This is a genomic window from Mycolicibacter kumamotonensis (genome assembly GCF_002086285.1).
Taxonomy (GTDB): Bacteria; Actinomycetota; Actinomycetes; order Mycobacteriales; family Mycobacteriaceae; genus Mycobacterium; species Mycobacterium kumamotonense.
Genome location: NZ_MVHU01000003.1, coordinates 170,339 through 228,009, shown reverse-complemented (window position 1 = coordinate 228,009; position 57,671 = coordinate 170,339). Strand labels below are relative to the sequence as shown.

Here is a 57,671-nt window from a genome sequence, read left to right as displayed (position 1 = left end):
GAGCTCGAGTTGGGCAGCGCCACCCGCAGCGGCTGGTGGTCCCCCGGGGAGATCCGCATCAAGGCCTGACCCTCCTAGGCGCGAGCGTGCGTGTTTGCCCCCCGACACGCCGTAATTTCCGTACAACCGTGCACGCTCGCGGCATGGCCGGTACGGCTCAGAACAGGTAGATCACGAAGACCGTCGCGATCAACGCGGCCAGCCAGCCGTCGGTGGCTCGTCTGAGCCAGCGCGGCGCGGTATGGACTTCCATGAAGTGGCCGATGATCATGCGCGACTTGACGAATGTCAGCGCCAGCACCAGCGCGGTGACCGGCACGCTGGCCTGCGCGGTATGGGTGATGTGCGCCGGCGCCAAAGTCCAGGATCCGATGGTGATCGCCACCAGCACGAGCCAGACGCGGGTCAACGACCGCTCGGTGTCGTGTCGATGTTCGCGGTAGCCGAAGACCGTCATGCTCACCTCATCACGTAGAGCAGGCCGAAGATGATGACCCACAACAGATCCACCATGTGCCAGTACATCGCTGCCGACTCGACCACCATGAGCCGGCGCCGACCGGGGTTATTGAGCTCCCGGACGACCACGCCGAGGGCAATCAGTCCGATCACCACGTGCACCAGGTGCACACCGGTGATCACGTAGTAGAACGAGAAGAACAAGTCGGAGTTGGTGTGTCCGGCGCTGATCTTGGCGGCCCATTCGTAGCTCTTGAGCACGATGAACAACACCCCGCCGCCCGCCCCGGAATAGACGAACCGCACCGCCGAGCGGTGGTTTCCGGCCCTGGCGGCCAGCACGCTGCGCGCTACAAACCAGGAACTGGTCAGCAGCACCACCGTGTTGATCACACCGATGTTGACGTTGAGATGTTGTTGGGCCGCAAGGAAGTCGGCTGGATTCATGGTTCGGAAGACCATGAAGATGATGAAGTAGCCGGTGAAGATCAGCAGATCGCCCAGCACCATCACCCAGATGTGGCCGTCGCCCGGCACTCGGGTTTCCGTTGTGGTCGGAGCGTCACGTTGCAGCATGGGTTTCCTTCCGGTGCTTCAGTCCAGGCCTGGCGAGTCGACCGGCTCACCGATGGTGGCCGCCCGCAGCACGAAGATCAGCGCACCCAGCCACACCGAGAACACCACGACCGCCCACCAGAGGCTGAGCACACCATTCCAAGCGAGGGGCCCGGAGTAGAACAGGAAGAACTGGGTGGCGATCACCTCGGTGATGACCTGCCAAACGGTCACGTAGCCAAACCATTTCGGGAAGACGCCGTTCTTGTCGTAGAGCACGGCGATGGCTAGCACCACGTAGGCGGTGGTGAAGCATCCCAGCGACCCGTTGTAGGACAGGTTGCCCAGGTCGTAGAGCCAGCCGATGAGCTCCGGATCGCGGTCGGGCCGAAACGTCGCGGTCAGGTAGCAGACCCCGACCAGAAGGAACCCCGGCAGGGCGCCGACGCTCATGGCGGCGATGTAGCCGTAGCCGAACACCGACCCCACCGACATCCGTTTCATGTGGTACAGGACGAGGCCGTTGGTGAGCGGGGCGCCGCCCAGCAGGATCAGCAGCAGTACGAACCCGATCTGGATGGTCAGGTGATGTTCGGTGAAGAACGCGACCTTCCCGGCGGTGGTGACGTCCGGCCGCGGCGGCGGCGTCACCCGCGTCAGCACGCAGATGATGACACCGAAGACGGCGTACCAGACCGGGAAGAACCAGGTCAGAAAGCGCACATCGGGTTTGCCGGCCGGGACGCCGTCCGTTGTTGTGATGTACCGGTCGGGGGTCAGCAGGTTCACCCGGCCACCACTCCCTCGGCCACCGCCTGGCGCAGCACTGCACGACGCAGCACGAAGAACATCACCACGACGAACGCCGCGAACGCCCCGTTGCGCAACCAGAACGACAGCAGCCCATCCCAGGCCAGCGGTCCGGTCTGCCAGACCGCCGCGCCTGCCGCCGGGGTGATCGCCACACCGGTGGCCAGCGAGTAGGCCCCGACCCAGCGCGGGAAGACCGGGTCGGGTCCGTCGTCGAAATGGACCGCGGCGGCCAGCAGCAAAAACTGTGCCAGCACCATCCCGATGGGTGCGATGAACACGATCCAGGCCAGGTCGTTGAGCAACAAGGTCAGTTCCGGGTTGCGGTCCGGACGAAACGCCGCGACCAGGAAGAAGACGTTCGACAGCGCGAAAATGGTGGCGCCGCTGACGATCGCGGTCAGGTAGCAGTAGGCGAAGATGTGGCTCTGGGTCTTCATGCGCTTCATCTGGACCACGATCACCATGAAGAACGGCAGCAGCATGATCCCGCACAGGTTGAAGGTGATCTGGCTGAACCGGATCCAGTCGGTGTGCTCGGCGTAGTAGCGAGCGACCTGTTCGGCGGTCAGGGTGGGAGACATCGGGGGCCAGAAACCGGGAAACGCCAGCAGCGCGACCACCAGCACAGCACCGACCGCCGGACCGGTCCACAAACTGACCCACTGGGCTTTGATGTTGCCCGCGCTCGGCAGGTCTTGAACTTCCTGGAGAATCTGCACCGAACCCCTCCGAGGTGACTTGAGTCAGCTGTTCGGCAGTGCCTGACGACCAGCCGCATTTCATCGGCAACCAGTCATGGGCGTTGCCATGCCCCTGATTAAGCCACCCGTACCGTAGCCCGCCCCGACTCCGATGCCAAGGATTGTTCTGATTTGAGTCAGTTATCCCATGGTCTACACTTGACCGGACCCGTCCGCCGAACCCGGAGATCACCGGAAGTGCCGAGCCCGAAGTCCGATAGTCGGAGCCGCAAAGGTCTGCAGACCCGTGAACGGCTGCTGGGTGCGGCCCTCGCCGAGTTCAAGCGCGCCGGCATGGCCGGCGCGGACATCGGCGCCGTCGTCGCGGCGGCGGGCGTGGCCCACGGCACGTTCTTCTTTCACTTCCCCACCAAAGAACACGTCTTGCTGGAGCTGGAACGCCGCGAGGAAGAACGGATGGCCGCCGAACTGGAGCGTTTCTTCGCCACCGAGCACGACGTCCGGGCCACCCTGGCGCAGATCGTGCACGTGCTGGAGAAGTTGGAACGCCGCCTCGGCGGTCACCTCTTCAAAGAACTTTTGGTGCTGCACTTTTCGCCCACCCGGCCGCCGGCTGAGGAGTGGCCCACGCACCCGGTGATCGTCGCGGTCATCGAGGAACTGCAGCGGGCCCGCGACCGCGGCGAGATCCCGGCCGACGTCGACGTCATGCACAACGGCATATCGTTTCTGGTCGGGCTCTACGCCCTGCTCATCACGATCCCCGAAGCCAATGAGGTCCGGGCCCCGGTGATCGAGGAATACCTGACCACCTACATGTACGGCATGCGGGTGATCACACCCTGATCCGCGGGCCGGCCACACCGGTGAGTTGCGGGACGCCGCGGAAACCGGCGGGCGTCCGCTGCTGCGGCCGGAGGTACTTGTCGACAGCCCACACCGCTTCGACCGCCGCATTTCGGCTCATCCCGGGCGGCCGGCCCGCGGCCAGCGCCGACAGCTCCCGCTCGAGTTCACCCTGGACACCAGGAATACCCGTACCGCGCAACGAGTACCCGACCGTCTCCGGCAGGAAGCGCAGCGCGCCGAGCCCGATCAGCGCCGCCAGCACCAGGTAGGCGGCCGGAAACAGTTGCCACCCGGTGCGGTCGATGACCGAGTCGGCCACCACCGGTGCCGTGCCACCGAACACCGCCACCGCCGCGTTATCGGCGATCGCGAACCCCGCGTAGCGCACCTGGGTGGGAAACAGGGCCGGGAACGTCGCCGACACCGTCGCCAGCGGCGCCGCGAACAGCACGCTCAAAACCGTGAAACCTACTATCGCCCATACGAATCCCCGGCCCATCAGCCAGTACATCGGCAACGCGAGCGCCGCGAATCCCAGCAACGAGGCACGCCACAGCGGTTTGCGCCCTATCCGGTCCGAACACATGCCGGCGAACGGGATGCAGGCCATCATCGCCAGCTCACCGATCAGCACCACCGTGGTGCGGCTGCGCTCGTCGAGTCCGGCCGTGGCGTGCAGATAGGTCGGCTGGTAGGTCACCAAGGTGTAGTCGATGATGTTGAGCACGACGAGCAACGCGAAGGTCACCGCGATCGGCCGGGTGTAGTTGGTCAGCAAGTCCACCAGCCGATCCCAGGCCGACCCGGTGATCTCGTCGCAGGCAACGCATTCGGTGAATACCGGGGTCTCTTCCATCCGGCTGCGCATCACCAGGCCCACTACCCCCAGCGGCAGGGCCAGCAGGAATGGGATTCGCCATCCCCAGGCTGCCATCTGGTCATGGGTGAGCATTGCCTCCATCGCGAGCACGACCGCGCTGCCGCCGACGAATCCGGCCACCGCCCCGAACTCGAGGAAGCTGCCGTAGATTCCTCGTTTGGCGTCGGGCGCGCTTTCGGCCATGAATGTTGCGGCACCGCCGTATTCGCCGCCGGTGGAGAATCCCTGGACCACGCGCAGCGCGATCAGCAGGCCCGGCGCCCACCAGCCCGCCGTCGCATAGGTGGGCAGCACTCCGATGAGCGTGGTGGCCACCGCGATCAGCAAAATGGTGGCGACCAGCACCGATTTCCGCCCGAACCGGTCCCCGATCGGCCCCCAGATCATGCCGCCGAGCGGGCGCAACACAAACGACACCGCAAAGCCGAGCATGGTGCCGAGGTTGCCCAGAGTGCCCGGAAAGAAAGCCCCGGTCAGGTAAGTCGCCACGACGGCGTAGACGCCGTAGTCATACCATTCGGTGGCGTTACCGACCGCCGAGGCCATGATGGCCTTACGCAGCACGCGATTACGCTCATCCGCGGCGGTTCGGCGCTTTCCTCCAACCGGCGTCGGCGGCCGCGGCGCCGGTAGCAGCAAGCTCATCGCTGCCCGTCGCTATGACACACGCCATCCCCCTCATCGCGCCACCGGAATTGCTGTCGACGATCCGCGCAGGCGGAAACCACATTGCGGCTCCGACCAATTGGAGCCTCGGCAGCCAGCCTTGCGTGGGATCGCCTGCGGGAAACGATAATTGCTTTGCGACGAAAGTGGCCGGTGTTGCTGAAGCGTTACGCAACACTTACTCGCCCGAGACCGGGTATCGGCTGCGTCGGGCGCCGCGATGTGCGTCGACGCGCCCTGCCAGCGTGCGCAGTTGTACGCTGCGGCTCGGCGTGTCTTGAACAAACACGCACTTTCGCGCGAAGGGGGGAGGGCTCGCGGGAAGGGGAGGCTCGCGGAAGAAGCAACCTAGCCGGGAACGGAGAACAGGCCACCCACCAGCGAGGACCACATCATGTTCGTCAGCCCGGCGAGCAGGTCCGACACCGACGGGTCGTCCGAGCCCGCGACGCCCGCGCCGAAGCCCGCGTCCAACAGGCCCGCCAGCGCGGGGTTGTCGACCAGGGCCGGGATGGCAGCGAGGTCATAGGTCGCGGGGTTCATCAGGTCGGCGACGAAGGCATCCCAGCCGGTCTGCGCCGCCCTGGCAAGCGCGTCGGAGACCTCCGCCCAGTCCATATCCGGCCCGTCCACCGACACCGGCGTCGGCACGTCGGGCGGGCCGTCGTTCCAGCCGTGATCGATGCTGCCGTAGCCCAGGTTCACCAGGATCCGCATGGTCGGTTCCATCAGGTCGTAGAGCGGCTGCCCGATGATCGGCACGAACAGTAGCGGCCACAGCAGCGGCAGGTACTCACTGGGGATCATGTAGGAGTTGATCAGGCTGTCGGGGCTGGACTCCAGCAGCGTCGCCTCCGCGAGCTGCTCGGGAGTCAACCCCAGGTACGCGATGTGCTGGGTGGCCAAACCCATGAGGGCGTTCAAGCTGGACAGCAGGTTCATCGGATAGCGCGGGAAATCGGCGTATCCGTCGTACTCCAGGGTGTAGATGTCGGTGGGGTACAAGTCATTCGGCGTCGGGTTGCCCAATGTGACCCCGCCCTGCTCCAGGGAGTCGAAGATGCCCGGCATGTTGGCGAATCCCACCAGCATGCCGCCGTTGGGGTAGGCCGAATCGCCGATCAACACGAAGTGCACGGCCGAAGGCGGCACCCCGGCATCGTCGAGCTGCTGCATCGCCAGGGTGGTCAGGGCGGCGCTCTGCGAATAGCCGAACACGGTCACCGGGTGCTCGGCGTCGGCCTGCCCGTCGGCGAGCAACCCCTGCACCCGGTCGACCAGGATCTGCGCGCCCTCGGCCAGCGAGCTGTCCAGGTTGTAAGGCGACGCGGGCGTGGTCAGCACCTCGAGTTCGCCGGCGAATCCGCGCGGCTGCAGAAACAGCGCATCCACGGTGTCGGCGTACTGCTGGCTCGGCGTCGGGATCATGCTGGGGCCCATGATCAGCGCGACGTTCGACCCCGCGAGCGCCTCGCTGCCTGCCGACAGCAGCACACCGGCATGATCGGGCACCGAAGACGGTGATGTCAGCTGCGGGGCGACGCTGAGGCCGGCCACCAGGGTGACGGCGCCCAGTGCGGCCCGCAGGCTTGGGGTGCGGCCTCCGGACGGTGCCGCGACTGCATCAACCATCCAGCATTCCTCGCCGCGCTCGCAGGTCCGCAGATCAACGGGCCGTTGTCGACTGGATGATTTCAATCACAGTCTGTTATGTCAAATTTAGTTTTCTCGCATGGCGATACAACGCGTGACCAGGCGTTTGCCGAAGCGCCGACCGAGCCGGTCAAAAAAAGCTGAGCGTTAACTTAATGCGACGACGGCGCCGGCGACGCGCGCAGGCGGACCTAGATCGGCAGCAACCCGTGCTTGCGCTGCACCTTGCGGGTGTTCTGCTTGTCGACGAGCAGGCGCAGCGACTTGCGCAGCAGCAGCCGGGTCTCGTGCGGCTGGATCACGCCGTCGATGTAGCCGCGCTCCGCGGCGACCCACGGAATCGCCATGTTCTCGTTGTAGCCGTTGATGAAGTCCTGCTTGACCTTCTGGGCCTCCGGCGTGGTCGGGTCCGGGAACCGCTTCATCAGCAGCTGTGCCGCACCCTCGGCCCCGATCACGGTGATCCGGGCCGTCGGCCAGGCGAAGTTGAGGTCGGCGGAGAGCTGCTTGGAGCCCATCACCGCGTACGCCCCGCCATAGGACTTGCGAATGGTGATGGTCACCTTCGGCACGTCGGCCTCGACCACCGCATTGAGGAACCGGCCGCCGCGCTTGATGATCCCGCCCTTCTCCTGCTCTACACCGGGCAGGAATCCGGGGGTGTCGACGACGAACACCAGCGGCAGGTTGTAGGAGTCGCAGAACCGGATGAAGCCCGCCGCCTTGTCCGACGCTTCGTTGTCGATGGCGCCGGACATGTACATCGGCTGGTTGGCGATCACCCCGACCGGATGCCCGTCGACCCGGGCGAAGGCGGTGATGATCGCCTGCCCGCGCTGCTGCCCGACCTCGAAGATGTCACCGTCGTCGAAGATCCGCAGCAGGATCTCGTGCATGTCGTAGGCGGTGTTGTCGGAGTCGGGCACGATGGCGTCCAGCTCCAGATCGTGCGGGGTGATCTCCGGCTCCAGGCCCGGGTTGATGATGGGCGGGTCGTCAAAGGTGTTGGACGGCAGGAACGACAAGTAGTCGCGGACGTACTGGAAGGCCGCCGCCTCGTCCTCGACCACCTGGTGGATGTTGCCGTAACGCGCCTGGGCGTCGGCGCCGCCGAGCTCGTCGAGGGTGACGTCCTCACCGGTGACGTCCTTGATGACGTCCGGCCCGGTGACGAACATGTAGCCCTGATCCCGCACCGCCACGACGAGGTCGGTCTGGATCGGCGAATATACCGCTCCCCCAGCGCATTTGCCCAGAATGATGGAGATCTCCGGAACCAGCCCGCGCAGCAGTTCGTGGCGGCGTCCCAGCTCGGCGTACCAGGCCAGTGAGGTCACCGCGTCCTGGATGCGGGCGCCGGCGGAGTCGTTGATGCCGATCATCGGGCAGCCGGTCTTGGCCGCCCACTCCATCAGCGCGGCCACCTTGCGGCCGAACATCTCCCCGACCGAACCCTGGAACACGGTCTGGTCGTGGCTGAACACGCAGACCGGGCGGCCGTTGATCCGGCCGTGGCCGGTGACCACGCCGTCGCCGTAGAGCGCGTTCGGGTCGCCGGGGGTCTTGCACAGCGCGCCGATCTCCAGGAAGGTGCCGGGGTCCAGCAGCGCGTGAATACGGGCGCGGGCACTCGGGATGCCCTTCTTCTCACGCTTGGCGACGGCCTTCTCACCGCCGGGTTCCTTGGCCAGCTCCAGCTTTTCGCGGAGTTCGACCAGGAGTTCGGCGGTGGTCTTCGACGGGACGGGTGGCGGGAGCTGGCCGGTCACGCGGGCCTACTTTCCTTCGATGCGGTTGAGCGCCTCGCTCATGTGTGCGCCCACTTTGGCAATGTACGGCTCATCGATGGCCTGGATGTGCTCGCCCCCGATCGGCACGATCTCGAGGTCCTTGATGTATTCGCCCCAGCCGCCGTCGGGCTTGCGGGTCGCGTACGCGGGCTCGAAAACGATGGCGTCGTCGTGGTAGCGGTCGGCCATGTACAACGTGACGTGCCCGTCGTAGGGCTGGATCTCGATGGTGTCCAAGGCGCGGTTGTCCAGGTAGGAGGTGCGCTGGTGCTCGATGATCCCGCCCGGGATCTGCACCCCGCTCTGCGCGACGACGTCCAGCACGAACTTCACCTGACCCTCGTCGTCGAGCTTCTCCAGCTCCTCGTAGGGGATCTCGGGAACCTCGACGTTGAAGGTGCGCTCGGCGAATCGCGCGTAGCGGTCCCAGCGCGCGCGCATCCCCTCCTTGCTCTGGTCGATCGGCTCGCCGGGCAGCACCAGGTCGATCAGGCCGACGTAGCGCACGTCGGCGCCGGCGCGGGTGAGCCCGATCGCGCACGCGTAGGCCAGCGCCCCGCCCAGCGACCAGCCGGCCAGCGCGAACGGGCCGTCGTGCATCTCCAGCAGCTTGGGCACGTACTCCGCGGCGCGCTCCTCGATGGAGCCCTCCACCCGCTCGAAGCCGTACACCGGGGTGTCCGCGGGCAGGCGCTTCATCAGCGGCTCGTAGACCACGGTGGAGCCGCCCGCCGGGTGGAACACGAACAACGGCAGACTCGACGAGCCTTCCTTGGGCGCCCGCAGGGTGCGGACGAAACCGTCCACCACACCTTCTTCGAGCTGGTCGCGGACGACGGTCGCCAGGCCCTCGATGGTGGTGGCCGATTTGACGTCGTCGACGGTGATGATGCCCTCGGCCCGCTCCGACAGCCGTGCGGCGAGCTTCTCGGCCAGTTCATCGTCGAGTGCGGGCAGCTCGTTGAAGATGCCGCCCGGTGACTTGCCGGTGACGATCGCCCAGGTCGCGAACGTGACCCGCTCGGCGGCGTCCCGCGGCGGCACGTCGGCACCGAGCGCCTCGGTCACCGCCTCCTGAGTGAGGACCTTGGCGGCCGCCGCCGCGGCCGTCGCCTTGGCCACACCGCTGGGGCCCTCGGGGTTGGTGGGCGGCGGCGGGATCGGCGCGCCACCCGGGCCCGACGGATCGGTCGGCGGCGGCGGGATCGGGATGTCCGACGCGGGCGGTGCCTGGGTCTCCGGCTCGGCCTGCGGATCCGGTGCCGGGGCGGTCACGCTGGCCACCGTGGCACCGGAGAGCAGCGCGGCCTGCTCGGCGGCGATCTCCTCCGGCGTCTGGGTCTTCTGGTGCTCGTGCAGCGCCTCGACCTCGTCGCGGTGCTCGACCGCGTAGCGGATCATCTCCTCGACGTTGTAGAGGTTCGCGTCACGCACCGCGGTCAGCTGGATCGGCGGCAGGTCGAAGTCGTATTCGACCCGGTTCTTGATCCGCACGGCCATCAGCGAGTCCAGACCCAGCTCGATCAGCGGCACCTCCCACGGCAGGTCCTCGGGCTCATACCCCATGGCACCGCCGACGATCGCGCCCAATCGGTCGGCGATGGTCTCGCCGGAGTCCGGTGACCACTTGGCGAAGCCGGCGGCCAGCCCGGCGCCGGCGGTCAGGTTGTCGTGCAGGATCTCGGCGTCGTCCACCTCGGTTTCAACCGGCGTCGCAACGGTTTCCGCCGTCACCACGGTGCCCGCACCGACCGCCATCGGCAGCGCCACGGCACCCTCACCGCCGCGCGAGACCAAGGCGTCGTAGACCAGCGTGAACGACTCGCCGATGCGCGAGTGCACCTGCACGGCCGCCCCGCCGGGGTGCCGGGTCAGCGTCGTCACCAGCCGGGAACCCTCGGCCGGCACCGCACGCTGCTCGGAGGCCACCAGCTTGGCGTCCGGAAGTACCGCCGCCGCAGCGGATTTCACCAGTGCGGCCAGATCGGTCTCACCGCGCACGGCGTATTCGAAGACGTGCCGGCCGTCCGGGGTCGCGATGTGCGAACCGGGCATGACACCGGTGGCGTCGCCGGAGAAGTGCGCGTCGAGCCAGTGCTCCTTGCGCTTGAACCGGGTCGGCGGGATGTTGGCGAACTCCTCCGGGCTGACCGGTCCCTCGGCGCGCCTCGGGAACAGCGTGCGCATGTCCAGGTCGTGGCCGTGGACATACAGCTGGGCCATCGCCATCGTCATCGAGTCGACTTCGTCGGCCTTGCGGGCCAGCGTGGCGATCAGCTGCGCGTCGGGCAGGCCGGCGTCGGCGGTGGTCAGCCCCACCTGCATCAGCGCCACCGGGTTGGGTGCCAGCTCCAGGAAGGTGGTGTAGCCGTTGTCGACGGCGTTGCGCACTCCGTGGGTGAAGTACACCGAGTGGCGCAGGCCCTTCTTCCAGTAGTCGACGTCGTGGATCGGCTCGGCGCCCGGACGGATGTAGGTGCCCTCGTGCACGGTGGAGAAGTAGTTGCATTGCAGCGGCATCGGCTCGATGCCTTGGAGATCCGCGGTGAATTCGCCGAGCAGCGGGTCCATCTGGGCGGTGTGGCTGGCGCCCTTGGTCTGGAATTTACGGGCGAAGCGGCCCTCGGCCTCGGCGCGGGCGATGATCGCGTCGACCTGCTCGGGCGGTCCGCCGATCACGGTCTGGGTGGGTGCGGCGTAGACGCAGACCTCCAGGTCCGGGAAGTCGGCGAAGACGGTCTTGATCTCCTCGGCGGAGTACTCCACCAGCGCCATCAGCCGGATGTACTCGCCGAACAGCATCGCCTCGCCCTCGCCCATCAGCCGGGCGCGCGGCACGATGATCCGGACGGTGTCGCGCAGCGACAGGCCGCCGGCGAAGTACGCGGCGCCCGGTTCGCCCAGCGACTGGCCGATCATCGCGGCCGGCGCGGCGCCGTGCGCGCGGAGCAGTTCGCCCAGCGCGATCTGGATCGCGAAGATCACCAGCTGGACCGCTTCGATCGGGTATTCGACGGTGTCGCCGGTGTAGTCCACCGCGTCGTCGAGGATCATCTCCAGGATCGAGATGCCGCGTTCGTCCTGGATCAGCGCGTCGACGCGTCCGATCCACTCGGCGAAGATCGGGTCGCGCAGGTAGAGCTCTTTGCCCATCTTGCGGTGTTGGGCACCGAATCCGGCGAGCACCCACACCGGCCCGTTGGTCACCGGACCGTCGGCGGAGTAGATGTTCGGCTTGGACTTGCCCTCGGCGACCGCCCGCAGACCGGCGATGGCCTCGTCATGGTCGTGGGCCAGAACCACTGCGCGCGAACGCCCGTGGTTGCGCCGCGACAGGGCCCGCCCGATCGACTCCAGCGAAGTGGCCCGGCCCTCCTCGCTGTCGATCCAGTCGGCCAACTCGGCGGCGGCGGCCTTCTTGCGTGAGGTCAAAAAGGCGGAGACGGCCAGCGGGATCAGCGGTTGGGCGGGCTCGCGCGCGGCCAGCTCGGCCAGCGCGGCCTCCTTGAGCCGCAACGCCTCCTCGGTCAGGCCCGGCAGTTCGTACTCCGGCTCCTCCGTGGGGCCCTCGGGCGCGATGAACTCGCCGTACTCGTCGAAACGGGGCGTCTCGTGCTCGAGCACCGGGTCCTCTTCGGCGGCAACTGATTCCGGCGCTGATTCCTCGGGGGCTTCCTTTTCCACCACGTCGCGCGGCAGCACCTCGCGCACCACCAGGTGCGCGTTCGCCCCGCCGAACCCGAAGCCGGAGACACCGGCTACCGCATAGCCGCCGTAGCGCGGCCAGTCGGTGGCGGTGTCGGCGACCTTGAGGTGGGTGGCGTTGAAGTCGATGTAGGGGTTGGGCCCGGCGTAGTTGATCGACGGCGGGATCTTGTCGTGCTGCAGCGCGAGCACGATCTTGGCCAGGCTGGCCGCTCCGGCGGCCGACTCCAGGTGTCCTACATTGGATTTCACCGCACCCAGCAGTGCGGGCTTGTCGGCGGCGCGGCCGCGGCCGACCACCCGGCCCAGCGCCTCGGCCTCGATCGGGTCACCCAGGATGGTGCCGGTGCCGTGCGCCTCGATGTAGTCGACGGTGCGCGGGTCGATGCCGGCGTTCTTGTAGGCCTTGCGCAGCACCGCCTCCTGCGCGTCCGGGTTGGGGGCCAGCAGGCCGTTGGAGCGACCGTCGTGGTTGACCGCCGAGCCGGCGATCACCGCCAGGATCTGGTCGCCGTCGCGGCGGGCGTCCGAGACCCGCTTGAGCACCAGCACGCCGCCGCCCTCGGCACGGGAGTAGCCGTCGGCGTCCGAGGAGAACGACTTGATCCGGCCGTCCGGCGAGAGCACCCCGCCGACCTCGTCGAAGCCGACCGTCACCAGCGGGGTGATCAGTGCGTTGACCCCGCCGACGATTGCCACATCGGCCTCGCCGTTGCGCAGCGCCTGCACACCTGAATGGGCGGCGACCAGCGACGACGAGCACGCGGTGTCCACCGTCACCGACGGTCCGCGGAAGTCGTAGAAGTAGCTCACCCGGTTGGCGATGATCGAGCTCGAGTTGCCGGTGATGGCATACGGGTGGGTGACGCTCGGGTCTGACAGCGCCAGGTTCTGGTAGTCGGCGTTGGTCGAACCCATGTACACCGCGACGGCCTCGCCGCGCAGGGACGACGCCGGGATGCGGGCGTGTTCGAGTGCCTCCCAAGTCAATTCGAGAGCCATCCGCTGCTGCGGGTCGATGTTGTCGGCTTCCATCTTCGACAGCGCGAAGAACTCGGAGTCGAAGCCCTTGATGTCGGACAGGTACCCGCCGCGGGTGCGGGCCTTGCCGACCCGCTCGGCGATCCGCGGCTCCTCCAGGAACTCCGACCAGCGGCCCTCCGGCAGGTCGGTGATCGCGTCGAACCCGGCCAGCAGCTTCTGCCAGGTCTCCTCGGGGGAGTTCATGTCGCCGGGGAAGCGGGTGGCCAGACCGACCACCGCGATGTCCTCGACGTCGGCCTCGCGTGACCAGTCCTCGTCGCCGGAATGGTCGACGACCACCGGCTCGCCCTCGATGATCACGGTGGCCAGCGCCTCGATCGTCGGGTGCCGGAACGCCACCGTGGCCGACAGCGTCACGCCGGTGAAGTCCTCGATGTCCGACGCCATCGCCACCGCGTCACGCGAGGACAGCCCCAGTTCGATCAGCGGAGCGGTCTCGTTGATCTTCTCCGGTGACTGCGCGGTGGCGTTGGCCACCCAGTTGCGCAGCCAGGCCCGCATGTCGGCGACGGTCAGGTCGGTGCGGCTGGTGCCGCGCAGGATTGCGTCATCGCCGGTCATCTGCGGTGCCTCACTCATCGGGCCTAGGCCTGGTCGGGGAAGGAGTTCGGTGCGGTGGTGCCGCCGCGCAGGCTGCCGTCGAGGTAGGCGGCCCGACAGGCACGCCGGCCGATCTTGCCGCTGGAGGTGCGCGGCACGGTGCCCGCCGACACCAGCAGCACGTCACGCACGGTCACGCCGTGACGCACCGCGATCGCCGCCCGGATGTCGTCGGCGATGGGCTGGTACTCCAGCTTGTGGGCGCCCGGGGCGCGCTCGGCGACGATCACCAGCTGCTCGGAGGTGTCCTCCGGGTCGAACTTCAGCCCGGAGTGCGGGTTGTCGAACGCCGACTGCGGCAGTTGGTTGGCCGGCACCGAGAACGCCGCGATGTAGCCGGCCCGCAGCGCGCGGCTGGCCTCCTGCGCGGAGTACTCCAAGTCCTGCGGGTAGTGGTTACGGCCGTCGACGATGACCAGGTCCTTGACCCGGCCGGTGATGTAGAGGTCGTCCTTGTAGTAGGCGCCGTAGTCGCCGGTGCGCACCCAGAAACCGTTCTCGTCGGAGCCCTCGGCGCGCGACGGGCTGGTCCGCGTCTTCAGCACGTTCCGGAAGGTGTCAGTGGTCTCTTCTTCGCGGTTCCAATAGCCCGAACCCATGTTGTTGCCCTGCAACCAGATCTCGCCGATCTGGCCGTCGGGCAACTCGGCGCCGGTCTCGTAGTCGACGATCACCGCCCACTGGTCCACGCTCACCCGGCCGGCGGACGCCTGGGCGACAGCGTTGGGGGCGTCGGCGGGCACCTCGACGAACCGGTTGCCGTTGTTGAGCTCTTCGCGGTCGACGTAGATGATCCGCGGGCCCTCGTCGGGCGGGGTGGTGGACACGAACAGGGTGGCCTCGGCCAGCCCGTAGGACGGCTTGATCGCCTCCGGACGGAAACCGTAGGGCGCGAAGGCCTCGTTGAACTTGCGCACCGAGGCCGCCGACACCGGCTCGCTGCCGTTGAGGATCGCCCGGACGTTGCTCAGGTCCAGCGGCGGGTCGCCCTCCTTGGGCAGTCCGCGGGCTGCGGCGTGCTCGAAGGCGAAGTTCGGGGCCACCGAGAAGCACTCACCGGTCTCCCCTTCCTTGCGGGCCATCTCCTTGATCCACCGGTAGGGCCGGCGGACGAACGCGGCCGGGGTCATGAAGGTGAACTGCTGACCCAGCACGCAGGACAGCAGGATCGTGACCAAGCCCATGTCGTGGAAGAACGGCAGCCAGGTGACACCGCGGTCGCCTTCGCGGCCCTTGAGGGCGTCGAGCAGCTGGACGACGTTGGTCGGCAGGTTCAGGTGGGTGATCTTCACACCGGTCGGGGTGCGGGTCGAGCCGGAGGTGTACTGCAGATAGGCGATCGCGTCCCGGTCGCCCTCGGGCATCACCCAGGTCGACCCCACCTCGGCGGGCACCGCGTCGACGGCGATCACGCGCGGGCGGGCATTGGCCGGACGGCCGCGGAAGAACTTGCGCACGCCCTCGGCGGAGTCGCTGGTGGTCAGCACAGCCGACGGGGTGCAGTCGTCGAGCACCGCGTGCAGCCGGCCCACGTGGCCGGGTTCGCCCGGGTCGAACAGCGGCACCGCGATACGTCCGGAATACATGATCCCGAAGAACGACACCAGGTAGTCCAGGTTCTGGGAGCACAGGATCGCCACCCGGTCGCCGGGCTGGGTGACCTGCTGCAGCCGGGCCGCCACCGCGCGGTTGCGGGCGCCGAAGTCCGCCCACGAGATGTCGCGGGCCAGACCGTCACGCTCGGTGGAGTAGTCCAGAAACCGGTAGGCCAGCTTCTCCCCGCGCAGCGCTGCCCAGCGTTCGACGGTGCGCACCAGGTTGGCGTTGTCGGGGAACCGGACCTTGCCGTCTTTGATGAACGGGTTGTGGTAAGCGGCCTGTGCTGGTGCCGGGGCCATGCAAAATCTCCTGTCACGAACATACGTTCATTCGGCTGCCGGGCGCGGCCGGCACGTCGGGTGGCCCGTCGCGCGGCCCGGGACCTCACAGATGGTAGCGGGATTCCGGTACCCCTCGACCCGCGCTGCTCGCCCCCGCGGCCGCGGCCGCATGCTCTTAAATTCTTCTTAATGTTAGAGGTCGGTGCGGCTCGTGCCAAATCAAACGGTACCGCGTGTGACTGCGATCTCCGGGTTCACGCGGCGGGGCCCAACCGCCGGGTTCCCCTGGCCTCAGCCGTGTGGCGGATGCGGCGCGTTCTCGACGAGGCCGCGCGCCCAGTTCAGCGTCCACTGGGTGGCGGACAGGCCGTCTTGGCTCCAGACGTCGGTGGTGCCGTACAACGCGTGCACCGGTTGACCCGCGCCACCGGCCAGCGTCTCCAGGGTGGCCGGCAGCCTACCGATGCTGAACGCCTCTTGCGGGGCCGCGCAGATCAGGTCGCCGCGCGCGCAGATCTCGTTGGTGCGCTTATCGAGGTCGCCGAAACCGCCGTCGCGGGCGCCGGTCATGGTCAGCCCCATCCCCGACAGGATCGGCAGCTCGTGCAGGGTCACCTCGGCGCCCTGCCCCGGCGGGGTCGGCGGCACGTCGATACCCACGCCGTCCTGGCGGCGGCCGTCGGCGATCAGCGTCACGCCCAGCACCAAGTCCTCATCGACCGGGCCGCGCCCGTTGCCGATGTCGCTGGCGACGTCACCGGCGATCACCGCACCCTGCGAGAAGCCAACCAGCACATAGCTGGTCAGCGGGCACTTCTCGTTCATCTCGGTCATCGCCTTGATGGTGTTGCGGGTGCCCTCGGCGCGGCTGTCGTTGTAGCTCATCTGCTTGTCGGCCGACAGCGGATTATGGAACTGCGCGGTGTACGGAACGGTGTAGGTCTGCACCCGGGAGGCGTCGAACTGCTCGGCGATGGGGCGGGTGACGGTGAGCAACAGCGCGATGGGGAACTGGGTGGGGTTCAGCGGGTCGTCGGTGGGCGAGGTCTCCCAGGTGCCGGGCACCGCGACCAGTTGCACGTCCGGGCAGCTGGCGTCCTGATAGGCCGGACGCGGCTTCTTGACGCGCGGCGGAACCGAGCTGGTCGGCGGGACCCCCGCCGACGGCGACTCGGCGGTCGGCGGGGAGGCCGGGTGCCGAATCCAGATCACCAGCACCACCGCGACCAGCGCCACCGCCAGTGCCATCGCACCGGCGGCCACCCATGCCAGCACCCGGCGACGGTTGCGCACAGACTTCGACGGGGATTTGGGGGATCGCGAAGATTTCCGCGGGGATTTCGGTGTCTTCTTGTTGGCCATAGCGCCTCTAACGGTACAGATCAGCGGCATCCACCATTGACTCTGCGCCTACGGGGCGGATTACTCGCACTTCTGCGTCGTGGACGCAGAGTCAACGGGGATTGGCGGAGCGCTGCGCCTTAGCGCCGCTAGCGGATCGCGCCGACGATGTCACCGGACATGGCCCCCAGCTGCGCCGCCCACGACCCCCACCCGTTGTCACCGGCGGAGAAGTCGAAATGCCCGTTGCGGCCGCGCACCTGGCGGTACTGCATGTTGAAGAACCGGCCGCTGCCGTGCGCCTCGGCCGGGTCGCCGATCATCGCGGCCGGGTTGGAGGCGCCCCCCATCGGGCTGTACACCCAGACCCGGGTGTTGTTCTGCGCCAGCAGGGTGGCGTGCACCGTCGGGTCGTGCCACTTCCAGCGGCCCAGCTGGGGTGCGCCCCACATGCCGTACGGGTCTACCCCGCCGAAGTTCTCCAGACCCGCGCTGATGACACCGCTCTCGGTGGTGTTGGCCGGGCCCAGGAAGCCCGACATCGAACCGGCGAAACCGAACCGGTCCGGGTGGAAGGTGGCCAGCGCCATCGCCCCGTAGCCGCCCTGGGCCGCGCCCACCACAGCGTGACCACCCGGGGCCAGGCCGCGGTTGGCCGCCAGCCAGTCCGGCAGCTCACTGGACAGGAAGGTCTCCCACTGCTTGCTGCCGTCCTGCTCCCAGTTGGTGTACATGCTGTAAGCCCCGCCGGCCGGCGCCACCACCGAGACGCCCTTGCCGGCCAGGGTGTTCATCGCGTTGCCCGCGGTCACCCAGTTGCTCACCTCGGGGTGGGCGTCGAATGCGTCGAGCAGGTACACCGCGTGCGGCCCCTGGTTGAGGAACGCCACCGGGATGTCGCGGCCCATCGACGGCGACGGCACCATCAGGTTCTCGAACTGTGCGGCATGTGCGCCCGCGCCGACCATGACGCCGCCGCCCCACATGCTCAGAGTCAGCACGGCCACGCACAGCGCCCGAAGCAACTTCGACAGTCCGCTCATACCCACCTCGCTCGTCGGCACAGATTTCGTGGCGATCATCCGCCGCTGGCCGCGCGCAGGCGATCCGCCGAAGGTAGTCAACCACACGGCAGCGACGGGCAGGGCCGGAAACTACCGACGGCGGCGCCCCGGGGGGTCGCCGCCGTCGGCGGTGCATTGGAGTCCGTGGACTACTCGGCCGGAGCGCTCTCGGTCGCTGGCGAAGCGCCCAGGTGGCTCTGGAGGTCGGGCTTCATCGCCTGCAGCTGCTGACCCCAGTACTCCCAGGAGTGCGTGCCGTACTCGGGGAAGTTGAAGATCGCATTGCTGCCACCGGCGGCGGTGTAGAGCTCCTGGAACTTCTTGTTGGCGCCGATCATGAAGTTCTGCTCCAGGAACACGGCCGGGATGTTGTCGCCGCCCAGCTCGTTGGCCTTGCCGTTGCCGCAGAACACCCACAGCCGGGTGTTGTTGGCGACCAGCTTGTCGACGTTGACCGTCGGGTCGTTGCGCAGCCACGCCGGGTCGTTGTCCTCGCCCCACATGTCGTTCTTCTTGTAGCCCCCGGCGTCACCCATCGACAGGCCGATCCAGCCCTTGCCGGTGGACGGGTTGAGGTAACCCGACAGCGAGCCGGCGTAGGTGAACTGGTTGGGGTGGTAGATGGCCAGCGTCATCGCCGACGAACCGGCCATCGACAGGCCGACCGCGGCGTTGCTGGTCTGGCTCACGCCGTACTCCGAAGCCAGGTAGGCCGGCAGCTCACTGGTCAGGAAGGTCTCCCACTTGTAGGTGGAGCAGCCCGCCTTGCCGCAAGCCGGCTTGTACCAGTCGCTGTAGAAGCTGGACTGGCCGCCGACGGGCATGATCACCGAGATACCCGAGTTCAGGTACCACTCGAACGCCTGGGTGTTGATGTCCCAGCCGTTGAAGTCGTCCTGGGCCCGCATGCCGTCGAGCAGGTACAGGCCCGGCGAGCCCTGACCACCGCTCTGGAACTGGACCTTGATGTCGCGGCCCATGGAGGCCGAGGGCACCTGCAGGTACTCGACCGGCAGACCCGGCCGGGAGAAGGCGTTCGCCTCCGCGGTGCCGCCGACGACCCCGACCAACCCCGCCAGCAGGGCCGCGCCGGCGGCGGCGACCATCAACCTGTCAAGCAGCTTCATCCTGAAAATCCTCATTCGTTCTTGTTGCCGTGCCTGATTCATTGGGTGGCCCGACTCGGGCCGGATCTGCGCGCGCGAGCGCGACAGTGCCGGTGTAGTCAACCACAGAAACGCCCCCAGAGCCCTTGCGGTTCTGGCGCACGAGCCGGGAATCGGCCCGCCACCTGATTTTCCCGCGGTCGGCGCGCTGCGCTCGCGAGGCCATTCCGGCCGGTGAGGCGGGCGCCGCCGGTAGCTGCGAACAGCAAAGCATGACGTCCATCACATTTTCGGGTGGGCCGGTGCTCGTCGTCACGGGACGTCGGGCGGCATCCCGGTATAGGTCGGGCGGCTCGGTTCGGGCACCGCCAGGCCGCACCGGATCAGTTCGTCGCGCGGCACCCGCTCGATCCGGTACCGGGTGTAGCCGACCGAGTGCAGCACGTTGGACAGGAACCGGCGCGGGCCCATCGGTGCGCGCACCGAGCCCAGCACCGCCGCGGTGTCGGGGCAGCGCAGGGCGGCTTCGGCCTGGGCGATCCAGTCCTGGTCCAGGTAGGCCGGGATCAGCGGATACCACTTGACCCACGGCCCGTCGGCCACCACCCAATCCCGGAACAGGTCCTTGTCGTGGCCGATCCGGCCGTGCTCAAGCCGTTCGGTATGCGCCGCAATGGGATTGGCCAACCCGATCTGGTCGAGCAGCCGGACGTCGAGCCCGGTGTTCATGCCCAGCATGCCCAGGTTGGTGAAGAAGACGGTGTGGGGCCCGGTGTCGCCCGGATCGGGATCGGTCTTGACGCCGATCCCCGGGGGCACCGGCAGGATGACCGGGACGACGTCCCACTGGTCGTAGTTGCCCGACGGCAGTAGCAGCGCCCCGTCGGGCGTGGCCTCGATCGTGGTCAACACCGCACGCATCCTCGGGTAGCCCAGATAATCCGCGGCGGTCAGCGGGTGCGGGTGGCCGGTCGCCTGCGAGTAGAACCGGCGTTCGTCGACGATCCCGGAGTAGGTCACCCTGGTCGCGTCGTCGCCCATCCCGGGCGAGTTGGCCGCCCACAGCGCCCAGCCGGCCACCGCCAGCCACAGCACGCCGACCGCGCCGCTGAGCGGGTAACCGGCCTCGCGGTGGTAGCGCGCACCGTCGGGCAGCAGGATCGGGATCACGGCCACCGGGGCCAGCATGCAGAACAGCGGCGCCAGCAAGACCCGGCCGTGCATGAAATCGCCGCCCTGGCGGATCCAGTAGGCGCCCTGCAGCAGCCCGCTGATCACGATGAAACAGACCACCGCCGCCGGGCTCTGAACCAGCCGGGCCCAGGGGCCGACGCCGCGGGGCACCGGACGGCGGGGCCGGTGGCGCACCGCGGCGCCCACCCACAGCGCGGCGCCCAGCGCCGTTAAAAGCACTGCGGGCGCCCACAATGCGTAGGGGGCGTTGAAGTTCGCCAGGTAGATCATTCCCTGCGACCACTTGTCGCCGGCGGCATCCTTGGCCAACGCGGTACCCGGCACCAGCAGCGCGTAGTAGCCCATCCGGAAGATCTGGTAGGCCACCGGAAGCGCACCGCCGGCCACCAGGATCAGCGCCCGGGGCCGCCAGTCCCGCGCCGCGATCAGCAGCATGATCAGCACGCCGCCGCCGATCAGTGCCAACTCGGGGCGAACCAGCACGCTGAATCCGGCCACGAACGCCAGGGCGGCGGTGAACCGGGTTCCGCGGGCACGTGATCGCGGCATCCGCAGCGCCTGCGACCAGCAGACCAGCATCCACCACAGCAGGCCCAGATAGGCCAGCACCAGGCCGCTCTCCAGCCCGGAGGTGGCGAAGTCCCGGGCGGGCGGCAGCGCGATGTAGACCAGTGCCCCGGCGGGCAGCAGCAGGGCGCGGCGGCCCTGCAGACCGGGGGCATACAGCCGGGTGGTGCCCAGCATCAGCAGCGCCATCCCGGCCAGGCTCAGCGTCAGCGCGAACGCCAGCGCCACGTATTCCATCCGCACCGGCCCGCCGAGCCAGCTGCCGAGATACATCAGGTAGGTCCACGCCGTGGAGGTGTTGGCCTCCACCCGTTCGCCGGCGTTGAAGACCGGCCCGTTGCCGGCCAGCAGGTTGCGCACCGTGCGCAGCACGATCAGACCGTCGTCGGAGATCCACCGCCGCCGCCACGCCCCGACGCCGAACAGCAGCAGCACCACCGCCACCCCGGCCCAGGCGCTGATCCGCACCGACGGGCTGTAGGCGACCGCGGGCCAGCCCAGTGGCCGGACCCTGGGGTCCGGTTGAGTGCCGCGCTGGCGCAGGCTAACCGAAGGCGACGGCAGCACCGATGATTCCGATCCAGGCCAGCGCCATCAGCTGGAGCACCCGGTCGCGCCGCAGGATGTCCTCGGGCTCACCGGCCATGCCGCCGTCGACGTCGACCGCGTAGCGCAGGATCCCGACGATGATCGGGATGATCGACGCCGCGTACCAGGACCCCGAACCGCTGTCGCGCTCGAAGGCATACAGGCTGTAGCAGACCAGCATTGCGGTGGCCGAGGCCGTCCACACGAACCGCAGATAGGTGCCGGTGTAGCTCTCCAGCGACTTGCGGATCTTGGCGCCGGTCTGCTCGGCGAGCTGCAGTTCGGCGTAGCGCTTGCCGGCCACCATGAACAGCGATCCGAACGCCATCACCAGCAGGAACCATTGCGACAGATAGATACCCGTGGCCGCGCCGCCGGCGATGGCCCGCAGCAAGTACTGCGCGGCCACAATGCAGATGTCAACCACCGGTTGGTGTTTGAGGCCGAAGCAGTAGGCCATTTGGATCGACAGGTAGATGGCCATCACCAGGGCCAGGTTCGGGGTGAGCCACCATGAGATGGCCAGCGAGGCTGCCGCCAGCACCGCCGCCAGCACATAGGCCAGCCGTTCGGGCACCACCCCGGCAGCGATCGGCCGGAACCGCTTGGTGGGGTGCGCCCGGTCGGCTTCGACGTCTTGGGCGTCGTTGACCAGGTAGCCCGCCGAGGCCGCCAGCGAGAACACCACGAACGCGATCAGAGCCTTGCGGCCGACATCGGCGTAGTCGAACTGCACATCGCCGCCGAGGGCGGCCAGCGGCGCGGCCAGCACCAGCACCTGCTTCACCCACTGGCGGGGCCGCATCGCCTTGATCACCCCGGAGAGCAGGTTCGACGGCGGGCCGATCTCCGGCACCCGATCTTCAGTGTCTGCGCTCATGCCGAGTCTCCAGAGTTGTCCAGGCGGGTCACGGCTGCAGCGACCGCGGCTCCCACGACGACGCCGGTGGCGACGTCACTGGGGTAATGCACCCCAAGCACCATGCGGGACAACGCCATCGGCGGCACCAGCAGCGCCGGCAGTGCCCGTACCGGCAGTCCCGCGGCCCGGCCCAGCAGGATGGCCGCCGCGGTGGTGGAGGTGGCGTGCGCCGAGGGGAAACTCAACGCGCTCGGCGTTCCGACGTTGACCGCGATCGCCGGATGGTGCGGCCGTTTGCGGCGCACGACGCGCTTGATGATCACCGCCGCGGCGTGCGCGGCCAGCGTTCCGGCGCCGGCCAGCAGCCAGGACCGGCGCCGCTGCGGCTGAGTCAGCGCGCCGAGCGCCGCCACCGCCAGCCAGCCCAGGCTGTGCTCACCGAAGTGCGAAAGCGCCCGCGCCACCGGCAGCACACCGGGCCGGCCGGTCAGCGCCGACTGCACGGCGACCAGCACGGCGCTCTCGCCGTGCGGCGGCACCGCTGCGGATTCCAGCGCGATCTCGGTCATGCCCGCGTCGCGCCGTCGGGAAGCAGCACCGTCTCCCACTGCTGCTTGCTCGCCAGCGTGGGCAGGGCCCGGCGGTAGGCCCGGCGCAGGTCGTCGAAGCGGCGGCTCAGCTGGTACTGGCGGCGCAGCGATTCGCGCAGCAGCGTGAACATCTTCTCCCGGTCGCGCTGCCGGTAGACCACGCCGCGTCCGTCGGCGGTGGTGACGGTGACACCGTCCTGGGTGCACAGCAGGAACCAGCGGGCGTCCTGGGTGGGCACGTTGAGCTGCGGGCGCCGGTGATGTTCGGGCGCGGTGGCCTTGAGGTTGTGCAGGATGCCGCGGGCCAGCCGGTAGCCGATCGACAGCGGCTGCACCGGCGGGCGCATCGGCTTGCGGCGCTGCGACGGGGCCGGCAGCGCGCTGGCCGCCGGCAGCACCACCGCGTCGGGGTAGTTCTTGCGCAGCGCGTGGATGTCCGGCAACGCCGACTCCAGGATCGAGAAGATGTGCTCGGGGCCGGCCATGAAGTCGTCGAGCGCCTTGTTCTGCACTGCCACCGTCGAATACTCCAGGCAGGCAAGGTGTTTCAAGGTCGCCTTGAGGTGGCTGCGGATCAGTCCGGCGATGTTGCCGTCCCAGTGCAGCGCCGCCACCATCAGCCGGTTGCGCAGATGGAAGTAGGCCTGCCAGTCGATCGCATCGTCTTTGTCGCTCCAGGCCATGTGCCAGATCGCCGCGCCCGGCAAGGTCACCGTGGGGTAGCCGTGCTCACCGGCCCGCAGCCCGTACTCGGCGTCGTCCCACTTGATGAACGACGGCACCGGCTGACCGATCTCTTCGGCGACGGCGCGCGGGATCATGCACATCCACCACCCGTTGAAGTCGACGTCGATGCGCCGGTGCAGTTCCGGGGTCTCGGCCAGGGAGTCGGTCGCGAAGTTGTGGTCGTACTCGGTGTGCGGGGCGTTGGTCCACATGAACACGTCGGGGTCCACGACCTCGCCCATGATGTGCAGGTGCGACGGCTCCTGCAGGTTGAGCATGTGCCCGCCGACCAGGGTGGGCGTCTTTGCGAAACGGTTGAGCGCCAGTGCCCGCAGGATCGAGTCCGGCTCGATGCGGATGTCGTCGTCCATGAACAGGATCTGTTCGCAGCCGGTGTTTTTCAGCGCCTCATACATCACCCGGCTGTAGCCGCCGGAGCCGCCGAGGTTGGGCTGGTCGTGAATCGTCAGCCGGTCGCCCAGGGCGGCGGCCGCCGCCGGGAAACCGGGATGGTCGCGCACTTTGCGGGTGCCCTGGTCCGGGACGATCACCGCGCTGATCACCTCGTCGACGTCGGCGTCGGAGGTGAGCGCGGTCAGCGCGTTGACGCAGTCGTCGGGCCGGTTGAAGGTCGGGATGCCGACCGCGACGTCGGCGCGCCCGGGCGCTTCGCTCGGCGCGTACCAGCCGCCGCCGATCAGCGTGACGGCGGTGTCGGTGGTGATGTCGAACCAGATCCAGCCGCCGTCCTCGAACGGCTGCAGGCCCACCTCGAACTCGACGATGGCGGGCCTGCCGTTTCCTTCGAAAGGCTTGCCGTCCACGGCGATACGCGCACCGGTGGCCTTGGAGCGGTAGACGTCGACGCGGCCGGATCCGGTCAGCTCCAGACTCAGCACCACCGACTCGAGGATCGACCAGCGGCGCCAGTAGGAGGCCGGGAAGGCGTTGAAGTACGTCGCGAACGACACCTCCGACTCCTCGCCGATCTCCAGGCTGGTGCGGGTCAGCGGATGCGCCCGGCGGTTGTTGGTCTCCGACTCCTCGATGTAGAGCTTGCGGACGTCCAGCGGCTCACCGTGGCGCGGCAGGATGATCCGCGAAAGTCGGCTCACCGCACGCGAACTCTTGGCCTTGGTCATCGGTTGTTTTCCCTGTTGTTCTCGTGCAGCGGAACGCCCTCGGCCAGATACGGCGCCAGGACGTTGTCGTACATGCTCAGCGCACTGGCGATGGCCATGTGCATGTCCAGATATTGATAGGTGCCCAGCCGCCCGCCGAAGAGCACCTTCGCCGACTCCATCTCGGCCTTGGCCAACCGGCGATAGGCCTCCACCATCGCACGGTCGTCGGGGGTGTTGATCGGGTAGTACGGCTCGTCGTCGTCGCGCGCGAATCGCCCGTATTCGCGCATGATCACCGTCTTGTCGGTCGGGTAGGACCGCTCCGGATGGAAGTGCCGGAATTCGTGGATGCGGGTGTAGGGCACGTCGGCGTCGTTGTAGTTCATCACCGGGGTGCCCTGAAAGTCCCCGGTGTCGAGCACTTCGAGCTCGAAGTCCAGGGTGCGCCAGCCGAGCCGGCCCTGGGCGTAGTCGAAGTAGCGGTCCAGCGGTCCGGTATAGACCACCGGGGCTTCCGGGCTCTCGGCCCGCAGGCCGTCCCGCACGTCGAACCAGTCGGTGTCCAGGCGGACCTCGATGTTGTCGTGCGCCGCCATGTTCTCCAACCACGCGGTGTAGCCGTCGACCGGCAGCCCCTCATAGGTGTCGTTGAAGTAGCGGTTGTCGAAGGTGTAGCGCACCGGCAGCCGGGTGATGTTGGCGGCGGGCAGCTCGGTGGGGTCGGTCTCCCACTGCTTGGCGGTGTAGTGCTTGACGAAGGCCTCGTAGAGCGGGCGGCCGATCAGGCTGATCGCCTTCTCCTCGAAGTTCTTCGCTTCCTTGGTGTCGACCTCGGCGGCCTGTTCGGCGATCAGCGCCTTGGCCTCGTCCGGGGTGAAGTAGCGGCCGAAGAACTGCGACACCAGGCCCAGCCCCATCGGGAACTGGTAGGCCTGCCCGTTGTGCATGGCGAAGACCCGGTGCTGGTAGCCGGTGAAGTCGGTGAACTGCCGCACGTAGTCCCAGACCCGCTTATTAGAGGTATGGAACAGGTGCGCGCCGTATTTGTGGACCTCGATACCGGTCTGCGGTTCGGCCTCCGAGTAGGCGTTGCCGCCGATGTGATGGCGCTTCTCGACGACGAGGACGCGCTTGTCGAGCTGCGTGGCTACGCGCTCGGCAATGGTCAAGCCGAAGAATCCAGAACCCACAACGAAGAGGTCAAAACGAGCGGTCATCGGCGCCAAGGGTATCTGAACAGCGGCCGCGAGCAGCGTCGGCGCCCCGCCACCTCCCCTGTCGGTCGGGTCCGGCCGCCGAGCGGCCCCGCGGGACCGAGGTCAGGCTGGGGAAACGCGCCGATTCCCGATACCGGTGCGAGCTCGGCGCGCGGCCGGGACCCTCGACCCCGAGGAAGGGTTGGTCGCGGTTTCCTCACGATTCGATCTCGTCACTCTATTCACACTAGTCACACGCGTACCGTCGATCGGGTAGGCGGTAAACGCTCGACGGCCCCGCCGGCCGAAGGGCAAAACATATTGAGGAGACTTCCGTGCCGAACCGACGTCGACGCAGGCTCTCGACCACTATGAGCGCAGTCGCCGCCCTAGCGGTCGCAAGTCCGTTTGCAGTTGTCGCTGTATCCGAGCTGGTGGCCCACAACAGTGCGCCGCAGCACCACGACTTCGTCGCGGCCGCCTCGGTGGCCGACCTGCCCAATGAGCTGATCTCGGCCCTCTCGCAGGGCCTGTCCCAGTTCGGGGTGAACCTTCCGCCGGTTCCCGGCTTCGGGAACGGGACGGGGGCGCTGACGTCGCCGGGGATGTACCCGGCCTCGCCGGGCCTGACCTCGCCGGGCATGTACCCCGCCTCGCCGGGCCTGACCTCGCCGGGCATGTACCCCGCCTCGCCGGGCCTGACCTCGCCGGGCCTGACCGATCCGTCGCTGACCACGCCGTCACTGTCCACCCCGCCGGCGGGCACCCCCGGTGTGACCACCTCCGGGCTGACGTCGCCGGGCCTGACCACGCCGTCGCTGACGGGCACCCCGGGCCTGACCTCGCCCGGTCTGACCACGCCGACCCTGACCGACCCGTCGCTGACCAGCCCCGGGCTGACCTCCCCCGGCTTGACCAGCCCGGACACCGGCCTGCTGGGCTCCGGTGACATGCCGCTCACCTCTCCGGTGGGTCTGGACCCGGGCCTGGACGGCACCTACCCGATCCTCGGCGACCCGTCGCTGGGCATGGGCATGCCGGAGGAGAAGGGCGGGGTCGTCAGTGACCTGATGAGTGCGGCCAATCAGCTGGGCGCCGGACAGGCCATCGACCTGCTCAAGGGTGTGGTGATCCCGTCCATCGCGCAGGCCGCGCAAGGGGCGGCCCCGGCCGCCGCCGCCGCACCCGCCGCGGTTCCGGCCCCCTGACCAAGGAGCCTGTTTCCTAACGGCACCGCAGAGTCGCGCCCAAGCCGGGCAACGGAAGACTCTGCGGTGCCGTTGACAATCGGCCGGTCGCGTGTCGCATCACTAACAACACAAGACACATACGTAACATCAGCACGTGCCAACCCGTCGCCCACCGCCGACGATCAAGCTGACCGCTACCGTCGCGACCGTGCTGATCCTGCCGTGGGCCCTGGACTCCGGCTCGAAGCCCACGCCGGTGGACACTCCCCCCAGCGCCTCCGCGACCAAGCTCAACCAGCAGCCGCTGCCTGACCTCGAACCCGGGGTCACCGTTCGGGAGATCACCCAGGACGACCCGTTCACCATGGTCGCGCTCACCGGCGCAGATCTCAGCGGCACCTCGGCCAAGATCCGCGCCAAGCGCGCCGACGGGTCGTGGGGGCCGTGGTACGCCACCGCTCACGAGGCCAAGGAGCACGCGTCGGCGGCCCGGCCCGCCGACGCGCCCGCCCCGGGCCCGGACGGGACCGAGCCGGTGTTCGTCGGCCGGACCACCGCGGTACAGATCGCCGTCACCCGGCCGGCTCCCGCCGACACGGCGCAGGCCAAGGCCGCCCCCGAGGCCCCCTCGAAACAGCAGCCCAAACCCCGCCCCGCACCGGCCAAACCCGACCTCGGCTATGTGCCGGCCACCGCCGCACAGCCGTTCGCGCAGAACATCTCCGCGGTGTTGATCACCCCGCCGAAGGCCCCGGTCGACGCCCAGTGGTCGCCGCCGAGCGCGGTGCTGGCCCCGGGACAGCCACCCACCATCATTCCGCGCAGCCAGTGGGGCGCCAGCGCCCGCGGCCGGTGCGGCAAGCCGGTGGAGAGCGGCCCGGTCCAGGCGGCGGTGGTGCATCACACCGCGGGATCCAACGACTACGCCCCCGAAGACTCCGCGAGCATCATCCGGGCCATCTACGCCTACCACACCCGCACCCTGGGCTGGTGCGACATCGGCTACAACGCACTGGTGGACAAGTACGGCCAGGTGTTCGAGGGCCGGGCCGGCGGCGTCACCAAGGGCATCGTGGGCAGCCACGCCGGCGGCTTCAACAAGAACACCTGGGGGGTGTCGATGATCGGCACCTTCGACGACGAGCCTCCCCCGCCGATTCAGCTCGAGACCGTCGGCCGGTTGCTGGGCTGGCGGCTGGGACTGGACCGCACCGACCCGCGCGGCACCGCCCAATTGACCTCCGGCGGCGGCTCGTTCACCCACTTTCCGCGCGGCTCGGCGCTGATGCTGCCGGCGATCATCGCCCACCGCGACCTCGACGCGACCGAGTGCCCCGGCGAGCAGGGCTACGCCGCGCTCAACGAGATCCGGGAGATCGCAGCCCGATTCGACGACCCCCCGGGCCCCGAAGACCTCGCCCGGACGATGCAGGGCGGTGCCATCCACACCCGCTGGTTGGAGCTCGGCGGGGCCGAGGGCATGCTCGGCGCCCCCACCTCGCCCGAGGCGATCGGCGCGGGTTCCACCAAGTACGCGACCTTCGAGCACGGGGCGGTGTACTGGTCGCCGGAGACCGGCGCCCAGCCGGTCACCGGGGCGATCTATGAGGCCTGGGCATCGCTGGGCTACGAGCGCGGCATCCTGGGGCTGCCCACCAGCGCCGAGATCCCCGAACCGGAATGGATCGGCCAGAACTTCCAGCACGGCACGCTGAACTACAACCGGGCCAGCGGCAGCGTCATCCGGGTCATCGACGGTAACGCCGAAGAGCTGCCGCCGCCCCCGCCGGAGGGCCCGCCGGTGCAGTTGGAGCGCTTCTCCCGGGTGGTCGACCCGTTCGCGGTCGGCTAGCCGGCGCAGTCCCTGGTCGAGGCCGGGTCAACGCAGGAAAATGCGTTCCAGCACCCGGGCCAGGCCGTCGTCGGTGTTGGGCGCGGTGATCTCGGCGGCTGCGGCGAGCACCTCGGGATGCGCGTTGCCCATCGCCACGCCGTGCCCGGCGCTCAACAACATCGGCAGGTCGTTGGGCATGTCCCCGAACGCCAGCACCTGATCGATGGCGATCCCCTGCGGGGCGATCACTTCCTCGATACCGGTGGCCTTGGTGATACCCGCCGGCACCACCTCGATCAGTCCGTTGTTGGTGGAATAGGTCAGCTCCGCGGCGCTGCCGATGTGGGGCGCCAGGTGCGCCGCCATGTCCGCGCTGGCCGCGCCCGCCTTGCGGATCAGTAGTTTGATCGCCGGCTGGGACAGCAGATCCTCGAGGGAGACCTCGGTGTTGTCCGGGTTGAGCCAAGCGTGTTCGTAGCCCGGTGAACTGACGAACTGCGGGGTCGCCGCGTCGTGTGCGCGCTCGCCGATGCGCTCCACCGCCATGCCCGCGCCGGGGATGACGCGGCCGACGATCTCGGCCAGTTTGACCAGGTTGTCGGCCGACAGCGTGCGCGCCGAGATCACCCGATCGGTGTCCGGGTCGTAGATGACAGCCCCGTTGGCGCACACCGCCAGCGGAGCGAATCCGAGTGCGTCGACGACCGGGGGGATCCAGCGCGGCGGGCGCCCGGTCGCCAGGACGAACCCCGATCCAGAGTCGACGGCCGCACGCACGGCCTCCCGGGTGCGCGCGGTGATGTTCTCGGTGTCGTCGAGCAGGGTGCCGTCGACGTCGCTGGCTATCAGCGCGGGAATCGGGTGCTGCGGCCGGGCCATCAGCGCCTACTCAGACCTGCCAGCGCCCGCCGCAGCCGGCCCCCCTGCACGCGCTCGAGCCGTTTGCGATCGCGTTCGGCGAGTTCGGCTTCGCGCATCGCCAAGGCTTCGGCCATGGTGGGCGCGCCGCCGCCGAGCCGCCGCGGCACCCAGTACGCGCCGGCGGGGTGCGGGTACTGCAGTTGCGCCTGTTCGAGCATTGCGGCCATCGTGTCACGCAGCTGCGCGGTGGTCGCCTCGATGTCGTCGGAGGCGGCCATCGGCCGGCCGATCTTCACCAGCACCGGAACGTGATTGCGCCACAGATGCTTCGGGTGATCCTTCGTCCATACCCGGTGGATACCCCAGACGATGACCGGGATGATCGGGACGCCGGCCGCGTGGGCCATCCGCGCGGCGCCGGTCTTGAACTCGCGCAGTTCGAAGCTGCGGCTGATGGTGGCCTCCGGATGCAGCCCGACCAGCTCGCCGTCGGCCAGCCGCTGGACCGCCACGTCGTAGGCGCCGGCCCCCGCGGAACGGTCGACCGGGATCAGCTTGATGTGCTTGATCACGTAGCTGATCACCGGCACCTCGGTCATCTCGGCCTTGATCATGAACCGCAGCCGGCGACGTCGCCGCAGCGCCGCGACCGAGGCCGGATACCAGTCCAGGTAGCTGGTGTGGTTGAGAGTCAGCACCGCCCCGCCGCGTTCGGGAATGTTCTCCAGGCCCTCGAAGGTCAGGTGCGGCCCGTTGGCGCGCACCAGCGGCGGGATCACGATCTCCAGGGACCGGAACAGGGGTTCGGCCATGCTCAGTGCTCCATGCTCGAGGGGCCCGGCCGGCCGGTCGGTCCGTGGCCACCTGCGCCCTTGCGCCTCCGCTGTTCGAGCTCCTGTTCGTCGAGAACCTTGGCCTCCTCCGGGGTGGGTGCGGTGCCGCCCATTCGTCGCGGCACCCAGTACTGGCCCGCCGGGTGGGAATATTCCTGCTGAACCCGGGCCAGCATCGGCGCCATCTGGGCGCGCAGCTGTGAGCTGAGGGTAGTGGCATCACCGGCCGGGGCCAGCGGTGGGCCCGCCAGCACGGTGATCGGCATCCTGCTGGCGATCAGCCGCGCCCTGGGATGGTCCTTGGTCCACAACCGGTGGGCACCCCACACGATCAGCGGCACGATCGGCACCTGCGCCTCGATCGCCATCCGGGCGGCCCCGGACTTGAACTCCTTGAGCTCGAAGCTGCGGCTGATGGTGGCCTCCGGGTAGACGCCGACCACCTCACCGGAGCGCAGCGCGGCCACCGCATTTCGGTAGGCGTCGGATCCGGCGCCCCGATCCACCGGGATGGTGCCGGTGTGGTTGATCAGGAAGTTCACCACCTTCACCTGCTGCATCTCGGCCTTGATCATGAACCGCATCCGCCGCCCCCGCCGATACACCGCCAGCGCCGCGGGCAGGAAATCGATGTAGCCGGTGTGGTTGATCGCGATCACCGCGCCGCCCTCGGCAGGGATGTGCTTCAGGCCGCCAAAATCGATTCGGGCGCCGGAGACCTTCACCAGGGTCACCGCTGCCAGCTCCAGCGCACGAAAGACCGGCTGCATGCCGGGGCTACTCCGCGGCGCCCGTCGCACTCGGCGGCTGCTGGTTCCGCGCGGCCCGCTGCTCGGCCTTACGAGCGGCTTCTTCGGCGTCGAGCCGCAGCGCCTCGGCGGGCGTGGGGGCACCGCCGCCGAGGCGGTGCGGCACCCAGAACTCTCCGGCCGGATGTTCGGGATAGGCGTCCTGTGCCTGCTCGAGCAGGTGCTGCATCCGGGTCTGCAGCAGGGACCGCAGGTCCTCGACGGGCAGCGTCGGCGGTATGGGCTCGCCGATCGCCACCGAGATCGGCACTTTGGAGCGCCCCAGCCGCTTGGGGTGGTCCTTGGTCCAGATCCGCTGGGCGCCCCAGACGATGTGCGGAATGATCGGCACCTGCGCCTCGATGGCCATCCGGGCGGCGCCGCCCTTGAACTCCTTGAGTTCGAAGCTGCGGCTGATCGTCGCCTCCGGGTAGACCCCGACCAGCTCACCGGCCCTGAGGTACTCGACGGCGGCGGTGTAGGCGTCGGCCCCCTGCCCGCGGTCGACCGCGATGTGCCGGCAGCCGCGCATGATCGGTCCGGTGAAGCGGTTGTCGAAGGTCTCCTTCTTGGCCATGAACCGCACCCGCCGGCGCGGCTTGTTGTCGTAGGCGGCCAGTCCGGCGAACGCGAAGTCGAGGTAACCGGTGTGGTTGATCGCGACCACGGCGCCGCCGCTGGCGGGCACGTGCTCCGCGCCGGTGACGGTGATCTTCACCCCTTGAAAGCGCCACAATGTGCGCGCAACGGTAGCGACACTTCCGTACCACGGCTCCACAGTCGTCCAGCCTAGGCGATTGCGGCGGGACCAGTCGGAACAGCTCGGGGCCCAGCTATTTGCGACTGCCGTCTTTGGTGAAAAATCTGACGGGTTTGGCGCGGGCCTTCAGAAGGGCCTGTCTTCGCTGCGTTGTTTGGTGCGAGGTTTCCCCCATCTCCTCGCCGGGACCGGCAGCATCGGGGCCGCTGTTCTTCCCCGAGCCGACCTCGCGCTGCGGGGACGCCTCCGACCCGCAGCCAGCACGGACGAACCCGGCTCATCCAGCACGGTTGGCGATACCGCCACGTCCCCCACGGCCCCGGCCGCCGCGCCGTTAAGCTCGGGAGGAATCTCTTACACGTCGGGGAAGGTACAAGTGCGGGTCACCAGCGTCGGACACGCCGGCTTCCGGATCGAGACCGCCGCGGGCAGCATCCTGTGCGACCCGTGGGTCAACCCCGCCTACTTCGCGTCGTGGTTCCCGTTCCCGGACAACTCCACCCTGGACTGGGACGCCCTGGGCGACTGCGACTACCTCTACATCTCGCACCTGCACCACGACCACTTCGATCCCCGGCATCTGGCCGCCCACGTCAACAAGGACGCGGTGGTGCTGCTGCCCGACTATCCGGTGCCGGACCTGCGCCGCGAACTGGAGAAGCTGGGCTTCCACCGGTTCTTCGAGACCACCGACTCGGTGCGGCACACGGTGTCGGGCCCCAAGGGCGAGTTCGACGTGATGATCATCGCGCTGCGCGCCCCGGCCGACGGCCCGATCGGCGACTCGGGGCTGGTGGTCAGCGACGGTGTCACCACCGTTTTCAATATGAACGACTCGCGCCCGATCGATCTGGATGTGCTGCAGGCATTCGGTGCCATCGACGTGCACCTGCTGCAGTACTCCGGGGCGATCTGGTACCCGATGGTCTACGACATGCCGGCCCGGGCCAAGGAGGCGTTCGGCACCCAGAAGCGCCAACGGCAGATGGACCGCGCCCGCCAATACGTCGCGCACGTCGGCGCGACCTGGGTGGTGCCCTCGGCCGGCCCGCCGTGCTTTTTGGACGACGAGCTGCGCTACCTCAACGACGACCACGGCGATCCGGCCAACATCTTTCCCGACGAGATGGTGTTCCTCGATCAGCTGCGCCGCAACGGCCACGACGGCGGGCTGCTGATGATCCCCGGGTCGACGGCCAGCTTCACCGGGGCGCAACTGGATTCGCTGACGCACCCGGCGCCCACCGATGAGGTCGAGGCGATCTTCACGAGCGGCAAGGCGGACTACATCGCCGCCTACGCCGATCGGATGGCCCCGGTGCTCGCCGCCGAGAAAGCCTCCTGGGCACCGGCGGCGGGCCCGGCGATGCTGGAGCCGCTGCGGGCGCTGTTCGAGCCGATCATGGCCCGCAGCAACGAGATCTGCGACGGTATCGGCTACCCGGTCGAGCTGGTGCTGGACGGAGAAGGCCACACCGAGACGGTGGTGCTGGACTTCCCCAAGCGCATGGTGCGCCAGCCGCTCCCGGCCGAGAAATTCCGCTACGGTTTCGGTATCCCGCCCGAACTGGTGCGCACCGTGCTGCGCGACGGAGAGCCCGATTGGGTCAACACCATCTTCTTGTCCACCCGTTTCACCGCGTGGCGGGTCGGCGGCTACAACGAGTACCTCTACACATTCTTCAAGTGCCTCACCCAAGACCGGATCGTCTACGCCGACGGCTGGTTCGGTGAGAGCCACGACGACTCGGCGACGATCGCCCTGGGCGGCTGGCAGATTCAGCGCCGCTGCCCGCACATGAAGGCCGACCTGTCGAAGTTCGGGGTGGTCGACGGTGAAACCCTGACCTGCAATCAGCACGGCTGGCAATGGGACCTGAACACGGGCCGGTGCCTGACCGCTCGGGGCCACGAGCTGCGCTGCGAAAAGCTGTGAACGACTCCTACGACGACGGACTGGTCGCCCTGGATCGCCGGGCGATCACGTTGCGCCGCTATCACTTTCCGTCCGGCACCTCGAAGGTGATCCCGTTGTCGGCGGTTCGCGGCTACCACGCCGAGCCGCTGGGCATCGCTCACCGATTCCGGATCTGGGGCAGCTCGGATCTGCGACGCTGGCTGCCGCTGGACGTCAAGCGTCCGTTGCGATCCACGTTGATCACCCTGAAGCTTCACGGCAACCCGTGGCCGCGGCCGGCGTTCACCCCGGCGGACCCGACGGCGTTTCGAGAACTGCTCGACGCGCTGCTGGCAGACTGACTTACGTCCGGTCCGCCAGCACCGCATGGGCGGCGTTGTAGCCGGGGATGAACGTGATCCCCGGGCCGCCGTGGCACCCCGCACTGCCCAGATACAGTCCCTCGATCGGCAACGGCTGGCCGACGAAGCCGCGGGCGCCGGGCCGGTTGGGCCCGATCTGGTCGGGGTTCAACAGCCCGTGGCAGTAGTCGCCGCCGGGCGCACCGAACATGGTGCCCATATGGCGCGGGGTGAAGGTGGTGTGGCGGGTAATGCTGCGCTCGAAGTTCGGTGCCAGCCGGGTGATCTTGTCGATCACCCGCTGGCCCATCTCGACCTTCATCTCACCGTAGTTGCCGTCGCCCTCGATCGGGAACCACAGCGCGAACGCCGACGCCGCGTGTTTGCCGGGCGGCGCCAGGTCGGGGTCGTGCACCGACGGGATCTGCAGCACGACGGTCGGATCGGCCGGCACGATGCCGCGCCGCGCATCCTCCCACTGCTGCTGCACTTCCTCGGGCGTGCAGAAGATCCCCACGGAGGCCTGCATGGCGGGCTCGTTGAGCGCCTCATACGGCGCGGCGAACTGCGGAGCCTCCTCCAGCGCGAAGTGCATCTGCAGGTAGGAGCCGCGATGGTCGGTGCGGGCATAGGGGGCCCGGACGTCCTCGGGGAGCGCGGACGCGTCGATCAGCGCGGTGACGGTGACATCGGGGGCGATGGCCGAGACCACCACCGGCGCGGTCACGGTCTCGCCGGCTTCAGTGCGCACCCCAGCCACCCGGGTGCCGGCATTATCGACGACGATCTCGGACACCTTGGCGCGCAACCGCAGTTCTCCGCCGGCAGCGGTGAACGTCTCATGCAGATGCCCGGTGAGCGCCCCGATCCCGCCGCGCAGCTTCTTCATCAGCACGGTGTTCTCGTCGGGGACCCCGAGGCCGAAGGCCAGGGCCGCGGCGCTGCCGGGGGTGGACGGTCCACGGTAGAGGGTGTTGACGGCCAGCACGGTGAACGAACCGCGCAGCGCCGCGTGCTTCTCCCGGTCGGGCAAGTAGCGGTCCAGCACGTCGGTGACCGATCCGAACAACATGTCGTCGATGGCGGAGCGTTCGAATTCGTTGGTGGCGCAGGCATACATCTCGTCGAGGGTCTTCGGCGGGCGGCCGGCCTCGAATCGGCCCAGCGCCCGGGTGGGGGCTTGGCTCCAGGCCAGCAGCCCGGCCATGCCGTTGACGGCCTCGGCACCGTGCACCTCGGACAGATGGGTGAACAGCTTCATCGGGTCGGTGTATTGGATCAGCGGGTCGTCGCCGACGCCGCGCATCGCCACCGACATCACCTCGAGGTCGATGCTGTCCAGGCCGTCCAATCCCAGTTCGGCGGTGACCGCGGCCGACGTCGGGAACTGCACCGAGCCGGCGATCTCGAACCGGTAGCCGTCGAACAGCTCCACCGTCGAGGACATCCCACCGGCATAGCGCCCGGCCTCCAGGCACAGCGTGCGCAGGCCGGCGCGTTGCAGGATGAGTGCCGCAGCCAACCCGTTGTGCCCGGCACCTATGACGATCGCGTCGTAATCGGTCTTGGAATTCACCCCCGCACCGCCTTCCGTTGAGCCGAAGCTGACACGGAAGCATCAGTTTTGTCAATATTGACGTAACTTAGAGGTTCCGGAGTGATTCGAGCGCGGTCCGGCACATCCGGGCCAGCTCGGCCAGCGAACGGTCCTCGCCGAGCATCCAGACCTCCATCGCGGCGAACACCGCCGCCGCGATGCAGCGCGCGGTCACCGCAATTCCCAGCTGATCGTCGGGCGCCGTGACCCGCAGTCGCTCGGCCACCGCATCGGCGAAGTCGGCTTCTACCTGGCGGATATGGCGCACGATCCGCTCTGGGTCGAGCTCTCCGGCACGCAGCGCGGCGATGCGGGTCACGGCCTCAACGTCATACGGGAAAGCGAAGATAGCGGCCTGCACCGACTCGATCGTCGGCTCGGCGGGGGGCCGGGCGGCCAGCGCGCTGCGGAACCACTGCAGCCCGGCGTCGTAGTCGGCGAACAGCAGGTCGTGTTTGGAGGTGAAGTGCCGATAGAAGGTGCGCAGCGAGACTCCGGCGTCGGCGGCGATCTGCTCGGCGGAGGTGTCCTCCACCCCCTGCGCCAGGAAGCGGACGAGTGCAGCCTGGCGCAACGCTTCGCGGGTGCGTTCGCTGCGCGCGGTCTGCGGCGCTCGGGGCATGCCGGTAAACGTACCGCAGGGCTACATCCGCCCCGAATGGCAATATTGACAAAACTTGGAAGTCATGGTGACACTGACCACATGATCTCGCTCATCGTGCACGCAGTGCTGGGCCTGGCGACCGTCTGGTGGATCGTCACAAGCAACCGCGCGGTCTTTGCCAAACCGACTGGCGGCGGCCACTTTTCGCCAATGGAGATCGTGTATTACGTGATCGGCATCGCCTCGATCGGGCTGGGCTGGTACTTCAACATCCGTTTCGTGAACGAGTACGCCCAGGGCGCCAACCACAACCCGATCTGGGGACCGGGCAGCTGGACGCAGTACATCCAGCTGATGTACACCAATCCGGCTGCCGGTTCGGCCAGCCAGGACTACACGATCATCAATGTCGTTCTGCTGCCGCTGTTCACCATCGTGGACGGCTACCGACGCGGGCTGCGGCGCCCCTGGCTGTACTTCGTCTCGAGCCTGTTCACCAGCTGCGCGTTCGCCTACGCGTTCTACTTCGCGACCATGGAACGCCAGCGCCGCCACACCGGCGTCTCGTCTCCAGCGGGGTTGTCGCAGGCCTGACCGACAACGCCGCGCGATAGGCTGGCCGCGACGACGGGAGGGATGTCGTGGCCAAGCCGGTGGCGCCGCGCGGTTCCGCGCGCGAGCGGGTGCTGCAAGCGGCATTGGCCCTGTTCATGGAGCACAGCGTGGGCGGCACGTCCATGCAGATGATCGCCGACCGGCTGGGCGTGAGCAAACCCGCCGTCTATTACCAATTCCGGTCCAGGGACGACATCGTGATCGCGCTGGTGGAACCGATGTTCGACGACATCGTCCGGGTGATCAAGATCGCCCAGGCCATGCCGACGCAACAGGGCAAGCGGGACGTGACGGTCAGCGGTGTCGTCGAACTCGCCGTGCGATACCGCCGGCTCACCTTCCTGTTCTACGACCGCGCCGTGGAGCACGCCGTGCGTTCCCGCGAAGATTTCATGGCCGCCGGCGATGACGTGGCGGCGATCCTGCACGGCCCCGAACCGGATGCTGCGGCCCGCGTCATCACCACGGCGCTGATGGCGGGGACCTTCACCGCAGCAGCCGATCCCGAGCTGGCAGGCATCGACGACGAGGAACTGCACGAAATCCTGCTGGGCATCGCACGGCGGGTGGTCGAACCGCTGACCTGAAAGAGCAGGCCCGGTTCTTACCCCCTGTCGGGCCAGGCCCGCTGGGAGTCCGCACCTTTGATGCCCTGGCCGGCCGCCGACTCGAAAGCGTCGTGGTCACCCCGCCGCGCCGGACGCCACGAGCTCGTCGCGCGGGTCCCGTTGCAGCGGCGCCGGCCAGGGTGCCGGCTTGGGCCGCAGGCGCGGCACCTGTGGCCACCAGAACCACTTTCCGAGCAGCGTCGCGATCGACGGGGTCATGAACGAGCGGATGATCAGGGTGTCGAGCAGCAGACCCAACCCGATCGTGGTGCCGACCTGCCCGATCACGCGCAGTTCACTGATCGCCATCGTCATCATCGTGAAGGCGAACACCAGTCCCGCCGCGGTGACCACCGAGCCACTGCCGCCCATCGCCCGGATCATGCCGGCGTGCAGGCCGGCGTGAATCTCCTCTCGCAGGCGGGAAACCAGCAGCAGGTTGTAGTCGGCGCCCACCGCCAACAGGATGATCACCGCCATGGCCAGCACCATCCAGTGCACCTGCAGACCGATGATGTGCTGCCAGAGCAACACCGACAGCCCGAAGGCGGCGCCGAGTGAGACCACCACGGTGCCCACGATCACCAGTGCTGCCACCACGGCCCGAGTGATCACCAGCATGATGATGAAGATCAGGCACAGCGCCGCGACGCCCGCGATCATCAAATCGTAGTTGGAGCCCTCCTGCATGTCCTTGAACATCGCGGCGGTACCACCGACGTAGATCTTCGATCCCTCCCAAGGGGTGGTCTTGATGGCTTCCTTGGCGGCGAGCTTGATCGCATCGATGTGCTTGATGCCGTCCGCGCTCAGCGGATCGCCCTCGTGGTTGATGACGAACCGCACGGCACGCCCGTCCGGCGACACGAAATTCTTCATGCCGCGCTGGAACTCGGCGTTGTCGAAGATCTCCGGCGGCAGATAGAACGAGTCGTCGTTGCGGGCCTTGTCAAAGGCCTCCCCCATCGCGGCGGGATCCCCTTGGGCTTCCTGCGCCTGCTTGGCCAGTGCGCTCTGGGTGGCATAGGTGGTCAGCATCATGGCCTTGGTGTTCTTCATCATCTGGATCATCGGCGGCATCAGCGTGAGCATCTGCGGCAGTTGCGCGGCCATCGCGTCCATGTCCGGAACGATCTGCTTGAAGTTGTCGGTCATGGTGTCGACGCCGTCCATGGCATCGAAGACCGACCGCAGCGCGTGACAGACGGGAATGTCGAAACAGTGCGGCTCCCAGTAGAAGTAGCTGCGCATTGGCCGGAAGAAGTCGTCGAAGTCGGCGATCTTGTCGCGCAGTTCTTCGATGTCGTCGACCATCAGATGCATCTTGCCCACCATGCGCCCCATGGTGGTGTTCATCTCCTCCATGAGCTCGATCATCTTCGTCATCGTGTCGATGTTGACCTGCATCTCCTCCGCTTGAGCCAACATCTCGGCGGTGCGGTCATCGTTGAACTTGCGGGTCATGTCCTGGCTGACGGCCTGCATGCCGAGCATGTAACCGAACGTGGAGTGCTCCATCGGAATGCCCTGCGGCCGGGTGATGGACATGACCCGCGACACTCCCTCCACCCCGGTGACCCGTTTGGCGATTCGCTCGATCACCAGGAAGTCCCCGGAGTTGCGAATGTCGTGATCTGTTTCGATCATGAGCATCTCGGGGTTCATCCGCGCGGACGGAAAGTGCCGGTCGGAGGCCAGGAAACCTTGGTTGGCGGGCAGATCCGCGGGCATGTAGGCGCGGTCGTTGTAGCCGGGCTTGTATCCGGGCAGCGCGAGGATGCCCACCAGGGCTGCCGCGGTGGCGGCGATCAGAATCGGTCCCGGCCAACGGCTCACGGCCGCACCGATTTTCCGCCAGCCGCGGCCCCGGTTGGCCCGCTTGGGTTCCAGCAGGGTGCCGAACCGGCCGGCCACGGTGATGACGGCGGATCCCATTGTCAGCGAGGTGATCACGACGATGGTCATGCCGATCCCCAGCGGAATACCCAACGACTGAAAGTAGGGCAACCGGGTGAAGTGCAGGCACAACGTCGCGCCCGCGATGGTCATGCCCGAACCGAGCACGACGTGCGCGGTGCTGCGAAACATGGTGTAGTACGCCTGTTCCCGGTCCTCGCCCGCGCTGCGGGCTTCTTGATATCGGCCGATCAGGAAGATTGCGTAGTCGGTGGCTGCCGCGATGGCCAGTGTCACCAACAGGCTGGTGGCGAACGGCGAAAGGCCAATCAGCCCGTGATAGCCCAGGAATGCCACGATGCCCCGGGCCGACGCCAGCCCGGTCACCACCATCGCCAGCGCCAACGCCACGGTGGTGATCGAGCGGTAGACCGCCAGCATCATGGTGATGATGACGACGAAGGTCAGCGACTCGATCACGTGCATGCTGCGGGTACCGGCCTTGTCCTGATCGGCTGCCAGCGCCGCGCCGCCGGTCACATACGCCTTCACTCCCGGTGGCGCGGTGACACTGTCGACTGCTTGATTGACCGCTTTGACCGATTCGTTGGCCAGCGCCTCGCCCTGGTTGCCCGCGGTGTAGATCTGCACGTACGCGCTTTTGCCGTCCGGGCTCTGGGCGCCCGCGGCCGTCAGACGATCGCCCCAGAAATCCTGGATGTGTTCGACATGGGTGGTGTCGGCCTTCAGTTTGGCGATGATCTGGTCGTAGTAGTGGTGGGCGTCGGCACCCAGCGGCTCGTCACCCTCAAGCACCAGCATGACCGAGCTGTTGGAGGTGAACTCCTTGAACACCTCGCCCTGACGTTTGACCGCGATCATCGAGGGCGCCTCGTCCGGGGTCATCTGGACCGCGGCCATCTCGGCGACCTTCTCCAGCTGGGGGACGGTCACGTTGGCCAGCACGATGATCCCGATCCAGCCCAGCATGATCGGAATGGCCAGGCGGCGAATCCATCTGGCGATCCGGCCGGGGGCGAGATTGTCCGTGGAAGTGCTCATGCAGATTTCACCAAGCAGAAGGTCATGGCGCTGACGCCGGTGGCGGTTCTCTCGTCTTTGGGCTCGTTGTCGACGCTGATGCGACAGCCCAGCATCGAGCCTTTGCCCTGGGCGTAGAGGTTGGGCGATACCGCGGACAAAGTGGTACTCAAGGTCACCGACCACGGCAGCGTCGCCGCATCGACGCGCTGCGGTTTGCTGTCGAGATCGAGGTAGCTGATGTCGGCGGTCGCGCCGGGTTCACCGAAGACCTCATAGGTGACGACCTTCGGGTTGTACGGCTTGGTGTCATCGACCTTGGTGCTGATGAGGTTGGCGTTCTCGCCGCCGAAGTAGGTGCGCATCCGCAGCACCGTCAGTGTTCCGAGCGCTATCACTACGACGATCAGCAGTGGCATCCATGCCCGCTTCAGCGCGTGCATCGATCCGGTCCCGCCTTGCTGACCACCATCAGGACATGGGTGTCGAACCGACTGGCCGTGGCGTCCAGTTCGGCGATCGCGGCGAACAACGGGTGGTCGCCGGCCACGATCTCCGGCGCGTCAACCACATACGCGGTGACACCCGGGGCCATCCGGCCGGCGCCCGGCCTGGGGGGTTGGGGCCGGGAACGCCCGTTCACCTGTGGGTTCAACATCAGCGACGTCCCTTTCAGCCCGAACCTGCGGTTAGCGTGACGGAAATTTAAGTTATACGAGTAGTACAGTAGGATCAAGCGATCGGTCAGTAGAATTGTGCGGTGTGGCTCACGTCCGTGCGCGGTCGGTCGGAGCAAGGAGGCCTGCAGTGGCGAAGGCGGCGACGCAGCGGGGTTTCGCGCGCGACCGGGTGTTGGAGGCGGCGCAGGGACTGTTCGCCGAGCACGGGGTGAGCGGCACGTCGTTGCAGATGATCGCCGACCGGCTCGGCGTCAACACGTCAGCGGTGTACTACCAGTTCCGCTGCAAGGACGACATCGTGGCCGCGGTGTTCCGTCCGGCGTTCGCGGACATCGCGCGAGTCGTCAAGATCGCGGAGGTGATCCCCTCCCAGCAGGTCCGGCGGGAGGCCACCATCAGCGGGATGATCGAACTGGCCGTCCGGCACCGGCGCACCGCCGCACTGGTCTACGCCGACCCGGCCGTCGCCGTGGTGATCGAGGCCGTCGTGGAGTTCCGGGACGCCGTGCGCAGCCTGCAGGCCATCCTGGCCGGTCCGGAACCCGATCCGGCGGCACGCACCACGATGGCGGTGCTGGTGTCCGGGATCTTCGGCGCGACAGCCGATCCCGCCGTCGCCGACATCCCCAACGGGGAGCTGCACCGGATGCTGCTGGACTGCTCGCGGCGGCTGTTCGCGGCCTGACACCCAGCTCAGGAGGCGGACGGCTCCAACACCTCGGCGCCCACATAGGGCACCAGCGCCGGCGGCACCCGCACGCTGCCGTCGGGTTGCTGATGGTTCTCCAGGATCGCCACCAGCCAGCGGGTGGTGGCCAGCGTCCCGTTCAAGGTGGCGGCGGTCTGCGGCTTGCCGTTCTCATCGCGGTAGCGGGTCGCCAGCCGGCGCGCCTGGAAGGTGGTGCAGTTCGACGTCGACGTCAGCTCCCGATAGGTGCCCTGCGACGGCACCCAGGCCTCGCAGTCGAACTTGCGGGCCGCCGAAGACCCGAGATCGCCTGCCGCGACGTCGATCACCCGGTAGGGCACCTCGATGCGGGCCAGCATCTCGCGCTGCCAGCCGAGCAGCCGGTCGTGCTCGGCCTCGGCCTCGGCGGGCCGGCAGTAGACGAAGCCCTCCACCTTGTCGAACTGATGTACCCGGATGATGCCGCGGGTGTCCTTGCCGTAGCTGCCGGCCTCCCGGCGGAAACACGACGACCACCCCGCGTAGCGCAGCGGACCGCCGGACAGGTCCAGGATCTCGTCGGCGTGATACCCCGCCAGCGGCACCTCGGAAGTGCCCACCAGGTAGAGGTCGTCGGCCTCGAGCCGGTACACCTCCTCGGCGTGCGCGCCCAAAAACCCGGTGCCGGACATGATCTCGGGCCGCACCAGCGCCGGGGTGATCATCGGGGTGAAGCCGTTGTCAACCGCGACCCGCAGCGCCAACTGCAGCAACCCGAGCTGCAGCAGCGCACCGGCGCCGGTCAGGAAGTAGAACCGCGACCCGGACACCTTGGCGCCGCGGCCCATGTCGATCAGGCCCAGCGACTCACCGAGCTCCAGGTGGTCGCGCGGGTTCTCGACCGCCGGCGGCTCGCCGACGACGTCGAGCACCGTGTAGTCGTCCACCCCGCCGGCGGGCACCCCGTCGATCACCACATTGGCGATCGCCATGTGCGCGGCCGTGAAGGTCGCCTCGGCGTCGGCCTGGGCGGCTTCGGCGGCCTTGACCTGCTCGGCCAGTTCCTTGGCCCGCGCCAGCAGGACGGGCCGCTCCTCGGGTGACGCCGCGCCGACGGACCGGCTGGCCGCCTTCTGTTCGGCACGCAGGTTGTCGGCCGCCGCGATCGCGGAACGTCGCGCCGTGTCGGCGACCAGCAAGGCATCCACCAGGGCCGGGTCCTCACCGCGTCCGGCCTGGGAGCGGCGGACACGGTCGGGGTCTTCACGCAGCAGAGTCAGGTCGATCACGGCGCAACCCTACAACCAGGGCCACCCCTGTCAGAGGCATCACTATTCGCATCATTTGTCGCGCGTTCGCAGCAGCCTGTCAGAATGGACCGGATGTCGAAGGCAGCCGACCAGCAAAATCCACCCGCCAAGCGGGTGTCTTGGCTGCGCACGCTGCAGGCGGCCGCCACCCGCCGCACCCTGCTGTTGACCGCGCTGGGCGGGCTGCTGATCGCCGGGCTGGTCACCGTGGTTCCGGTACTGGGCGAGGGGCCCGGCGGGCTGCTCGGTCACCTGAGCGCCGAGCCGGCCGCCGGCCCGGGCGGCAAGGGTGCCGGGCCCGGGCTGGGGATCGGGATCGGCAAAGGCAATGAGGCCATCGACCGCGCGGTCGCCGGGGACTGCCTGAACTGGCCGGAGAACGACCTGGACGCCGCGACGGTGGTCAGCTGCGCCGACGAGCACAAGTTCGAGGTCGCCGGGCCGGTGGACATGAAGATGTTCCCGGGCGCCGAGTACGGCCCGGACGCCCCGCCGCCGTCGACCGCCCGCATCGAGCAGATCACCCAGGAACAGTGCGAGTCGTCGGTGCGCCGCTACCTCGGCGCGAAGTTCGACCCGCACAGCAAGTTCGTCGCCAGCATGCTGTGGGCCGGTGAACGGGCGTGGCGCCAGCACGGCGAGCGCCGGATGCTGTGCGGCCTGCAACTGCCCGGGGTGGGCGGCCAGCAGATCGCCTTCACCGGCAAGGTCGCCGACATCGACCAGTCCAAGGTCTGGCCGCCCGGCACCTGTCTGGGCATCGATCCGGCCACCAACCAGCCCAACGATGTTCCGGTCGACTGCGCGGCGCCGCACACCAAGGAGGTCACCGGCACCGTCAACCTGGCCGAGCGGTTCCCCGACGCGCTGCCCCCCGAGCCCGAGCAGGACGCATTCATCAAGGAGACCTGCACCCGGCTCACCGATGCCTACCTGGCGCCGGTGCAGTTGCGCGACACCACGCTGACGCTGACTTACGCCACCGTCTCCCTGCCCAGCTGGTCGGCGGGCAGCCGCGAGGTGGCGTGCAGCCTCGGCGCCACGCTGGGCAACGGCGGCTGGGCGGCCCTGATCAACAGTGCCCGCGGGCAGCTGCTGATCAACGGCCAGCCCCCGGTTCCGCCGCCGTCGATTCCCGCGGAGCGGCTCAATCAATTGCCGGGCGGTAGCCAGCCCCGGTGAGTGTGCAGATGGACCCGCGGCGGTTCGACGAACTCGTCTCCGACGCACTGGATCTGATCCCGACCGAACTGGCCGCCGCCATCGACAACGTGGTGGTGCTGGTCGAGGACCGCAACGCCGAGGAACCCGACCTGCTCGGGCTCTACGAGGGGGTGGCGCTGACCGAGCGCGACTCCAGCTATGCCGGTTCGCTGCCGGACACCATCACGATCTACCGGGACGCGCTGCTGGAGATGTGCGGCAGCGACGACGAGGTCGTCGACGAAGTGCGGATCACGGTGATCCATGAGATCGCCCACCACTTCGGCATCGACGACGACCGGCTGCACGACCTGGGGTGGGCCTGAGTGGCCCCTGCCGCGGCGCGGCACCGCGATGTTGTCGGGCCGCAGTGCTAAGAACGTCCCATGGATGACCACTGCCGAGCCTGCCGGGCGGGTTTGGAGCACTGCCACGGCACGCTCATCCACCACGTACTGCATCCCGCCGAGTGCACCGAGGACGGTTGCCCCGGTGAGGTGCTGGTGCACTCGTTCGCCCTGGATTGCGAGGCGGTCGGCTGCCGGTGCGTCGAGGTTTACGCGCTGGCGATCTGATCCGCTCAGCCCATCGGGTCGGTGTCGGAGCGCAGCGCGTCACCGACCGGGTCCGCATCGGGTTCGGGATAAAACGGCGGCGTCAACGAGCCCCACTGCACGCAGCTCCACCGGCCGTCGGTGATCGGTGCGAGCACCACCGCCTCGGTGTTCTCCAGGTGGTGATCCAGCACGAAACTGCCGTCCACACCCGCCAACGTGGCTGCCGCCAGGCGAATCGCCGCACCGTGGCTCACCACGACGATGTCGCCGGTCCAGTCGTCGTCGTCGAGGTAGCGCATCCGCAACTCGGTGACGACCGGCAGGTATCGGTCCAGCACCTGTTCGGCGGTCTCCCCGCCCGGTAACGCGACCCCGGGTTCGCCGGAGTGCCACCGCTGATAGATCGCGTTGAACTCGGCGATCGCGTCGTCGTCGTTGCGGTCCTCCAGCGAACCGGCCTGTACCTCGTGGATGCCTTCGAGGGCACGGGCGGTCACCCCGAACGGGCCGCTGATCTCCGCGGCGGTCTGGACGGCACGCGTCGCCACCGAATGGGCGACCAGCGCCGGACGGTGCAGCCCGTTTTTCGCGAAGGCCCGGGCCTGATCGCGTCCCAGCGGCGTCAATTCCGATCCGGGCGGGCGGGTGTCCAGCCGGCGCTCGACGTTGCCGTAGGACTGCCCGTGCCGCACCAACACCAGCCGGCCGCTCACGTCATCGCCCCCTTTCGGCCGGCCGGATCGGCGGGCCAGGAACCCAGATACCGCACGTCGGCGCAGCGTTGACGCAACGCTTGCAGCGCCTCGCCGACGGCGGCGTCGTCGATGTGTCCCACACAGTCCAGGAAGAACAGGTAGGTGCCCAGCTCGGTACGGGTCGGGCGGGACTCGATCCGGGTCAGATCGATTCCGCGGCTACCGAATTCGGTCAGTGCGGCCGCCAGGGCGCCGGGCGCGTTGTCCAGCCGCAGCACCACCGACGTCCGGTCGGCGCCGGTGCGTTGCGGCGGCGGTGCGGGCTTGCCGGCCAGCACGAAACGGGTGCGGGCGTTGGGTTCGTCGATCACGCCGTCGGCCAGGGTGAGCAGACCGCGCTGCTGTGCGGCCAGCGCGGTACTCACCCCGGCGTCGACCTCGCCGTCGCAGACCTGCTGCGCGGCAGCGGCATTGGAGTTCGCCGGGACCACCTGCGCCTGCGGCAGGTGCTCGGCCAACCAGCGTCGCACCTGGGCGCCGGCCACCGGGTGAGCCGCCACGGTACGAATGTCGCCCGGCCCGCGACCCGGAGCCAGGACAACCGAGAACGCGACCTCAAGGGTGGTCTCGGCGAAGATCTGCAACGGCGAGCCGGCCGCCAGGCCGTCCAGGGTCGGCGTCACACCGCCCTCGATCGAGTTCTCGATCGGCACACAGGCGTACTCGGCGATGCCGGTTCGTACCGCGTCCAAGGCGGCCGGTGTGCTCTCGGCCGGCACCGCTTGGTGGTCGGCTCCGGGAACCAGACCGGCGCCGGTCATCGCCAACAGCGCCGCCTCGGTGAAGGTCCCCGCCGGGCCGAGATAGCTGATGCGGGTCACCGCTCAACCCTATCGGCCGCCGCGCACCTCGGGGCGGTCGCCGCGAGGCCCGGCGCGGCGACCCGCGTCGATTCAGCGGTCGTGAACGGTTGCGCCGGGCCCCATCGTTATTTAAGTTAGGCTTACCTCACTTACTGAAAGGGTGATCGATGGCAACCACCACAGCGGTCAAGGTCCCGACGTCTGCGGAACGGATCCGCAGTGCCTGCGTCCGGGGCCAGGCACTGCTGGCGATCGCCGACTCCAGCGATACCGCGCCGGTCAGCGCACCGGTATGCCACCTGCTGCCGGACGGGTCGGTGGCGGTGGCGGTCCCCGTGGGCGACCCGGTCGCCGAGGCGGCCGCCGCGCCCGGCGTCTCGGCGATGCTGGAGCTGACCGACCACGCCCCGCTGCGGCTGCGGGAACGGGTCCGTGCACTGGTGTGGATCCGCGGCCGGCTCCAGACGGTGCCCGAGCCGGAGATCGCCGCCCTTCTCGACCGGATCGCCGCGGTCAACCCGAACCCGGCCCTGCTGCAGGTGGTCTCGCCGCGCTCGACGGCCGGCGCCTCCGACGCCCCGAACCTCGGCGACGCGGACGGCAGCTATGCACTGCTTCGGCTCATCCCGGATTCGGCGGTGCTGGCCGATGCGACCGGCGCCGAGGCGGTCGACGTGGAGCAGCTGCTGGCGGCCCGGCCCGACCCGTTCTGCGCGATCGAGGCGCACTGGCTGCACCACCTGGACTCGGCACACCCGGAGCTGGTCGCCCGGCTGGCCACCACCAAGCTGCCACCCCAGCTGCGGCGCGGGCGGCCCCGTCCGCTGGCCGTGGACCGCTACGGCATGTGGCTGCGCGTCGAGGCCCCCGACGGCGACCACGATGTCCGGCTGAGCTTCCCGCGGCCGGTCGAGGACGTGTCGAGCCTGAATCGGGCGGTGCGCGCCCTGATGGGCTGCCCGTTCCTCAACGGGTTGCAGCCCCGCCCCCGCTAGCGATCGGGGTTACCGTGTCGAGGTGACCGAGCCGGCGGCCCAGCGACGCGCCCTGCGCCTGGAGATCGTCGTGGTGCTGGCGGTCACCTACGGACTCAGCGCCGCCACCGCGATCCTGCAGCTCGCCGACGCGGTGCTGCGCGATCTCAGCGCCCAGCGGATCCCGCTGAATCCACGCCGCTCCTATTTCGCCCTGATCGACTTCGGGCTCAACGCGGCGTGGGCGGCGCAGCTGATCGCGTGGGGCGCGCTGGCGCTGTATCTGTTGTGGCGCAGCGGATATGGCCCGGTTCGCGTCGGGCTGGGCCGGCTGGGTCGCCTCGACCTGGCTGGCGGCCTCGGCCTGGCCGCGCTGATCGGGCTGCCCGGCCTGGGCCTGTATCTGCTGGCCCGAACGCTGGGCCTCAACGCCGACGTCATCCCCGCGGCGACCGGCGACGACACCTGGTGGTGGCGCGCACCGACACTGATCGTGATCGCGTTCGCCAACGCCTTCGCCGAAGAGGTGATCGTGGTCGGCTATCTGCTGACCCGGCTGGGCCAGCTGCGAGTCTCGCGGCCGGTGGCGCTGGCCTGTTCGGCGCTGCTGCGCGGCAGCTACCACCTGTATCAGGGGTTCGGCGCCGGGTTGGGCAACGTCGTCATGGGTCTGGTGTTCGGCTACACCTGGCAGCGCACCGGCCGGTTGTGGCCGCTGATCCTCGCCCACGGCCTCATCGACACGGTGGCGTTCGTCGGGTATGCGCTGTTCGCCGACAAGCTGGGCTGGTTGCGCTGATCGCGGCAGCGCCGAGATTGCAACCATGCCGGGGAATTCACCGAATCGCCTGCGTGGGTGCGATCTCGCACTCGGGGGGCCGGACTCAGGTGCCGGTAACGGTGACGGTGACGGTGCCCGCACCGGCGTCGGATCCGATGACCAGGACCGGGGCGTTGTCCGCCGAGAGCACGTGGCCTCCGGTGACGCTGACCTGGTAGCCGTTCGGGAACTGGATGTCCGGAATGGAGATCTGGGTCTGCGATCCGGCGGCGAAGCTGCCCCCCGAGCCGTCGGCCATCGTCGTGGAGTAGCTGAAGGAGAAGACACCGTCGGAGAACGACCAGCTGTTCGGGATTCCGGCGACCACCTGCGGGTAGGGCTGAGCCAGCGCCGCCACGATGGGCTGGTCGACGTTGTCGCCGGCCGGCGCCGCGTTGGTGTTGTGCACCAGTGAGCCGGCTTCGTTGGTGTAGCCCCAATACAGCCAGCCGAACCGGTGCGGGTCGATCGAGGTGAGCTGGCTGGTGATGGTGTCGATGTTGTGGGTGGCGCCGAATTCGGTGACCACCGCCGGGACACCGTGGGCGTCGGCGTAGGCCTGGGCGCCGCTCATCATCATCCCGTCCCACAGCGAGCAGCCGGAGGCGCTGCCACCGCCCAGGGCGTCGAAGATGCAGTAGTCGTGGAACGCGAACGCGGTGTTGTCGTCGTCGACGCCGCCCAGGTGGGTGACCGCGGTGACGTTGCCGAACAACACGTTCGGCTCGTAGTACACCGTGGTGTTCGCGTCGACCGACCGGATCGCCGAGATCACCTGGTCGTAGAACGGGTTCAGCGTTTGGGTGTCGAAGAACGGGTTGCCGAACAGACTGCCCAGCCACGGCGAGCCGGGCCACGGTTCGTTCATGATCTCGTAGCCGGCCACGCCGGGGGTGCCGCCCAGGTAGTCGGCGACGTGCTGCCACATCCGGGCGTACGCGTTCTGCAGCCCGACGCCGTCCACCTTCTCGTTGGCCCAGAACGCATCCCAGGCCTGGTTCTGTGCCGGGTTGAGGGCGTAGGCGAACGGGAACGCCGCGCTGGTGTCGTTGTCGCCCGCGTTGAACAGGGTGGCCCAGTCCGGCGCGCCGTGGCCACCGATCTGGGAGCCGTAGAGGTCCTGGTGCATGTCGAGGATGCTGACGATGCCGTGCGCCTTGAGCGTCTCGATGGTGTCCTTGACCGACTCGAGATAGGCCCAGTCATACACCCCGGGCTGCGGCTCGATCTGGTCCCAGTACAGGCCGACCCGCACCGCGGTGAAGCCGTTGGCGGCCAGGAACGCCGCGTCGTCGTCACCGAAGCCGTTGCCGCCGGGCGAGAACGGCGGCGACTTGTAGACCTGGTTGACGCCCTGCAGGATGACCACCCGGCCCTGGTCGTCGACGATCCAGCCACCGGCGGTGCCGAACTCGGCCGGGCCCTTCTCGGGGGCTCCGTCCAGGGTGCCGAAGTGGCCGACGGCGCCGTGGGTGCCGAACGCGCCCGCGAGTCCTCCGGCGCCGCCCAGGCCGGGCAGATCGCCCTGGCTGACCCAGACCCCGTTACCGGCATCGCCACCGTCACCGCCGCTGCCGAACCACGGCGAGCCGTCACCGCCGTCACCGCCGTTGCCGCCGATATGGGTGCCGTCGCCACCGGCGCCGCCCGTTCCGCCCACACCCAGCAGCCAGCCGACCCCGGCGCCACCGGCTCCGCCGATGCCGCCGGTCACCCCGTCGCCACCGGAGCCACCGGTTCCGCCGACACCCATGAACCATCCGCCGGCCCCGCCGGCACCGCCCGCTGCGCCCTCGCCACCGGAGCCACCGTCACCGCCGTTGCCGAAGAACCCGGCCGCGCCCCCGGCGCCGCCGACACCGCCGGTTTCGGTGTTGTCCCAGCCGGCGCCACCGTCGCCGAACAACCAGCCGGCCGCACCACCGGCGGCCTGTTCGGGTGTCCCGGCCGCGCCGTCGCCGATCATCGTGCCCGCGCCCAGCGCGGCGCTGAGCTGGTTCAGCCCGTCGACGATCGGCGCCGCGCCGGCGCTGTTGATCCAGCCCTCGATGCCGGTGTGCAGCGGGGTGTAGATGAAGTCCTGCAGCCAGGCCGTCGGGTCGGTGGGCAGACTCGCCGCCGCCGCTGAGCCGGCCAGCAGGGCGTCGAAGTGGGCCGGCTCGAAGAACGCCTCCCAGGCCGCCGGACTGAACACCGCATCCCAGTCCAGTCCACCGGTGGCCGCATCCACGAACGGCGCCAGCGCCTGCTCGAGCACGTCGTCGAAGCCCTCGGCGGACGCCACCGGCGGCGTCATCCCGAACGCCAGGAACGCCCCCGCCGCGGTGCCCCACCCGAGGATCCGACGATTTCTCTTCGCTCCGGAGTCACGGGTCATCCCGGGTGGACCTCTTTCCATGGCGGCGGAGAGCAACGCGGCCAAGATAACAACTGGGTGCGAAAATCACTAGCACCAGCTGAGAACAGCGAGATCCGGCGGGCGGGATCAGCTCCGGAGTCGGCGTTGGCCGGCGAAGAAGTAGGTGTATCCGGTCGTCATCGCGCAGACCATGCTGGCGATCGCCAGCATGTAGGTGCCACCGGCCACCATGCCGATTCCCCCACCCACGCCGGCGCCCAGCACGAACGCCCCGAAGAGCAGGCAATATCCCAGCCAGTGCGCGAGTTCGCCCCCGCTCAGGTGGCGCTCGATACCCTGGCCCATCTTCACCAGCGTGCCGGTCACATAGCTCAACGGGATCGACACCTCGCCGTTGCGGTCGACGAAGGTGGTGTTCAGCGCGCCGATACCGAACGTCATCAACACGATCGGGAAGAAGGGCAGCGGAAGCTCGGGGCCGCCCAACAGGAAGCCGTCCACCACCGTGGCGAGCACCAGTGCCGCGGTGGTCAGCACGGTGGTGGCATAGGGCCGCGTCGGCCAGAGATACCGCCGGCACAACGACGCACTGACCACGCCGGCGACGAACGCGACCAGCAGCAACGCCGCCGAGACAGCGAGCCACGGCGATGCCGCCACCCAGTCGTCCTCGGCGTAGTAGCCCATCACGGCGCGCTGTGCGTTGCCGGTCATGAAGGTGACGAAGTATCCGGCGGAATGGGTGAACGCGGTCGCGCCCAACAATCCCGCCAAACCGGCCAGGACCCACGACAACTTCGTCTCACTGTCGTAGGTTCTGCGGAGTCCATTCATCGAAACCGCGTCGTCGGGCCGTGCGGCCTCGGTGTCTTGAGCCGGAACAGCGCATTGCTCGGCGGAGATTTCGTCGGGCACCAGTGGGGTTCCTTCCACTCATCGGGGTCCGTCAGCCGGCTTGAAACTCGGGCAGACCAGGCGAGCATCCACCTACGGGTCCGAGCCGGAACATCTTGGGGTGCAGCAAGAATCGCGAAGCGCCGACAATGGGACGCCGCCCCGCCCAGCTGTGCCGCCATGTCACGGGCCAGCACTGCCGCCCGGTCGAAATACATCGACATTGCGCCACTGGTTACCCCATTTTCCAGAGCGCAAACCGACCGTCGCCATGGTGTTTGACACCCATTTGGGGGTGAGTGGTTCGCGTATATGCATGGCCTATCAGCGAAATCGGCGTCTCGCCGGGCGCGTAGATTGGGCAGGTGATCGGCGACCGGAGACACATCGGTCCGCAGCGACCGAAGGATTGGCAGCCACCGCCTGTGCCGCCGCGTGAGCCGTCGCCACTGCTGCACCGTCAGCCGTATCAGCCGCCACCGCCGGCGCCCCGGCCGGCGCAGCAGCCTCCGCGCCCGCCGGCAGCGCTACGGCGACGACCCCCGTCGCGGCGGCGGCGCTCCTGGCCCCGCCGGCTCGCGGTGCTCGCACTGCTGGTGGTGTTGCTCGGCGCGGCGGGCCTGGTCGGCTCCGCCGCCTGGCTCGACACCGCGCTGCAGCGCGCCGCGGTGTTCGCCGGCTACGCCGACCGACCGGCACCCGGTCGCGGCACGACGTGGCTGCTGGTCGGCTCCGACAGCCGCGCGGACCTCACCGTCGACCAGCAGCAGCACCTGACCACCGGCGGCGATGTCGGCAACGGACGCACCGACACCGTGTTACTCGTCCACCTGCCCGATGCGGGTTCGGGCTCACCCACCACGGTGGTGTCCATCCCGCGCGACTCCTACGTGGCCATCCCCGGCTACGGCGAGGACAAGATCAACGCCGCGTTCGCCCTCGGCGGGGCGCCGCTGCTGACCCGGACGGTGGAGCAGGCCACCGGGCTGCGTTTGGACCATTACGCCGAGATCGGCTTCGCCGGGTTCGCCGCGCTCGTCGACGCCCTCGGCGGGGTCACCCTGTGCCCGGACGAACCGATCGACGACCCGCTGGCCGGGCTGAACCTGCCGGCCGGTTGCCAGACGCTGGCCGGTCACGCCGCGCTGGGATACGTGCGCAGCCGGGCCACCCCACGCGCCGGCTTGGACCGGATGGACCACCAGCGGTTGTTTCTGTCCGCGCTGTTGGCCCGGGTCGCCGACCCGGCGGTCTGGTTCAAACCGGCGCGCTGGTATGCCGTGCCGAACGCCGCCGTACACGCGTTGACAGTCGACGCCGGCGCGCGCGTCTGGGATCTGGCGGCGCTGGGCTGGGCGCTGCGGGGCCCCACCACGATGCTGACCGTGCCGGTGGGCGGGTTCACCTACACCGACTCCGGCGACGCGGTGGTATGGGACCACCAGCAGGCCGCGCAGCTATTCGACGCGTTGGGCCGCGACGAGCCGCCGACAACGAACTCCGATAATTAGCGATAATCGAAACTTCAAGAATTACCGTTCCGCCGGAGAACCATTTCAGCCTATCCTATCTTTACTTAGGCAAAGCTGGCCTGAGTAAGCCTCACCTTGGATGCGCACCCGGTCTGACCTGGGGTAGCATCGCAAACATGTCCGAGATCGAAACCCACACGTCGAAATTCCACGCACTGCTTCAAGAGCAGATTTACCACGAATTCACCGCCGCGCAGCAATACGTCGCCGTTGCCGTCTATTTTGACGGCGGTGATTTCCCGCAATTGGCGAAGTTCTTTTACGCCCAGGCGGTCGAAGAGCGCAATCACGCGATGATGATGGTGCAGTATCTGCTGGACCGCTCCATCGCCGTCGAGATCCCCGGCGTGGACCCGGTACGCAACCGCTTCGACGCCCCCCGGGACGCGCTGGTGCTGGTGCTCGACCAGGAGCACACGGTCACCGATCAGATCAGCCGGCTGACCAGCGCCGCCCGCGACGAAGGTGATCACCTCGGCGAGCAGTTCATGCAGTGGTTCCTGCGTGAGCAGGTCGAGGAGGTGGCCGTGATGACCCGGCTGCTGCGGGTCGCCGATCGTGCCGGCCACAACCTGTTCGAACTGGAGAACTTCATCGCCCGCGAGATCGGCACCGTGACACCGGAAGCCGGCGCGCCGCGAATTGCCGGCGGATAGCTACGGATCACCCTCCGACCGATCAGCCCGCCCGCAACCGCGCCTTGGTTCGGGCGGGCTGATTCGTGGCGATCCACGCCACGCCGAGGTCCCGGCACAGATCAACGTCGTCGTCGCGGTCGACGGTCCAGCAGTACAGCGCGCGACCACGTGCCGCGGCATGGTCGACCAACTCCGGGTGTTCGCGCAGCGTCGCGATCGACGGGCCGATAGCGGTGGCCCCGACGGTGGTGGCAGCACTGCCCCCTAGATAGCGGGCCGCCGACCCGAGCAGCACGGTGGGCAGTAGCGGCGCCGCCCGGCGGATCCGCCACACCGCCGCCGCCGAGAACGACATCACCACCGCACGCGAGCGGGTCGCCGACGCCGGCGAGGCGATCCCGAATCGGTCCAGCAGCTCCAGCACCTTGCGTTCGACCAGCGCGCCGTAGCGCACCGGGTGCTTGGTCTCGATGAAGATCTTCACCGGCCGTTGCCAATCCAGAACCAGTGCCACCAAAGCGTCGAGGGTGAGCAGGCCGGTCTCTGGGACTGTCAGGGCCTCCGGTGGTCCGGCCGGCCGGCCGTGCCAGGACCCGTAGTCGAAGCCCTGCAGCTGCGACAGCGTCATCTCACTGACCAGCCCGACCCCGTTGGACGTGCGATCCACCCGCCGGTCATGCACGCAGACCAGGTGTCCGTCGCTGGTCAGCCGCACGTCGCACTCGACGCCGTCGGCGCCTTCCTGCAGCGCCAGGTCGTAGGCGGCCAGGGTGTGTTCCGGGCGGTCGAACGACGCACCCCGGTGTGCGACCACGAACGGGTGCTCCGCCACCACATCGTCGGCCGCTGCCATGGGTTTATGCTGCCGGTTCCCGCCCGCCGGACCCGACAACGGCGGCCGGTGTCGCCACGGTTTCCGGCTCCGACGACGGCGCGTCGTCCTCCGGAGCCTCCGGCGGCACCGGCGGCGCGGTGTCGCCGCCGTCGGGGACGACCACCCAGTGGTGGGCGGGCCGCCCCATCGAGCGCTGCTCGAATCCCTCGACCACCCGGGCCGCCGCCACCACCGCGGCCAGGCCGAGCAGGTAAGCGACCACCGTCGCCACCATGTTGTCCGCGATGCCCTGCGCGTCATCGGCCCAACTGGTGGCGGTGGCGAAGACCGCGGCGGCGGTGCTGACCGCCCACACCACCCACCACACCACGATGGGCCTGCGCAGCCGGTCGAGCCGATCCTCCCGCCCGGCCAGCTCCAGCGCGTAGACCGGCGCCCAGGCCAGGTTGACCAGCGGCACCAGGCAGCCGGTCCACAGCGCCCACGCCGGACGCGACTCGGGCAGATGCTGCCGGGCGAAGGCCGCCGACCGGCGGGCCAGCAGCCACCTGGTCAGCACCACCGCACAGTGGACGACCGCTGCGATCGCTGCGACACCGGCCAGCCGGCCCAGCCACACCGCGCCATTGGCGATCAAGGGATGCAGCAGTCTGGTGCGGTTGATGATCATCAGAAGGTAGATCAGCGCGTGCACCAGCGCGGCGATACCCAGCGCGGCGATCGCACCCCCCAGCGCCTTCTCCAGCGACCGCGAAGTAGGGGCGGCCCGCCCCTCCGGTTTCGGTTGCGCAGCAACCGGATTGGGTGCTCCCATCAGAGTCCAGCGCGGCATCACCGAGTAGCGCGGGGTGGGGCCCAGCGGACGCCGTCGGCGCGGCTGCGGGGGCGGTGGCCCCGGGCGCACCGCGATCCAGCGGTAACCCGGGCCCAGTCGGGGCGGCGACTCGGGCGGCGCCATGGAGTCGGCCGGGGGCGGGGGCCCCGGCTGGGCCCACTGCAGCTCCGCCTCCTGCGCGGGTGTCAGCGGCGCCCACAGCGCGCCGTTGCAGCGCGGGCACCAGGCCCGCCGCCGATCGCGCACGTTCCACCGCGTGCCGCAGCGGGAGCACACCTGAATCACCGCACCAGCGTAGCGAGAGCGCCGGCGAGGGGGTCCGGGATGCGCCGCGGAGCCCGGTCGGGAACCCTTTCAGCTACCGCCGGACTATCCACAATTTCCACAGGTTTATCCACACACCGGCCGGGGGTAACACGTGCCATGAGGTGCCCTTTGGGCATCGTTCGAAGGGGCGACGGTGGATAACGCGCGGTCGCCAGAGTGACCTGACTAACAGCTTCGAGCGAAATCTCTTGATTCACTAATCAGCTGTCACCGATGCCCGCGGTCGCCGCCCCGGGGGGCTTTGTTGCAGGCAGGCGGGCCATACCAGCCGAATTTTTCCACCGAGCCCAAGAAGCGCTATGATCGCCGTCACAGAACGATTGTGATGCGCCTCACGGCGGTGGAGCGCACGGTGAGCTTGGGGGCAACAGGGATGACGGCACGTCCGATCCGGCCCGGGCCGGTTGCCACGGCGACGAGCTGGCACGCGGGATCGTCGACCTACACGCGCGGCTATCTGCTGGCCTCGCTACGCGCCGGCCTGATCGCACTGGTGCTGCTGACGATCCTGTTGGCGATCGTTCTGATCTAAGCGCTGCGGCCGCTGTCGGCCGCGCGACCCGTTGTTGCGGTACACCGCGTGTTGGAGCAGTGTTGATCGAGGTGGCCGCACCACCCCGACCGCGCTGCCGATGGGGTGCCGCCACAGCGTCAATGCACGTCGACAATGATCAACGGTGATCGACACCGGATCAGTACCGATCGAAGGAAGGAACCACGTGGCCGACTACACCTTGCCGGACTTGGACTGGGACTACGGAGCCCTCGAGCCGCACATTTCGGGCCAGATCAACGAACTGCACCACAGCAAGCACCACGCCGCCTACGTGGCCGGCGTCAACTCCGCACTGGAGAAGCTCGCCGAGGCACGCGCCAACGACGACCACGGCGCGATCTTCTTGAACGAAAAGAACCTGGCCTTCCATCTCGGTGGGCACGTCAACCACTCGATCTGGTGGAAGAACCTGTCCCCCAACGGCGGTGACAAGCCGACCGGCGAACTGGCCGCGGCCATCGACGACGCGTTCGGGTCGTTCGACAAGTTTCGCGCGCAGTTCACCGCGGCCGCCAACGGCCTGCAGGGTTCGGGCTGGGCGGTGCTGGGCTACGACACCCTGGGCGGAAAGCTGCTGACCTTCCAGCTCTATGACCAGCAGGCCAACGTGCCGCTGGGCATCATTCCGCTGCTGCAGGTCGACATGTGGGAGCACGCCTTCTACCTGCAGTACAAGAACGTCAAGGCGGACTACGTCAAGGCGTTCTGGAACGTCGTCAACTGGGCCGACGTGCAGTCCCGGTTCGCGGCCGCCACCTCGAAGACCTCGGGTCTGATCTTCTAGCGGCAGTGCCTCGAGTGGGGCGTCGCGCCGATGGCGCGGCGCCCCATTCTGTTTTCCTCACCGATTCGTTACCCGCGGTGCCGTCGTGTCCTCTTGCGCCCGTGGGCCGACTGTCGCATGCTGCCAGACAACCCACCCGCTGGAATGCGAGCAGGCGAGTCAAATGTCGCGGAGGGTGTGCGATGGAGACGACAGGGTCCGGCCGGGCGATCGAAGTCGCCCCGTTCCACTCCCACGGTGCACTACACGGATTCGTGGTCTTCGGCCGCTGGCCGGATTCGACCAAGGAATGGGCGCAGCTGC

Annotated in this window: 51 protein-coding genes and 1 pseudogene (2 of these 52 running past the window's edge); 19 read left to right on the top strand and 33 right to left on the bottom strand. The window is 68.4% G+C overall.

What is annotated here, in order from left to right:
- A protein-coding gene (locus BST28_RS03915; RefSeq protein WP_083080051.1) for an arabinosyltransferase domain-containing protein crosses the window boundary here: on the top strand, positions 1 to 69 show its 3' portion. Its footprint begins 3,111 nt before the window's first position; only the last 69 of its 3,180 coding nucleotides appear in the window; its start codon lies off the left edge, out of view; the stop codon is at positions 67 to 69.
- 88 nt (positions 70 to 157) lie between these two features.
- Here the strand turns inward: BST28_RS03915 and BST28_RS03910 are convergent, their stop codons facing one another.
- From BST28_RS03910 to BST28_RS03895, 4 genes are read right to left on the bottom strand one after another with little or no spacing between them, the layout of a single operon-like run.
- Entirely contained in the window at positions 158 to 457 is a 300-nt protein-coding gene (locus tag BST28_RS03910) for a cytochrome C oxidase subunit IV family protein (protein ID WP_065287107.1), read from the bottom strand.
- A gap of 2 nt (positions 458 to 459) precedes the next feature.
- Positions 460 to 1,035: a cytochrome c oxidase subunit 3 family protein gene (locus BST28_RS03905; RefSeq protein WP_083080002.1), complete on the bottom strand. Its 576-nt coding sequence runs from the start codon at positions 1,033 to 1,035 to the stop codon at positions 460 to 462.
- 18 nt (positions 1,036 to 1,053) lie between these two features.
- Positions 1,054 to 1,803, bottom strand: a complete 750-nt coding sequence (locus BST28_RS03900) for a hypothetical protein (protein ID WP_083080000.1) — start codon at positions 1,801 to 1,803, stop codon at positions 1,054 to 1,056.
- Complete coding sequence (locus BST28_RS03895) at positions 1,800 to 2,546, bottom strand: hypothetical protein (protein WP_083079999.1); 747 nt, start codon at positions 2,544 to 2,546, stop codon at positions 1,800 to 1,802. The genes BST28_RS03900 and BST28_RS03895 overlap by 4 nt, the downstream gene beginning before the upstream one ends.
- Before the next feature lie 219 nt (positions 2,547 to 2,765).
- On the opposite strand from BST28_RS03895, the gene BST28_RS03890 reads away from it, so the two are divergent.
- Positions 2,766 to 3,374 carry a TetR family transcriptional regulator gene (locus BST28_RS03890; protein WP_083079997.1) on the top strand — a complete coding sequence of 203 codons (609 nt, stop codon included), beginning with the start codon at positions 2,766 to 2,768 and terminating at the stop codon, positions 3,372 to 3,374.
- On the opposite strand, the gene BST28_RS03885 is transcribed toward BST28_RS03890, so the two are convergent.
- From BST28_RS03885 to glf, 13 genes are all read right to left on the bottom strand, one after another.
- Positions 3,364 to 4,902, bottom strand: a complete 1,539-nt coding sequence (locus BST28_RS03885; protein WP_019737263.1) for an MFS transporter — start codon at positions 4,900 to 4,902, stop codon at positions 3,364 to 3,366. The genes BST28_RS03890 and BST28_RS03885 overlap by 11 nt on opposite strands.
- A 369-nt stretch (positions 4,903 to 5,271) precedes the next feature.
- Positions 5,272 to 6,555: a PE-PPE domain-containing protein gene (locus tag BST28_RS03880; protein ID WP_083079996.1), complete on the bottom strand. Its 1,284-nt coding sequence runs from the start codon at positions 6,553 to 6,555 to the stop codon at positions 5,272 to 5,274.
- 212 nt (positions 6,556 to 6,767) lie between these two features.
- Positions 6,768 to 8,345: an acyl-CoA carboxylase subunit beta gene (locus BST28_RS03875; protein WP_065287101.1), complete on the bottom strand. Its 1,578-nt coding sequence runs from the start codon at positions 8,343 to 8,345 to the stop codon at positions 6,768 to 6,770.
- 6 nt (positions 8,346 to 8,351) lie between these two features.
- A complete protein-coding gene (gene pks13 / locus BST28_RS03870) occupies positions 8,352 to 13,676 on the bottom strand; it encodes a polyketide synthase Pks13 (RefSeq protein ID WP_083080049.1) in 5,325 nt (1,774 codons plus the stop codon).
- 23 nt (positions 13,677 to 13,699) lie between these two features.
- On the bottom strand, positions 13,700 to 15,613 hold the full coding sequence (gene fadD32, locus BST28_RS03865; protein WP_083079994.1) for a long-chain-fatty-acid--AMP ligase FadD32: 1,914 nt from the start codon (positions 15,611 to 15,613) through the stop codon (positions 13,700 to 13,702).
- A gap of 273 nt (positions 15,614 to 15,886) precedes the next feature.
- The gene (culp6, locus tag BST28_RS03860; RefSeq protein ID WP_019738831.1) at positions 15,887 to 16,957 is read right to left on the bottom strand and encodes a carboxylesterase Culp6; all 1,071 of its coding nucleotides are present in this window, start codon (positions 16,955 to 16,957) and stop codon (positions 15,887 to 15,889) included.
- A gap of 128 nt (positions 16,958 to 17,085) precedes the next feature.
- Positions 17,086 to 17,979, bottom strand: a complete 894-nt coding sequence (locus BST28_RS03855; protein ID WP_029249569.1) for an esterase family protein — start codon at positions 17,977 to 17,979, stop codon at positions 17,086 to 17,088.
- 170 nt (positions 17,980 to 18,149) lie between these two features.
- Positions 18,150 to 19,127: an esterase family protein gene (locus BST28_RS03850; protein ID WP_083079992.1), complete on the bottom strand. Its 978-nt coding sequence runs from the start codon at positions 19,125 to 19,127 to the stop codon at positions 18,150 to 18,152.
- Between the two features lie 291 nt (positions 19,128 to 19,418).
- Positions 19,419 to 21,434, bottom strand: coding sequence for a terminal beta-(1->2)-arabinofuranosyltransferase (gene aftB / locus BST28_RS03845; RefSeq protein ID WP_019737633.1), 2,016 nt, complete (start codon positions 21,432 to 21,434; stop codon positions 19,419 to 19,421).
- Positions 21,412 to 22,335, bottom strand: coding sequence for a decaprenyl-phosphate phosphoribosyltransferase (locus BST28_RS03840; RefSeq protein WP_019737634.1), 924 nt, complete (start codon positions 22,333 to 22,335; stop codon positions 21,412 to 21,414). The genes aftB and BST28_RS03840 overlap by 23 nt, the downstream gene beginning before the upstream one ends.
- On the bottom strand, positions 22,332 to 22,886 hold the full coding sequence (locus BST28_RS03835; RefSeq protein ID WP_019737635.1) for a phosphatase PAP2 family protein: 555 nt from the start codon (positions 22,884 to 22,886) through the stop codon (positions 22,332 to 22,334). The genes BST28_RS03840 and BST28_RS03835 overlap by 4 nt, the downstream gene beginning before the upstream one ends.
- Positions 22,883 to 24,775 (bottom strand): glycosyltransferase, encoded by a 1,893-nt coding sequence (locus BST28_RS03830; RefSeq protein WP_083079991.1) that lies wholly within the window; start codon positions 24,773 to 24,775, stop codon positions 22,883 to 22,885. The genes BST28_RS03835 and BST28_RS03830 overlap by 4 nt, the downstream gene beginning before the upstream one ends.
- On the bottom strand, positions 24,772 to 25,974 hold the full coding sequence (gene glf / locus BST28_RS03825) for a UDP-galactopyranose mutase (protein WP_065287097.1): 1,203 nt from the start codon (positions 25,972 to 25,974) through the stop codon (positions 24,772 to 24,774). Before glf ends, BST28_RS03830 begins: the two co-directional genes overlap by 4 nt.
- A gap of 314 nt (positions 25,975 to 26,288) precedes the next feature.
- Between glf and BST28_RS03820 the strand changes: the two genes are divergently transcribed.
- The gene (locus BST28_RS03820; protein WP_083079989.1) at positions 26,289 to 27,161 is read left to right on the top strand and encodes a MotB domain-containing protein; all 873 of its coding nucleotides are present in this window, start codon (positions 26,289 to 26,291) and stop codon (positions 27,159 to 27,161) included.
- Between the two features lie 136 nt (positions 27,162 to 27,297).
- Positions 27,298 to 28,995, top strand: a complete 1,698-nt coding sequence (locus BST28_RS03815) for an N-acetylmuramoyl-L-alanine amidase (protein WP_083079987.1) — start codon at positions 27,298 to 27,300, stop codon at positions 28,993 to 28,995.
- A gap of 27 nt (positions 28,996 to 29,022) precedes the next feature.
- Here BST28_RS03815 and BST28_RS03810 read toward each other — a convergent pair whose 3' ends face one another.
- The 4 genes from BST28_RS03810 to BST28_RS03795 are packed head-to-tail and all read right to left on the bottom strand — an operon-like array spanning position 29,023 to position 32,237.
- Positions 29,023 to 29,856 (bottom strand): Cof-type HAD-IIB family hydrolase, encoded by an 834-nt coding sequence (locus BST28_RS03810; RefSeq protein WP_019738872.1) that lies wholly within the window; start codon positions 29,854 to 29,856, stop codon positions 29,023 to 29,025.
- A complete protein-coding gene (locus BST28_RS03805; protein WP_019738871.1) occupies positions 29,856 to 30,650 on the bottom strand; it encodes a lysophospholipid acyltransferase family protein in 795 nt (264 codons plus the stop codon). Before BST28_RS03805 ends, BST28_RS03810 begins: the two co-directional genes overlap by 1 nt.
- Positions 30,651 to 30,652: 2 nt before the next feature.
- Positions 30,653 to 31,441 carry a lysophospholipid acyltransferase family protein gene (locus BST28_RS03800; protein WP_083079986.1) on the bottom strand — a complete coding sequence of 263 codons (789 nt, stop codon included), beginning with the start codon at positions 31,439 to 31,441 and terminating at the stop codon, positions 30,653 to 30,655.
- Positions 31,442 to 31,448: 7 nt separating this feature from the next.
- Entirely contained in the window at positions 31,449 to 32,237 is a 789-nt protein-coding gene (locus BST28_RS03795) for a lysophospholipid acyltransferase family protein (RefSeq protein ID WP_065287093.1), read from the bottom strand.
- Positions 32,238 to 32,595: 358 nt separating this feature from the next.
- Between BST28_RS03795 and BST28_RS03790 the strand changes: the two genes are divergently transcribed.
- Positions 32,596 to 34,155, top strand: coding sequence for an MBL fold metallo-hydrolase (locus BST28_RS03790; protein WP_019737885.1), 1,560 nt, complete (start codon positions 32,596 to 32,598; stop codon positions 34,153 to 34,155).
- Positions 34,152 to 34,478, top strand: coding sequence for a hypothetical protein (locus tag BST28_RS03785; protein ID WP_019737884.1), 327 nt, complete (start codon positions 34,152 to 34,154; stop codon positions 34,476 to 34,478). Before BST28_RS03790 ends, BST28_RS03785 begins: the two co-directional genes overlap by 4 nt.
- Before the next feature lies 1 nt (position 34,479).
- Here BST28_RS03785 and BST28_RS03780 read toward each other — a convergent pair whose 3' ends face one another.
- Entirely contained in the window at positions 34,480 to 36,054 is a 1,575-nt protein-coding gene (locus BST28_RS03780) for a phytoene desaturase family protein (RefSeq protein WP_083079984.1), read from the bottom strand.
- A 67-nt stretch (positions 36,055 to 36,121) separates the two neighbouring features.
- Entirely contained in the window at positions 36,122 to 36,697 is a 576-nt protein-coding gene (locus tag BST28_RS03775) for a TetR/AcrR family transcriptional regulator (protein WP_019737882.1), read from the bottom strand.
- Between the two features lie 81 nt (positions 36,698 to 36,778).
- Between BST28_RS03775 and BST28_RS03770 the strand changes: the two genes are divergently transcribed.
- Positions 36,779 to 37,273: a DUF2834 domain-containing protein gene (locus BST28_RS03770; RefSeq protein ID WP_065287091.1), complete on the top strand. Its 495-nt coding sequence runs from the start codon at positions 36,779 to 36,781 to the stop codon at positions 37,271 to 37,273.
- A 47-nt stretch (positions 37,274 to 37,320) separates the two neighbouring features.
- Positions 37,321 to 37,881, top strand: a complete 561-nt coding sequence (locus BST28_RS03765; protein WP_065287090.1) for a TetR/AcrR family transcriptional regulator — start codon at positions 37,321 to 37,323, stop codon at positions 37,879 to 37,881.
- Positions 37,882 to 37,977: 96 nt separating this feature from the next.
- On the opposite strand, the gene BST28_RS03760 is transcribed toward BST28_RS03765, so the two are convergent.
- The 3 genes from BST28_RS03760 to BST28_RS23620 are packed head-to-tail and all read right to left on the bottom strand — an operon-like array spanning position 37,978 to position 41,497.
- Positions 37,978 to 40,860 (bottom strand): MMPL/RND family transporter, encoded by a 2,883-nt coding sequence (locus BST28_RS03760; protein ID WP_083079983.1) that lies wholly within the window; start codon positions 40,858 to 40,860, stop codon positions 37,978 to 37,980.
- Complete coding sequence (locus tag BST28_RS03755) at positions 40,857 to 41,282, bottom strand: MmpS family transport accessory protein (protein ID WP_019737878.1); 426 nt, start codon at positions 41,280 to 41,282, stop codon at positions 40,857 to 40,859. The genes BST28_RS03760 and BST28_RS03755 overlap by 4 nt, the downstream gene beginning before the upstream one ends.
- Complete coding sequence (locus tag BST28_RS23620; RefSeq protein WP_131813798.1) at positions 41,270 to 41,497, bottom strand: hypothetical protein; 228 nt, start codon at positions 41,495 to 41,497, stop codon at positions 41,270 to 41,272. The genes BST28_RS03755 and BST28_RS23620 overlap by 13 nt, the downstream gene beginning before the upstream one ends.
- Before the next feature lie 149 nt (positions 41,498 to 41,646).
- On the opposite strand from BST28_RS23620, the gene BST28_RS03750 reads away from it, so the two are divergent.
- Complete coding sequence (locus BST28_RS03750; RefSeq protein WP_065287087.1) at positions 41,647 to 42,204, top strand: TetR/AcrR family transcriptional regulator; 558 nt, start codon at positions 41,647 to 41,649, stop codon at positions 42,202 to 42,204.
- An 8-nt stretch (positions 42,205 to 42,212) separates the two neighbouring features.
- On the opposite strand, the gene serS is transcribed toward BST28_RS03750, so the two are convergent.
- Complete coding sequence (serS, locus tag BST28_RS03745; RefSeq protein ID WP_019737875.1) at positions 42,213 to 43,475, bottom strand: serine--tRNA ligase; 1,263 nt, start codon at positions 43,473 to 43,475, stop codon at positions 42,213 to 42,215.
- Between the two features lie 84 nt (positions 43,476 to 43,559).
- On the opposite strand from serS, the gene BST28_RS03740 reads away from it, so the two are divergent.
- Genes BST28_RS03740 through BST28_RS03730 form a run of 3 tightly spaced genes read left to right on the top strand, consistent with a single transcriptional unit; the run spans position 43,560 to position 45,274 of the window.
- Positions 43,560 to 44,678 (top strand): septum formation family protein, encoded by a 1,119-nt coding sequence (locus BST28_RS03740; RefSeq protein WP_019737874.1) that lies wholly within the window; start codon positions 43,560 to 43,562, stop codon positions 44,676 to 44,678.
- Positions 44,675 to 45,025, top strand: a complete 351-nt coding sequence (locus BST28_RS03735) for a metallopeptidase family protein (protein WP_019737873.1) — start codon at positions 44,675 to 44,677, stop codon at positions 45,023 to 45,025. The genes BST28_RS03740 and BST28_RS03735 overlap by 4 nt, the downstream gene beginning before the upstream one ends.
- Before the next feature lie 60 nt (positions 45,026 to 45,085).
- Positions 45,086 to 45,274, top strand: coding sequence for a hypothetical protein (locus BST28_RS03730; RefSeq protein ID WP_019737872.1), 189 nt, complete (start codon positions 45,086 to 45,088; stop codon positions 45,272 to 45,274).
- A 5-nt stretch (positions 45,275 to 45,279) separates the two neighbouring features.
- Here BST28_RS03730 and BST28_RS03725 read toward each other — a convergent pair whose 3' ends face one another.
- Together BST28_RS03725 and pheA are read right to left on the bottom strand one after the other, a co-directional pair.
- Positions 45,280 to 45,969 (bottom strand): histidine phosphatase family protein, encoded by a 690-nt coding sequence (locus BST28_RS03725; RefSeq protein ID WP_019737871.1) that lies wholly within the window; start codon positions 45,967 to 45,969, stop codon positions 45,280 to 45,282.
- Positions 45,970 to 45,998: 29 nt separating this feature from the next.
- Positions 45,999 to 46,832, bottom strand: a pseudogene (gene pheA / locus BST28_RS03720) (prephenate dehydratase); the annotation flags it as partial.
- A 149-nt stretch (positions 46,833 to 46,981) separates the two neighbouring features.
- Here pheA and BST28_RS03715 point away from each other — a divergent pair.
- Together BST28_RS03715 and BST28_RS03710 are read left to right on the top strand one after the other, a co-directional pair.
- Positions 46,982 to 47,809: a DUF2470 domain-containing protein gene (locus BST28_RS03715; RefSeq protein WP_019737869.1), complete on the top strand. Its 828-nt coding sequence runs from the start codon at positions 46,982 to 46,984 to the stop codon at positions 47,807 to 47,809.
- A 22-nt stretch (positions 47,810 to 47,831) separates the two neighbouring features.
- Positions 47,832 to 48,587, top strand: coding sequence for a CPBP family intramembrane glutamic endopeptidase (locus BST28_RS03710; RefSeq protein WP_083079981.1), 756 nt, complete (start codon positions 47,832 to 47,834; stop codon positions 48,585 to 48,587).
- An 85-nt stretch (positions 48,588 to 48,672) separates the two neighbouring features.
- Here the strand turns inward: BST28_RS03710 and BST28_RS03705 are convergent, their stop codons facing one another.
- The gene (locus BST28_RS03705; RefSeq protein ID WP_029249425.1) at positions 48,673 to 50,985 is read right to left on the bottom strand and encodes a cellulase family glycosylhydrolase; all 2,313 of its coding nucleotides are present in this window, start codon (positions 50,983 to 50,985) and stop codon (positions 48,673 to 48,675) included.
- Between the two features lie 108 nt (positions 50,986 to 51,093).
- On the bottom strand, positions 51,094 to 51,801 hold the full coding sequence (locus tag BST28_RS03700; protein ID WP_029249426.1) for a DUF1275 family protein: 708 nt from the start codon (positions 51,799 to 51,801) through the stop codon (positions 51,094 to 51,096).
- 446 nt (positions 51,802 to 52,247) lie between these two features.
- On the opposite strand from BST28_RS03700, the gene BST28_RS03695 reads away from it, so the two are divergent.
- Positions 52,248 to 53,372 carry an LCP family protein gene (locus tag BST28_RS03695; RefSeq protein ID WP_083080047.1) on the top strand — a complete coding sequence of 375 codons (1,125 nt, stop codon included), beginning with the start codon at positions 52,248 to 52,250 and terminating at the stop codon, positions 53,370 to 53,372.
- Positions 53,373 to 53,509: 137 nt separating this feature from the next.
- Positions 53,510 to 54,049, top strand: coding sequence for a ferritin (locus tag BST28_RS03690; protein WP_019736855.1), 540 nt, complete (start codon positions 53,510 to 53,512; stop codon positions 54,047 to 54,049).
- Between the two features lie 22 nt (positions 54,050 to 54,071).
- Here BST28_RS03690 and BST28_RS03685 read toward each other — a convergent pair whose 3' ends face one another.
- Positions 54,072 to 54,884, bottom strand: a complete 813-nt coding sequence (locus BST28_RS03685) for a glycerophosphodiester phosphodiesterase (protein WP_083079980.1) — start codon at positions 54,882 to 54,884, stop codon at positions 54,072 to 54,074.
- 4 nt (positions 54,885 to 54,888) lie between these two features.
- Positions 54,889 to 55,986, bottom strand: a complete 1,098-nt coding sequence (locus BST28_RS03680) for a DUF4328 domain-containing protein (protein ID WP_083079978.1) — start codon at positions 55,984 to 55,986, stop codon at positions 54,889 to 54,891.
- A 286-nt stretch (positions 55,987 to 56,272) separates the two neighbouring features.
- Between BST28_RS03680 and BST28_RS03675 the strand changes: the two genes are divergently transcribed.
- The 3 genes from BST28_RS03675 to BST28_RS03665 form a co-directional block, all read left to right on the top strand.
- Positions 56,273 to 56,560, top strand: a complete 288-nt coding sequence (locus BST28_RS03675) for a hypothetical protein (protein WP_165758040.1) — start codon at positions 56,273 to 56,275, stop codon at positions 56,558 to 56,560.
- A 187-nt stretch (positions 56,561 to 56,747) separates the two neighbouring features.
- A complete protein-coding gene (locus BST28_RS03670; protein ID WP_029249160.1) occupies positions 56,748 to 57,368 on the top strand; it encodes a superoxide dismutase in 621 nt (206 codons plus the stop codon).
- 182 nt (positions 57,369 to 57,550) lie between these two features.
- Positions 57,551 to 57,671: the 5' end (the start) of a hypothetical protein gene (locus tag BST28_RS03665; protein ID WP_019736850.1), read on the top strand. 416 nt of this gene lie beyond the right edge of the window; only the first 121 of its 537 coding nucleotides appear in the window; it begins with the start codon at positions 57,551 to 57,553; its stop codon lies beyond the right edge, outside the window.

What these genes read in the sequence shown, in the direction of transcription:
- BST28_RS03910 (WP_065287107.1), bottom strand. Translation starts at nt 457, where the DNA reads ATGACGGTCTTCGGCTACCGCGAACATCGACACGACACCGAGCGGTCG.
- BST28_RS03905 (WP_083080002.1), bottom strand. Translation starts at nt 1,035, where the DNA reads ATGCTGCAACGTGACGCTCCGACCACAACGGAAACCCGAGTGCCGGGC.
- BST28_RS03885 (WP_019737263.1), bottom strand. Translation starts at nt 4,902, where the DNA reads ATGAGCTTGCTGCTACCGGCGCCGCGGCCGCCGACGCCGGTTGGAGGA.
- BST28_RS03880 (WP_083079996.1), bottom strand. Translation starts at nt 6,555, where the DNA reads ATGGTTGATGCAGTCGCGGCACCGTCCGGAGGCCGCACCCCAAGCCTG.
- pks13 (WP_083080049.1), bottom strand. Translation starts at nt 13,676, where the DNA reads ATGACCGGCGATGACGCAATCCTGCGCGGCACCAGCCGCACCGACCTG.
- fadD32 (WP_083079994.1), bottom strand. Translation starts at nt 15,613, where the DNA reads ATGGCCCCGGCACCAGCACAGGCCGCTTACCACAACCCGTTCATCAAA.
- culp6 (WP_019738831.1), bottom strand. Translation starts at nt 16,957, where the DNA reads ATGGCCAACAAGAAGACACCGAAATCCCCGCGGAAATCTTCGCGATCC.
- BST28_RS03855 (WP_029249569.1), bottom strand. Translation starts at nt 17,979, where the DNA reads ATGAGCGGACTGTCGAAGTTGCTTCGGGCGCTGTGCGTGGCCGTGCTG.
- BST28_RS03850 (WP_083079992.1), bottom strand. Translation starts at nt 19,127, where the DNA reads ATGAAGCTGCTTGACAGGTTGATGGTCGCCGCCGCCGGCGCGGCCCTG.
- BST28_RS03840 (WP_019737634.1), bottom strand. Translation starts at nt 22,335, where the DNA reads ATGAGCGCAGACACTGAAGATCGGGTGCCGGAGATCGGCCCGCCGTCG.
- BST28_RS03835 (WP_019737635.1), bottom strand. Translation starts at nt 22,886, where the DNA reads ATGACCGAGATCGCGCTGGAATCCGCAGCGGTGCCGCCGCACGGCGAG.
- BST28_RS03830 (WP_083079991.1), bottom strand. Translation starts at nt 24,775, where the DNA reads ATGACCAAGGCCAAGAGTTCGCGTGCGGTGAGCCGACTTTCGCGGATC.
- glf (WP_065287097.1), bottom strand. Translation starts at nt 25,974, where the DNA reads ATGACCGCTCGTTTTGACCTCTTCGTTGTGGGTTCTGGATTCTTCGGC.
- BST28_RS03810 (WP_019738872.1), bottom strand. Translation starts at nt 29,856, where the DNA reads ATGGCCCGGCCGCAGCACCCGATTCCCGCGCTGATAGCCAGCGACGTC.
- BST28_RS03805 (WP_019738871.1), bottom strand. Translation starts at nt 30,650, where the DNA reads ATGGCCGAACCCCTGTTCCGGTCCCTGGAGATCGTGATCCCGCCGCTG.
- BST28_RS03800 (WP_083079986.1), bottom strand. Translation starts at nt 31,441, where the DNA reads ATGCAGCCGGTCTTTCGTGCGCTGGAGCTGGCAGCGGTGACCCTGGTG.
- BST28_RS03775 (WP_019737882.1), bottom strand. Translation starts at nt 36,697, where the DNA reads ATGCCCCGAGCGCCGCAGACCGCGCGCAGCGAACGCACCCGCGAAGCG.
- BST28_RS03770 (WP_065287091.1), top strand. Translation starts at nt 36,779, where the DNA reads ATGATCTCGCTCATCGTGCACGCAGTGCTGGGCCTGGCGACCGTCTGG.
- BST28_RS03760 (WP_083079983.1), bottom strand. Translation starts at nt 40,860, where the DNA reads ATGAGCACTTCCACGGACAATCTCGCCCCCGGCCGGATCGCCAGATGG.
- BST28_RS03755 (WP_019737878.1), bottom strand. Translation starts at nt 41,282, where the DNA reads ATGCACGCGCTGAAGCGGGCATGGATGCCACTGCTGATCGTCGTAGTG.
- BST28_RS23620 (WP_131813798.1), bottom strand. Translation starts at nt 41,497, where the DNA reads ATGTTGAACCCACAGGTGAACGGGCGTTCCCGGCCCCAACCCCCCAGG.
- BST28_RS03740 (WP_019737874.1), top strand. Translation starts at nt 43,560, where the DNA reads ATGGACCGGATGTCGAAGGCAGCCGACCAGCAAAATCCACCCGCCAAG.
- BST28_RS03730 (WP_019737872.1), top strand. Translation starts at nt 45,086, where the DNA reads ATGGATGACCACTGCCGAGCCTGCCGGGCGGGTTTGGAGCACTGCCAC.
- BST28_RS03715 (WP_019737869.1), top strand. Translation starts at nt 46,982, where the DNA reads ATGGCAACCACCACAGCGGTCAAGGTCCCGACGTCTGCGGAACGGATC.
- BST28_RS03705 (WP_029249425.1), bottom strand. Translation starts at nt 50,985, where the DNA reads ATGACCCGTGACTCCGGAGCGAAGAGAAATCGTCGGATCCTCGGGTGG.
- BST28_RS03700 (WP_029249426.1), bottom strand. Translation starts at nt 51,801, where the DNA reads ATGAATGGACTCCGCAGAACCTACGACAGTGAGACGAAGTTGTCGTGG.
- BST28_RS03690 (WP_019736855.1), top strand. Translation starts at nt 53,510, where the DNA reads ATGTCCGAGATCGAAACCCACACGTCGAAATTCCACGCACTGCTTCAA.
- BST28_RS03685 (WP_083079980.1), bottom strand. Translation starts at nt 54,884, where the DNA reads ATGGCAGCGGCCGACGATGTGGTGGCGGAGCACCCGTTCGTGGTCGCA.